At 51.1% G+C, this 57,671-nt stretch carries 49 protein-coding genes, 2 tRNA genes, 11 pseudogenes and 1 riboswitch (2 of these 63 running past the window's edge); of the genes and pseudogenes, 39 read left to right on the top strand and 23 right to left on the bottom strand.

Annotation, left to right across the window (positions count from 1 at the left end; all coding sequences use genetic code 11):
- The 3 genes in view from L1889_RS13230 to L1889_RS13225 are tightly spaced (each overlapping or abutting the next) and all read left to right on the top strand, a layout consistent with a single transcriptional unit that may run on beyond the window.
- Window positions 1-55 carry the final stretch of a PepSY-associated TM helix domain-containing protein gene (locus L1889_RS13230; protein ID WP_308217640.1) on the top strand. The gene continues 1,286 nt to the left of window position 1, outside the view, so the window shows 55 of its 1,341 coding nt (coding positions 1,287-1,341); its start codon lies off the left edge, out of view; the stop codon is at window positions 53-55.
- Window positions 31-399, top strand: a complete 369-nt coding sequence (locus tag L1889_RS18860; protein ID WP_308217639.1) for a hypothetical protein — start codon at window positions 31-33, stop codon at window positions 397-399. The genes L1889_RS13230 and L1889_RS18860 overlap by 25 nt, the downstream gene beginning before the upstream one ends.
- Complete coding sequence (locus tag L1889_RS13225) at window positions 396-653, top strand: DUF3325 domain-containing protein (RefSeq protein WP_257793906.1); 258 nt, start codon at window positions 396-398, stop codon at window positions 651-653. Before L1889_RS18860 ends, L1889_RS13225 begins: the two co-directional genes overlap by 4 nt.
- Window positions 654-759: 106 nt before the next feature.
- Here the strand turns inward: L1889_RS13225 and L1889_RS13220 are convergent.
- A tRNA-Phe gene (locus L1889_RS13220) sits at window positions 760-835 on the bottom strand.
- A 261-nt stretch (window positions 836-1,096) separates the two neighbouring features.
- On the opposite strand from L1889_RS13220, the gene hemA reads away from it, so the two are divergent.
- From hemA to L1889_RS13195, 5 genes and pseudogenes are all read left to right on the top strand, one after another.
- Complete coding sequence (hemA, locus tag L1889_RS13215) at window positions 1,097-2,371, top strand: glutamyl-tRNA reductase (RefSeq protein ID WP_238665491.1); 1,275 nt, start codon at window positions 1,097-1,099, stop codon at window positions 2,369-2,371.
- Between the two features lie 87 nt (window positions 2,372-2,458).
- On the top strand, window positions 2,459-3,538 hold the full coding sequence (gene prfA, locus L1889_RS13210) for a peptide chain release factor 1 (protein WP_238665490.1): 1,080 nt from the start codon (window positions 2,459-2,461) through the stop codon (window positions 3,536-3,538).
- Window positions 3,538-4,349: pseudogene (gene prmC, locus L1889_RS13205) on the top strand (peptide chain release factor N(5)-glutamine methyltransferase). Before prfA ends, prmC begins: the two are co-directional and overlap by 1 nt.
- 23 nt (window positions 4,350-4,372) lie before the next feature.
- Window positions 4,373-4,699 carry a Grx4 family monothiol glutaredoxin gene (grxD, locus tag L1889_RS13200; RefSeq protein WP_238665489.1) on the top strand — a complete coding sequence of 109 codons (327 nt, stop codon included), beginning with the start codon at window positions 4,373-4,375 and terminating at the stop codon, window positions 4,697-4,699.
- Complete coding sequence (locus L1889_RS13195; RefSeq protein ID WP_308217638.1) at window positions 4,696-5,277, top strand: UbiX family flavin prenyltransferase; 582 nt, start codon at window positions 4,696-4,698, stop codon at window positions 5,275-5,277. The genes grxD and L1889_RS13195 overlap by 4 nt, the downstream gene beginning before the upstream one ends.
- Window positions 5,278-5,307: 30 nt before the next feature.
- Here the strand turns inward: L1889_RS13195 and ttcA are convergent, their stop codons facing one another.
- From ttcA to L1889_RS13175, 4 genes and pseudogenes are all read right to left on the bottom strand, one after another.
- Window positions 5,308-6,300, bottom strand: a complete 993-nt coding sequence (ttcA, locus tag L1889_RS13190; RefSeq protein ID WP_238665488.1) for a tRNA 2-thiocytidine(32) synthetase TtcA — start codon at window positions 6,298-6,300, stop codon at window positions 5,308-5,310.
- Between the two features lie 93 nt (window positions 6,301-6,393).
- A complete protein-coding gene (locus tag L1889_RS13185) occupies window positions 6,394-6,792 on the bottom strand; it encodes a dihydroneopterin aldolase (RefSeq protein ID WP_372871588.1) in 399 nt (132 codons plus the stop codon).
- 17 nt (window positions 6,793-6,809) lie between these two features.
- The gene (locus tag L1889_RS13180) at window positions 6,810-7,580 is read right to left on the bottom strand and encodes an SDR family oxidoreductase (protein ID WP_238665487.1); all 771 of its coding nucleotides are present in this window, start codon (window positions 7,578-7,580) and stop codon (window positions 6,810-6,812) included.
- 3 nt (window positions 7,581-7,583) lie between these two features.
- Window positions 7,584-9,364: pseudogene (locus tag L1889_RS13175) on the bottom strand (M61 family metallopeptidase).
- A gap of 35 nt (window positions 9,365-9,399) precedes the next feature.
- Between L1889_RS13175 and L1889_RS13170 the strand changes: the two are divergent.
- From L1889_RS13170 to L1889_RS13105, 14 genes and pseudogenes are all read left to right on the top strand, one after another.
- A complete protein-coding gene (locus L1889_RS13170) occupies window positions 9,400-10,176 on the top strand; it encodes an enoyl-CoA hydratase (protein ID WP_238665486.1) in 777 nt (258 codons plus the stop codon).
- Window positions 10,177-10,443: 267 nt separating this feature from the next.
- Complete coding sequence (locus L1889_RS13165; RefSeq protein ID WP_238665485.1) at window positions 10,444-10,638, top strand: hypothetical protein; 195 nt, start codon at window positions 10,444-10,446, stop codon at window positions 10,636-10,638.
- A 461-nt stretch (window positions 10,639-11,099) separates the two neighbouring features.
- A complete protein-coding gene (gene atpB / locus L1889_RS13160) occupies window positions 11,100-11,852 on the top strand; it encodes a F0F1 ATP synthase subunit A (RefSeq protein ID WP_238665484.1) in 753 nt (250 codons plus the stop codon).
- Window positions 11,853-11,961: 109 nt separating this feature from the next.
- Window positions 11,962-12,204, top strand: a complete 243-nt coding sequence (gene atpE, locus L1889_RS13155; RefSeq protein ID WP_077734422.1) for a F0F1 ATP synthase subunit C — start codon at window positions 11,962-11,964, stop codon at window positions 12,202-12,204.
- 142 nt (window positions 12,205-12,346) lie between these two features.
- Window positions 12,347-12,817: a F0F1 ATP synthase subunit B gene (locus L1889_RS13150; RefSeq protein ID WP_238665483.1), complete on the top strand. Its 471-nt coding sequence runs from the start codon at window positions 12,347-12,349 to the stop codon at window positions 12,815-12,817.
- A gap of 14 nt (window positions 12,818-12,831) precedes the next feature.
- A pseudogene (locus L1889_RS13145) lies at window positions 12,832-13,369 on the top strand (F0F1 ATP synthase subunit delta).
- 36 nt (window positions 13,370-13,405) lie between these two features.
- Window positions 13,406-14,947, top strand: coding sequence for a F0F1 ATP synthase subunit alpha (gene atpA, locus L1889_RS13140; protein ID WP_238665482.1), 1,542 nt, complete (start codon window positions 13,406-13,408; stop codon window positions 14,945-14,947).
- Window positions 14,948-15,045: 98 nt separating this feature from the next.
- Window positions 15,046-15,984, top strand: a complete 939-nt coding sequence (atpG, locus tag L1889_RS13135) for a F0F1 ATP synthase subunit gamma (RefSeq protein ID WP_238665481.1) — start codon at window positions 15,046-15,048, stop codon at window positions 15,982-15,984.
- 21 nt (window positions 15,985-16,005) lie between these two features.
- Window positions 16,006-17,427, top strand: a complete 1,422-nt coding sequence (atpD, locus tag L1889_RS13130; protein WP_238665480.1) for a F0F1 ATP synthase subunit beta — start codon at window positions 16,006-16,008, stop codon at window positions 17,425-17,427.
- A gap of 9 nt (window positions 17,428-17,436) precedes the next feature.
- On the top strand, window positions 17,437-17,859 hold the full coding sequence (locus tag L1889_RS13125; protein ID WP_238665479.1) for a F0F1 ATP synthase subunit epsilon: 423 nt from the start codon (window positions 17,437-17,439) through the stop codon (window positions 17,857-17,859).
- A 216-nt stretch (window positions 17,860-18,075) separates the two neighbouring features.
- Window positions 18,076-18,879 carry a response regulator gene (locus L1889_RS13120; protein ID WP_238665478.1) on the top strand — a complete coding sequence of 268 codons (804 nt, stop codon included), beginning with the start codon at window positions 18,076-18,078 and terminating at the stop codon, window positions 18,877-18,879.
- Window positions 18,880-18,911: 32 nt separating this feature from the next.
- Complete coding sequence (hemE, locus tag L1889_RS13115) at window positions 18,912-19,985, top strand: uroporphyrinogen decarboxylase (protein ID WP_238665477.1); 1,074 nt, start codon at window positions 18,912-18,914, stop codon at window positions 19,983-19,985.
- A 309-nt stretch (window positions 19,986-20,294) separates the two neighbouring features.
- Window positions 20,295-22,397, top strand: coding sequence for a primosomal protein N' (locus tag L1889_RS13110; protein ID WP_238665476.1), 2,103 nt, complete (start codon window positions 20,295-20,297; stop codon window positions 22,395-22,397).
- A gap of 60 nt (window positions 22,398-22,457) precedes the next feature.
- A pseudogene (locus tag L1889_RS13105) lies at window positions 22,458-24,469 on the top strand (UvrD-helicase domain-containing protein).
- A gap of 114 nt (window positions 24,470-24,583) precedes the next feature.
- Here the strand turns inward: L1889_RS13105 and L1889_RS13100 are convergent.
- The 3 genes and pseudogenes from L1889_RS13100 to L1889_RS13090 all read right to left on the bottom strand — a co-directional run bounded on the left by L1889_RS13100 (window position 24,584) and on the right by L1889_RS13090 (window position 26,683).
- Window positions 24,584-24,820 carry a hypothetical protein gene (locus L1889_RS13100; RefSeq protein WP_238665475.1) on the bottom strand — a complete coding sequence of 79 codons (237 nt, stop codon included), beginning with the start codon at window positions 24,818-24,820 and terminating at the stop codon, window positions 24,584-24,586.
- Between the two features lie 133 nt (window positions 24,821-24,953).
- Complete coding sequence (locus L1889_RS13095; protein WP_238665474.1) at window positions 24,954-25,697, bottom strand: enoyl-CoA hydratase-related protein; 744 nt, start codon at window positions 25,695-25,697, stop codon at window positions 24,954-24,956.
- A gap of 1 nt (window position 25,698) precedes the next feature.
- A pseudogene (locus L1889_RS13090) lies at window positions 25,699-26,683 on the bottom strand (NAD(P)H-dependent flavin oxidoreductase).
- 148 nt (window positions 26,684-26,831) lie between these two features.
- Here L1889_RS13090 and L1889_RS13085 point away from each other — a divergent pair.
- Entirely contained in the window at window positions 26,832-28,052 is a 1,221-nt protein-coding gene (locus L1889_RS13085) for a CaiB/BaiF CoA transferase family protein (RefSeq protein WP_238665473.1), read from the top strand.
- 107 nt (window positions 28,053-28,159) lie between these two features.
- Here L1889_RS13085 and L1889_RS13080 read toward each other — a convergent pair whose 3' ends face one another.
- Window positions 28,160-29,098 (bottom strand): c-type cytochrome, encoded by a 939-nt coding sequence (locus L1889_RS13080; RefSeq protein ID WP_238665472.1) that lies wholly within the window; start codon window positions 29,096-29,098, stop codon window positions 28,160-28,162.
- A 241-nt stretch (window positions 29,099-29,339) separates the two neighbouring features.
- On the opposite strand from L1889_RS13080, the gene L1889_RS13075 reads away from it, so the two are divergent.
- Together L1889_RS13075 and L1889_RS13070 are read left to right on the top strand one after the other, a co-directional pair.
- Window positions 29,340-29,414: transfer RNA gene (locus tag L1889_RS13075), tRNA-Arg, on the top strand.
- Window positions 29,415-29,421: 7 nt separating this feature from the next.
- The gene (locus tag L1889_RS13070) at window positions 29,422-29,964 is read left to right on the top strand and encodes a LysR substrate-binding domain-containing protein (RefSeq protein ID WP_238665471.1); all 543 of its coding nucleotides are present in this window, start codon (window positions 29,422-29,424) and stop codon (window positions 29,962-29,964) included.
- On the opposite strand, the gene L1889_RS13065 is transcribed toward L1889_RS13070, so the two are convergent.
- The 5 genes and pseudogenes from L1889_RS13065 to L1889_RS13045 form a co-directional block, all read right to left on the bottom strand.
- Window positions 29,895-30,683 (bottom strand): ATP-binding cassette domain-containing protein, encoded by a 789-nt coding sequence (locus L1889_RS13065; protein WP_372871764.1) that lies wholly within the window; start codon window positions 30,681-30,683, stop codon window positions 29,895-29,897. The two genes, L1889_RS13070 and L1889_RS13065, sit on opposite strands and share 70 nt — an antisense overlap.
- Before the next feature lie 36 nt (window positions 30,684-30,719).
- A pseudogene (locus L1889_RS13060) lies at window positions 30,720-31,687 on the bottom strand (SbmA/BacA-like family transporter); the annotation flags it as partial.
- Between the two features lie 5 nt (window positions 31,688-31,692).
- Complete coding sequence (locus tag L1889_RS13055) at window positions 31,693-32,577, bottom strand: ChaN family lipoprotein (RefSeq protein ID WP_238665470.1); 885 nt, start codon at window positions 32,575-32,577, stop codon at window positions 31,693-31,695.
- Entirely contained in the window at window positions 32,577-33,857 is a 1,281-nt protein-coding gene (locus L1889_RS13050; RefSeq protein ID WP_238665469.1) for a TonB-dependent receptor, read from the bottom strand. Before L1889_RS13050 ends, L1889_RS13055 begins: the two co-directional genes overlap by 1 nt.
- A gap of 17 nt (window positions 33,858-33,874) precedes the next feature.
- Window positions 33,875-34,873 (bottom strand): TonB-dependent receptor plug domain-containing protein, encoded by a 999-nt coding sequence (locus L1889_RS13045; protein WP_238665468.1) that lies wholly within the window; start codon window positions 34,871-34,873, stop codon window positions 33,875-33,877.
- Between the two features lie 532 nt (window positions 34,874-35,405).
- Between L1889_RS13045 and L1889_RS13040 the strand changes: the two genes are divergently transcribed.
- Window positions 35,406-36,692, top strand: coding sequence for a GGDEF domain-containing protein (locus L1889_RS13040; protein ID WP_238665467.1), 1,287 nt, complete (start codon window positions 35,406-35,408; stop codon window positions 36,690-36,692).
- A 98-nt stretch (window positions 36,693-36,790) separates the two neighbouring features.
- On the opposite strand, the pseudogene gshA reads toward L1889_RS13040, so the two are convergent.
- Window positions 36,791-38,349 (bottom strand): annotated as a pseudogene (gene gshA / locus L1889_RS13035) (glutamate--cysteine ligase).
- Window positions 38,350-38,517: 168 nt separating this feature from the next.
- On the opposite strand from gshA, the gene L1889_RS13030 reads away from it, so the two are divergent.
- A complete protein-coding gene (locus L1889_RS13030; RefSeq protein WP_238665466.1) occupies window positions 38,518-38,982 on the top strand; it encodes a hypothetical protein in 465 nt (154 codons plus the stop codon).
- 11 nt (window positions 38,983-38,993) lie between these two features.
- Here L1889_RS13030 and L1889_RS19230 read toward each other — a convergent pair whose 3' ends face one another.
- Entirely contained in the window at window positions 38,994-39,185 is a 192-nt protein-coding gene (locus L1889_RS19230) for a response regulator transcription factor (protein WP_372871580.1), read from the bottom strand.
- Between the two features lie 276 nt (window positions 39,186-39,461).
- Window positions 39,462-39,540, top strand: a riboswitch (SAM riboswitch).
- Here L1889_RS19230 and metX point away from each other — a divergent pair.
- From metX to L1889_RS13015, 3 genes are all read left to right on the top strand, one after another.
- Window positions 39,530-40,768 (top strand): homoserine O-succinyltransferase MetX, encoded by a 1,239-nt coding sequence (gene metX / locus L1889_RS13025; protein ID WP_238665465.1) that lies wholly within the window; start codon window positions 39,530-39,532, stop codon window positions 40,766-40,768. (Overlaps the previous riboswitch by 11 nt.)
- The gene (metW, locus tag L1889_RS13020) at window positions 40,765-41,391 is read left to right on the top strand and encodes a methionine biosynthesis protein MetW (RefSeq protein WP_238665464.1); all 627 of its coding nucleotides are present in this window, start codon (window positions 40,765-40,767) and stop codon (window positions 41,389-41,391) included. The genes metX and metW overlap by 4 nt, the downstream gene beginning before the upstream one ends.
- Window positions 41,392-41,412: 21 nt before the next feature.
- On the top strand, window positions 41,413-42,642 hold the full coding sequence (locus tag L1889_RS13015) for a muropeptide transporter (protein WP_238665463.1): 1,230 nt from the start codon (window positions 41,413-41,415) through the stop codon (window positions 42,640-42,642).
- Window positions 42,643-42,837: 195 nt separating this feature from the next.
- Here the strand turns inward: L1889_RS13015 and L1889_RS13000 are convergent, their stop codons facing one another.
- The 4 genes from L1889_RS13000 to L1889_RS12985 form a co-directional block, all read right to left on the bottom strand.
- Window positions 42,838-43,581 (bottom strand): LrgB family protein, encoded by a 744-nt coding sequence (locus L1889_RS13000; protein WP_238665462.1) that lies wholly within the window; start codon window positions 43,579-43,581, stop codon window positions 42,838-42,840.
- Window positions 43,568-43,924 carry a CidA/LrgA family protein gene (locus L1889_RS12995; protein ID WP_238665461.1) on the bottom strand — a complete coding sequence of 119 codons (357 nt, stop codon included), beginning with the start codon at window positions 43,922-43,924 and terminating at the stop codon, window positions 43,568-43,570. The genes L1889_RS13000 and L1889_RS12995 overlap by 14 nt, the downstream gene beginning before the upstream one ends.
- Window positions 43,925-44,019: 95 nt before the next feature.
- Complete coding sequence (eco, locus tag L1889_RS12990; RefSeq protein ID WP_238665460.1) at window positions 44,020-44,568, bottom strand: serine protease inhibitor ecotin; 549 nt, start codon at window positions 44,566-44,568, stop codon at window positions 44,020-44,022.
- Window positions 44,568-44,942, bottom strand: coding sequence for a RidA family protein (locus L1889_RS12985; RefSeq protein WP_238665459.1), 375 nt, complete (start codon window positions 44,940-44,942; stop codon window positions 44,568-44,570). The genes eco and L1889_RS12985 overlap by 1 nt, the downstream gene beginning before the upstream one ends.
- Window positions 44,943-45,165: 223 nt before the next feature.
- Between L1889_RS12985 and L1889_RS12980 the strand changes: the two genes are divergently transcribed.
- Both L1889_RS12980 and L1889_RS12975 read left to right on the top strand, forming a co-directional pair.
- Window positions 45,166-45,642, top strand: coding sequence for an ATP adenylyltransferase family protein (locus L1889_RS12980; protein ID WP_238665458.1), 477 nt, complete (start codon window positions 45,166-45,168; stop codon window positions 45,640-45,642).
- A 5-nt stretch (window positions 45,643-45,647) separates the two neighbouring features.
- Complete coding sequence (locus L1889_RS12975; RefSeq protein WP_238665457.1) at window positions 45,648-46,022, top strand: ATP adenylyltransferase family protein; 375 nt, start codon at window positions 45,648-45,650, stop codon at window positions 46,020-46,022.
- A gap of 35 nt (window positions 46,023-46,057) precedes the next feature.
- Here the strand turns inward: L1889_RS12975 and L1889_RS12970 are convergent, their stop codons facing one another.
- From L1889_RS12970 to L1889_RS12960, 3 genes are all read right to left on the bottom strand, one after another.
- Window positions 46,058-47,950, bottom strand: a complete 1,893-nt coding sequence (locus L1889_RS12970; RefSeq protein ID WP_238665456.1) for a sensor domain-containing protein — start codon at window positions 47,948-47,950, stop codon at window positions 46,058-46,060.
- A 221-nt stretch (window positions 47,951-48,171) separates the two neighbouring features.
- On the bottom strand, window positions 48,172-48,768 hold the full coding sequence (locus tag L1889_RS12965) for an O-antigen ligase family protein (RefSeq protein WP_238665455.1): 597 nt from the start codon (window positions 48,766-48,768) through the stop codon (window positions 48,172-48,174).
- A complete protein-coding gene (locus tag L1889_RS12960) occupies window positions 48,696-49,409 on the bottom strand; it encodes a hypothetical protein (RefSeq protein ID WP_238665454.1) in 714 nt (237 codons plus the stop codon). The genes L1889_RS12965 and L1889_RS12960 overlap by 73 nt, the downstream gene beginning before the upstream one ends.
- Before the next feature lie 947 nt (window positions 49,410-50,356).
- Between L1889_RS12960 and L1889_RS12955 the strand changes: the two are divergent.
- The 7 genes and pseudogenes from L1889_RS12955 to L1889_RS12925 all read left to right on the top strand — a co-directional run.
- Window positions 50,357-52,038, top strand: a pseudogene (locus L1889_RS12955) (sodium:solute symporter family protein).
- 31 nt (window positions 52,039-52,069) lie between these two features.
- Complete coding sequence (locus L1889_RS12950; RefSeq protein ID WP_238665453.1) at window positions 52,070-52,195, top strand: putative transporter small subunit; 126 nt, start codon at window positions 52,070-52,072, stop codon at window positions 52,193-52,195.
- 300 nt (window positions 52,196-52,495) lie between these two features.
- Window positions 52,496-54,081: pseudogene (locus L1889_RS12945) on the top strand (ABC transporter substrate-binding protein).
- 18 nt (window positions 54,082-54,099) lie between these two features.
- A pseudogene (locus tag L1889_RS12940) lies at window positions 54,100-55,072 on the top strand (ABC transporter permease).
- Window positions 55,069-56,002 (top strand): annotated as a pseudogene (locus L1889_RS12935) (ABC transporter permease). Before L1889_RS12940 ends, L1889_RS12935 begins: the two co-directional pseudogenes overlap by 4 nt.
- A gap of 9 nt (window positions 56,003-56,011) precedes the next feature.
- Window positions 56,012-56,989, top strand: a complete 978-nt coding sequence (locus L1889_RS12930) for an ABC transporter ATP-binding protein (RefSeq protein WP_238665452.1) — start codon at window positions 56,012-56,014, stop codon at window positions 56,987-56,989.
- Window positions 56,986-57,671: the 5' portion of an ABC transporter ATP-binding protein gene (locus tag L1889_RS12925; RefSeq protein WP_372871574.1), read on the top strand. 370 nt of this gene lie beyond the right edge of the window; 686 of the gene's 1,056 nt are visible here — the first part of the coding sequence; it begins with the start codon at window positions 56,986-56,988; the stop codon falls past the right edge of the window. Before L1889_RS12930 ends, L1889_RS12925 begins: the two co-directional genes overlap by 4 nt.

Here is a 57,671-nt window from a genome sequence, read left to right as displayed (position 1 = left end):
CTCGTGGATCGCAGAGGCTGGGAAGTTGACTTGCTCTTCATCGTATGGGGGGTGACGTTGCTTTACGCACTGATACGCCCCGCAAAACGGGCCTGGATCGAATTGTTGTGGCTGGCTGCTGCACTCCTGGCATTGCTGCCGCTTCTCAATAGTTTCACTACTGAGCGCAACCTCTTAAACAGCATCCTTGCCGGAGACTGGTTGTTTGCGGGTTTTGATCTGACTTGTTTGGCTTTTGCCGGGCTTCATGCTTGTCTGGCCATACGTACTCAACAGCATCGGCCCAAAGTGAGGGCGGCGATTATTAAGCCTAAAGCAACACCTCCAGCTGGAAAAGAGCTTCGGAGTAACGCTGTACGGGATGGGCATGCCGCCACCACAGCAGAGCCGCGACCATGAGTTATATTTGCATACTACTGCTGTGTTTCATGGCCTTTGTCTGTTTGGCGTTAACGATGGAGCGTCATCAGGACGCCGTGTTTGAACGTCAGCTGGCTCCGGGCATGACAAAGATGCTGCGCACAGCAGGCTGGTTCTGGCTTGCTGTTTCATTGATAGTGGCATTACGCCAGCCCTTATGGGTCGAAGGGCTGGTTGCCTGGTTTGGGTGTCTTAGCGCAGGGGCAGCTTTGGTTTTTTTGCTTTGCTGCTAATGGGGCGTATACAGAAGACTTGACACTACAAAAGTAACGAAGCTACGAAAACCTTTGTACCCAGAAAAACAAAAAGCCCAATCAAAAGATTGGGCTAGATGATTTTTGGTGGCCTTGGGCGGAATCGAACCACCGACACAAGGATTTTCAATCCTCTGCTCTACCGACTGAGCTACAAGGCCACGAAAGATAGAACTATAACATAAACTGCAATTTTGTCAACGCTTCACAACAAAACTTTCGTTTTTTTAGGTTTAGAAGCAAAGATATCACTAAGTGGGCGTTGATATTTCAGTTATTGGCTAGCGGCGATTATAATCAGGAGTGCTTAAATTTTCTACACCTGAATTTTTAGGCATAATATCTAGTGTGGGATCACTGTGCGCTGCCCTTAGCGACATCAGTATCACACAGTAGTGCTCTAAGGGGCTAGCCAGTTAATCATGTCAGTAGATGTTCTAACTTTCGGTCTTAATCATGTCTCCGCACCCGTGGCGGTGCGTGAGCGTGTGTCTTTTCCAATGGATGTTGTGCGTCCTGCACTCGAGGGCCTGCGTTCTGCATTCGGAAGCGGCGTACGCGAAGCGGCCATACTCTCTACCTGTAATCGCACTGAAATTTACTGTGCGGCTGAGCCGCACGTAATCGAGCGCCTGCCCGACTGGATGGCAGATTTCAATAGCTTGAAATCTGGCGACTTAACGCCACATCTGTATCGCTATCAACAAAATGATGCTGTTCGTCATGCTTTCCGGGTGGCCAGCGGACTTGACTCGATGGTGCTGGGCGAGCCCCAGATTCTTGGGCAAATGAAAGACGCCGTACGGGTGGCCGAGCAGGCAGGGGCACTGGGCACGTTGCTGCATCAACTGTTTCAGCGTACTTTTTCCGTTGCCAAGGAAGTGCGCTCACACACGGCTATAGGCGCACATTCTGTGTCCATGGCGGCCGCGGCGGTTCGCCTGGCCGAGCGTGTATTCGGTGATCTCTCTGACGCCAATGTACTCTTCATTGGCGCAGGTGAAATGATTGAACTTTGTGCCACGCACTTCGCTGCAGTAGGCCCCAAGAATATTTGTGTGGCTAACCGCAGCATTGAACGTGCCGAGGTTCTGGCGAATCGTTTTTCTGCACAAACCATGCGGTTGTCCGATTTGCCTGACCGTATCGAGCAGTACGATGTCATCGTTTCCTGTACGGCCAGCTCCTTGCCCATATTGGGTCTGGGGATGGTCGAACGTGCTATTCGTGCCCGTCGTCACCGACCTGTGGTCATGGTTGACCTGGCTGTTCCCCGTGACATCGAGCCCGAAGTAGCTCGCTTGTCCGATGTTTACTTATATTCTGTTGATGACCTCGGTCGTGTAGTGCAGCGTGGCACCGATGCACGCAAGGCGGCGGTGGTTCAGGCCGAAGCTATTATCGATACGCAGGTGCAAAATTTTATGCACTGGCTGTACACTCGTGAAATTGTGCCTGCGCTGGTTGATGTGCAGCAGAATGCTGAGCAAGTCAGTCAGTTCGAACTCGAACGCGCAAAGCGTCTGCTGGCTCGAGGCGAGTCTCCCGATGACGTGCTGCAATGGCTGGCGCACAGCCTGACTCAAAAGTATTTGCACGGGCCCATGGCCGAACTGAATCGCAGCGAAGGCCCGCAGCGCGAGCAGTTGCTCGAAATGTTGCCACGCCTCTTGCCTACGACCTCTCGTCGTCGTTAGCGACGCTCGTCGCTACTACTTCCTGCGTGGGCCATTTTTGTCAGCGCAGCGATCCTCTTATCTTTATCCCATTTTCCGAACCCCTCTATGAAAGACTCTATGCGCAATCGGTTAGAGCGTCTGGCTCACCGGCTTATCGAACTGGATGCTTTGCTGTCTGAACCCGAAATTGCATCGGATATGGACAGCTATCGCAAGTTGACGCGCGAACGGGCTGAGCTCGATCCGGTGGTGGCGGTATTTAATTTGTATGTTTCCACCGAGGGTGACTTGGGCGCTGCCCAGGAGATGATGAAAGACGATGAAATGCGCGAGATGGGCGAAGAAGAGTTTCGTATCGCCAAAGATCGTATCGTCAAGCTCGAAGATGAGCTGCAAGTGCTGCTGTTGCCTAAAGATCCCGATGATAGCCGTAGTGTTTACCTGGAAATTCGTGCTGGTGCCGGTGGTGATGAAAGTGCTATTTTTACCGGTGACCTGTTGCGCATGTATTCGCGTTACGCCGAACAGCAGGGGTGGCGGGTAGAGCTTATCTCCTCTAGTGATTCCGAGATGGGGGGCTATAAAGAGGTGATTGCACGCATAGAAGGTGATGGCGTTTACGGTCAGTTGAAATTCGAGTCAGGAACCCATCGCGTTCAGCGCGTTCCCGAAACTGAGGCACAGGGAAGGGTGCATACCTCTACCTCTACCGTGGCGATTATGCCCGAGGCTGATGAAGCCAGTGATATTGTGATTAACAGCGCTGATTTGCGCATAGACACGTTCCGCGCCAGCGGCGCCGGTGGGCAGCACGTCAATAAAACGGATTCAGCAGTACGCATTACTCACTTGCCTACGGGGTTGGTTGTAGAGTGCCAGGACGACCGTTCGCAGCACCGTAACCGAGACAAGGCCATGCAGGTGCTTGCGGCTCGCTTAAAAGATAAGCAGTTGAGTGAAATGCAAGAAAAAGAGGCGGATCAGCGCCGTAGCCTCGTGGGTACGGGTGATCGATCCGAGCGCATACGTACTTATAATTATCCACAGGGGCGCGTTACCGACCACCGTATTAACCTTACTTTGTATAAGCTGGGCTACATCATGGAAGGCGATCTGGATGAGCTGATCAACGCATTGCTTTCTGAGTATCAGGCGGATCAATTGGCTGCGTTGGCCCTGGCCTGATGTTCACCTTGCAACAGCTGCAGCGGATCTCGCCTCTGCCGCGTCTTGAACAAAACATGCTTTGGGAGCACGTGCTTGGCGTTAGCCGTGTCTGGCTCATTACTCACGATACTGATGAGCTCTCTGCCGAGTCCGTAGCTCGCTATCACGAGCTTGAGCGCCGTAGGTTGAGCGGCGAGCCTATGGCTTATCTGATTGGCTGGCGTGAGTTCATGGGTCACCGCTTTTCGGTAAGCCCCGATGTGCTGATTCCGCGTCCAGATACCGAAACGCTGGTCGAGCAGGCCCTGGATGCTATTGACGGTGTAGAAGCCCCCGGGTGCTTGATCTGGGCACGGGCAGCGGCGCGATTGCGATTTCTATAGCGCTAGCACGACCGGACGCGTTGGTAGTAGCCAGTGATTACAGTGGTGCTGCCTTGGGCGTAGCGCAAAAAAACGCCCACGATCTTTGTGGGAAAGTCGAGTTTTTAGCGGGTAGTTGGTACGATGTACTGAATGGCCATGCGCCTTTCCATCTAATCGTTTCCAATCCTCCATATATTGCTCATGACGATCAGCATCTGCAGCAGGGCGATGTGCGTTTTGAGCCTTCGGAAGCCCTGACAGACGGTGCTACCGGATTGTGTGATTTGCAAGTAATAATCAGCGGGGCTGCCGCTAACCTATTGCCAAAGGGGCAGCTCTGGGTAGAACATGGATGGGATCAGGCGGCGCAGGTGCGGCAAATGCTGCGTCAAGCCGGGTATTCCGCCGTTAGCAGTAAGCAAGATCTGGCCGGTATCGAACGGGTGTCGGGCGGAACACATTAATTTTTTCTATAGTTGGATCAATCATGAGTGATGTTCAAACATTTATCCGTGAAACGGTAACTGAAAACCCTGTCGTGCTGTTCATGAAAGGTACAGCACAGACACCACAGTGTGGCTTCTCGGCGCGCGCTATTCAAATCCTCCGCGCCGTTGGCCTGACGCAGGTCGTGACGGTGAACGTGCTCGACGACGATGAGGTTCGCCAGGGCATTAAAGAGTTTTCGAGCTGGCCTACGATTCCCCAGCTCTACATCAGTGGCGAACTGGTGGGCGGATCAGACATCGTGTCTGAAATGTTCGAAAACGGCGAACTTGAAACCATGCTCCGCGAGGCTGGTGCAATCGAGTGAGCGCTAATAAGCAGCGTGTCGTAATTGCTATGACGGGCGCTACGGGCGCCCTCTATGCCGTGCGCATGCTTCAAATGCTTCAGCAGCGCGAAGATATAGAGTCGCATTTAATTGTGTCACCTGCGGCGCTGTTGAACATTGATCACGAGCTGGCCATGAGCCGGCAAGACCTACAGCTTTTAGCTGACCATGTGCATAACTTTCGAGATGTGGGGGCCACGCTGGCCAGCGGCAGCTTTAAAACAGCAGGCATGGTAATTGTGCCGTGTTCAATGCGTACGCTGGCTGCAGTGGCGCATGGCTTCGCTGATAACCTGATAACGCGTGCTGCTGATGTAACCCTTAAAGAGCGGCGCAGGCTGATTTTAATGGTGCGTGAAACGCCTTTTAATCTGGCGCATTTACGTAATATGACTGCCGTCACTGAAATGGGCGGAATTGTTTTTCCGCCTTTGCCGGCTTTTTACTTTAAGCCTAAAGACATTACCGAACTGGTGGATCATTCTGTGGTTCGGGTTCTGGACTTATTAGGCATTGAGCAGCAAGGGCCTTCCTGGGAAGGCTTGGCGGTAAAATAAAACGCTGCTTAACCTAGCAGCGTTTTATTACTAAATTACGCTAAGGTCCTTAATGGCAATAGTCGGGCGCCTGGTCACGGTGTCTTGACCCTCGTCTTCATCAAAGTTTCCAAAATCAAGCTGGGGTGGAGTATCGAAGTTCTCGGTATCAAAGGCGATATCGCCTTGTGCATCAGGCATCCCGCTGGCTTTTAAACCTTTGAAATCAAAGAGCTCCGTGTCCATTAGATGGGACGGAACAACTTTGTTTAAAGCACCAAATACATTCCATGTACGCCCGGGAAACTTTTTATCCCATTCCACAATCATTCGATTTGCTTCCTGGCGCTTAAGGTTTATTTGCGAGCCGCAGAGGTTGCAGGGAATAATTGGAAACTCTTTCAGCTTAGCGTAGGCGATTAGATCTTGTTCGTTAACATAAGCCAGTGGACGAATAACAATATGTTTGCCGTTATCAGACATTAATTTTGGCGGCATTGCCTTTAAGCGGCCACCATAAAATAAATTCAGGAAAAAGGTAGCTAGGATATCGTCGCGATGGTGACCCAAGGCGACTTTTGTCGCGCCGAGCTCTTCGGCTACGCGATACAAAATACCTCGACGCAAACGTGAGCAAAGCGAGCAAGTGGTCTTGCCTTCGGGGATCACTCGTTTGACGATTGAATAAGTGTCTTGCGTTTCGATGTGAAAATCTACGCCTAAGGCCTTTAGGTATTCGGGCAGCACATGATCTGGAAATCCGGGCTGCTTCTGATCAAGGTTAACAGCGACGATTTCAAATTTAATGGGCGCACGGGCCTGTAGCTTCAACAGTATATCGAGCAGGGCGTATGAGTCCTTGCCGCCCGAAACACACACCATAACCTTATCGCCGTCTTCAATCATATTGAAGTCGCCTATAGCTTTACCTGCTTCCCGCATCAGGCGTTTTTCCAGTTTATTGTTTTCGTGACGCTGCTTTTGCTCGGCGCGGTTTAGAGGGGTTTCGTTAGAAAGGGCATCGGGAGTGGTGGCGTTTGACATGGCAGCGAAGTAAAAGAGCCAAACCTGCTAATCAGGCATGACAGCAACTAAGGAAAAGCGATCAGCCCCAGTAAGGGGAGGGAGGCGTTGGGTTTATGAGTGGCGAAATTGTTCAAGCTCAATGCCTACCGCGTCGCAGTCGGAAAATGCCTGAGGTTTGCTGATGCGCAAATGGACGCGGATGATCTCTGGAAACTCTGCAAAGATGCGGGCAGCAACTTGCTCTACCAGAGTTTCAAGCAAGTTTACGTGTGCCTGGGTGCATTCTTCAATCATGGCGCTGCGTAATTGGCGATAATCCAACACCGTAGCGATGTCCTGATCATTTACTCGCTGAGAGCTGAGTGCGTCAAATTCGGCATCAATATGAATGGGCTGAGTGGCACGCAACTCGTGTTCGAGAATCCCGATGCGAGCGCCTAGCTCAAGGTTTTTAAAGAATATGCGGCGTGTGACGGGTGTGCTGGGCATAGATGCCGGGGTTGTGTTCATATAATGTCCGAATTGTTCTAGAGCAAGCTAAAGTCTCGTTGCAGCCCCATAAGATGTTGTCCGCTATCAACAACGATCGTCGTGCCGGTAATGCTGCGGTTTTGAGCAGCAAACACAACCGTATCGGCAATATCTTCGGGCGTGCTTGATTTGCCCAGCGGGGCCATTGCATGCGTGCGTCGAAAATCAGCCTGGCTTTGCATATGGCTGGGCAAGGTCAGGCCTGGAGCAACGCCCACTACGCGCACGGCCGGGGCCAGGCCCTGAGCCAGCATGGTGGTCGCAGCCTGCAATGCTGCTTTGCACAAGGTATAGGAAAAGAAGTCAGGATTGTAGCTCCATAACTTTTGATCCAGCATATTTACTACCACGCCCTGAGTGTCCGCACGTGTTGCCACATGCTGTGCCAGACGTTGAGCCAAGTCAACAGGAGCGACGAGGTTAGGTCCCAGATGTTGCAGTAGTATCGTTTCGGAGAACTCGGCGGCGCTGTCGTATTCAAATAATGAGGCGTTGTTCACGATCGCGTCCAGCTGGCCTAGTTGATCCACTGCCTTTGTGAACAGGCGCTCGCGATCCTCTGCCGAACTCAGGTCACCCTGCACCATGACGCACCGGCGTCCTAGCCCGGTGATCTCGGATGCCGTCTCAGATGCCTCGGCTTCGGAGTTCCGGTAATGCAGGGCTACGTTCCATCCGTGCTGTGCAAATGCCAGGGAAATAGCTTTACCTAGCCGCTGAGATCCACCAGTGACTAAAACCGCTCGAGAGTCTTTACTTTTATCCATGCTTTAGCTTGAAGCCAGAGTAAGTGAGCAGGAGTCATTTGGTGCCTGGCTTAGGGTGGCCTTGAACTCACGCAGCTCATCGCGTCTGAATATATGCAGGGCGATGGTGTCAGTGGCACTATAGGCACTTAGTAGCTGATCCAGGTTTTGCTGATTCTTGACGCGTAGCCCGTTCAGGGCAACGATCAGGTCACCGGCTGAGAGGCCTGCCTTGTGGGCGGCTCCATGCTCGTAAACCGTAGCAATTTCTAGGCCCTCATTTCCTCGCGCCCTGAAACGAGCATCTAGGGAGGGCAGAGTGTTTGCGCTGCTCCATTGCAGCGAAACCCCCTGTTTGGCCATCAAATCAGACAGTGGAATGTCATCGCGTCCATAGGCGTAGCGGGCAATAAAGTCAGTCGCGTCCACACCAGTGGCTTCGGCTACTAACGATGGCATCTCGCCTTCAGCGACACCCCTGGGTTCGCGCAAGTAAAACTCGCGGCCATAGCGCTCCCACATCAGGCGCATAACATCATCAAGGCTTTTCTCGTTCTGACTGTGATTGCGAATATGCAGATCCAGCCCCAGTGCGACCAGCGCGCCTTTGCTGTAATAACTGACCAGCGCATTGGGAGAGTTCTCGTCTTGCTTGTAAAAACGGGTCCAGGTGTCAAAGGAGCTTTCGGCAACAGACTGTTTAAAACGTCCTGGGGCGCGATGTACCGCATTAACATTCTTTGCGAGCAGCCTATGGTAGGTGTCCAGGTCTACGACGCCGGACCGCAATAGCATCAGGTCGTCGTAGTAGGAGGTGAAGCCTTCAAATACCCAGAGTAGGTCAGTGTGGTTTTCTTCCAGATACCGGTAGGGCGCGAAGGCGGCGGGCTTAATGCGCTTGACGTTCCAGGTATGGAAGTACTCGTGACTGACCAGGCCTAAAAATGTTAAATAGCCATCACTTTTAGCTGCGTCTTTTTGATTGATGGTGGGCAAGTCTCGCCTGGAGGCGACCAGAGCCGTAGAGCTGCGATGTTCCAGACCGCCATAATCGTCACCCGTCACCATGGTCATAAATACATAGCGGTCAGAGCTGTCAAGAAAAGGGGCTGCCTTAGTTTCAGGCTCAAAAACTCGATCTGGGCTTCACAAATACGCTGTGTATCGGCTGCAATTCGCTGCAAATCCAGATTCGGGATAAGGCCTGTGAACACCATTTCATGGAGCGCTCCATGCGCTTCAAACTGCACGACCTGGGGTGTGCCGAGCTCAAAGGGGTGATCAATGAGCGCGTCGTAATCAGGGGCTCGATAGAGCCCAAAGCCGTGGCGTTTGGCTGCGTCAGGATAGCCTGTTGCTTCGGGAAGGCTGGTGTAGGCTTTCCAGTCTTTCTTGTCTTTTGGTGCAACGAGGTCAACCAAGCATGGCTTATATTCTTGGCCAGCCACGCCCAGGAATATGCTTGTGCCGTTAAAAAAAGCATGTGTCTCGTCAATATGTGCACTACGTACTGATAAATCCCATGCATAGACTACATACGTTACGCTAAGGGCGCCGGAAACAGGTTCGCAGCGCCAGACATGGTTGCCCTGCTTGGTCAGGGCAACTTCGGTGCCTTCAGACTCAGCATGTATGCTCTCAATTTGACGTGAGAAATCACGAATTAGGTAGCTACCCGGTATCCAGGCAGGCAAAAATAGCAATTGGCCATCCGGATCGGGGCTTGTAATGTGTAGTGATACATGAATGCGATGGCCGGCTAGATCATCACAGTTTACGCGGTACAGTATTGATTCAGGTTTCATACTACTAATATAAAGTAATTTTCAGCGGAGGCAACGTGAGTGAGCCACTAGTAAACATAGAGATTTTGGGGCGGGTCGGCGTTTTGCGTCTAAATCGTCCAAAGGCATTGAATGCTTTAAATAATGATCTGATAGCCGAATTGGCGCAAGCCATGCGAGAGCTCGACTCCGATGAGCGCATCGGATGTATTGTACTCACAGGCAGCGAAAAGGCATTCGCGGCAGGCGCTGATATTGGTGCCATGAAGGACTGGGCATTCAGTGATGTCTACGGGACAGACTATTTGGGGGGCGACTGGGAGTCGTTACGCCGAATTCGCAAGCCCGTTATTGCTGCGGTAGCAGGTTTTGCATTAGGCGGAGGATGTGAGTTAGCCATGCAGTGCGACATTATTATCGCTGCTGATAATGCGCGCTTTGGTCAGCCGGAGATCAAGCTGGGTATCATACCCGGCTATGGTGGAACACAGCGGCTTCCAAGAGCTGTCGGCAAAGCAAAAGCCATGGACATGATTTTAACGGCCAGGATGATCACCGCTGAAGAAGCTGAACAGGCAGGGCTGGTTTCGCGGGTGGTGCCCCTTGAGCAGCTCTTTGAAGAAGCTCTGGGCGTGGCGCAAACGATTGCCTCCATGTCGCTGTTGTCAGTAATCATGGCCAAAGAATCCATCAACCGTGCCTACGAGTCTCCGCTACACGAAGGTCTGCTATTTGAGCGACGAAACTTCCATGCTTTGTTCTCAACCGAGGATCAAAAAGAAGGGATGAGCGCTTTTGTGGAAAAACGACCACCAAATTTTAAACATTGTTAAAAACTTAGCGTTAACCCTATAACCCAGGCTGGGCGCGACTTTGCGTCCGGCCCAAGCTTGCCTGCACATAGCTATTCGGCCTTTGCCAGCCCTTTGTTGTTACATAAAACCTCTTTGACATTTGCTTGCAACAAAAAAATAACGTTATACTCTACGGGTTTGGCACCAGCGGCTTAGTTTAGCAACTCGGGTTTAGCACGATATATCGTGAATTTATATGCAAGTGTTTCACGCGTTTTGCATATTTAATTTGGGAAGACTAAGTTTATGCAGCGGGTCAATGACACCAGTGGTGAATCTATAAATACTGGACAGCAAGCTTCCGATAATGATGATGTCAGGTTGGTGTTAACACCTGAGCAACGAGTGCGGTTGGCTCGTAAGTCGGGCCTGGGTATAGTGCGCATATTGTTGGCGCAAGCGGTAATGGCCCTGATCGTCATCGTTATTTCGTGGGGGTAGCAGGTACAAACGCGGCTTTATCGGCGCTTATCGGCGCTAGTGTGTATTTTGTACCCAATGCTCTTTTTGCAATGCGGCTTTTGCTTGGCCTCTTCGGCGGTAAAAGTGCCACGCCAACGTCTTTTTTCTTGGCGAGTTTTTTAAACTGGGCTCAGCGCTTTGCTTATTGGCTTTGATTGTCTGGAGCAATACAGGTTGGTTAGTCTGGCCTGCATTGCTGTTTGGTTTGCTGGGTGTCTTAAAGGGATATGTGCTGCTGCTTGCCTTGGGCAAGTTGCCATAAAACGATCAACGGGCCTTGGCTCATAACGTACACGTCACAGGGTAATTCAGATGGCTGCTGCTAGTGGTAATTCGCCTCAGTCTGAGTACATTCAGCATCACCTAGTTCATATGAACAATACGGGTGCAAAGCAAGATGTACTCGCCAATTTTGGCGTTATCAACTACGACTCGGTTTTTTGGGCGTTGTTGATGGGTTTAATCACCATCTTTTTCTTTACCGTGCGGCCCGTTCGGCCACTGCCGGGGTTCCAGGCCGATTCCAAGCTGCAGTTGAAATGCTTGTCGACTGGGTTGAGGATCAAGCTAAATCAATTGTAAATAACGCCGAGTCGCGCCGCTTTGTGGCCCCTTTGGCGTTAACTGTGTTCTTGTGGATCATTCTAATGAATGTCCTCGATCTGTTGCCGGTCGACTTCCTGGGTTGGGTATTTATACAAACCGGTCTTGGCGCTGAGCATGGTGATCCTCTTTACTACCACCGTATTTTGCCAACGGCCGACCTGAACGTACCCATGGGTATGTCTCTGGGCGTGCTGCTGCTGACGCTGTATTACGGTATCAAAATTAAAAAACCAGGCGGTTTCGTCAAAGAGCTGTTCACAGCACCATTCAGTTTTGGTGGTATTGCTGGCATCTTGCTGTCGCCGTTTAACTTTCTTCTCAACATTATCGAGTACGGCGCAAAAACCGTGTCGCTCGGTATGCGGTTGTTCGGCAATATGTTTGCCGGTGAATTGGTTTTCATGTTGATCGCCTTGCTTGGCGGAGCATGGACAGGGTTTAATGGCGCAAGCATAGGCTTGGGTATAGGGCATGTTCTAGCGGGTTCAGTGTGGGCGATTTTCCATATTTTGATCGTGCTACTGCAGGCATTTATTTTCATGATGTTGACCCTCGTCTACGTTGGTCAGGCTCACGAAAGCCATTAATCAATATCCGGGTTTGGCCTAACACCGAACTCGGGAGGCAGATCAGGTTTTCTGCTACGCCGTTTTTTAGTAATTTTGAACATACAAGATTTTTAACCAAGGAGTTGTCATGACCAACGTTGCTTTCGTTGCCCTTGCTTGCGGTATTATCGTCGGTCTGGGTGCGTTCGGTGCCAGTATCGGTATCGCGCTAATGGGCGGTAAATACCTAGAAGCCTCCGCTCGCCAGCCCGAGCTAATGAACGCTTTGCAAACCAAAATGTTCTTGTTGGCAGGTCTGATCGACGCAGCCTTCTTGATCGGCGTTGGTATCGCGATGTTGTTTGCGTTTGCTAACCCATTTGTCGGCTAATAGCGGCGCGAGTCCGCTGCCCCTAAGGCGGACAGGCAGTTGAGGCTAGCGGTGCTCCTAATTATTGCGCCGCTCTCGACTTGAATATATGGTGTCAGGCAGGCTAAATGCCGGGCACAAGTGGTATTTAAGGGATACGACCGTGAATTTAAACGCGACTCTCTTTTTTCAGATGATCGTGTTTTTCGTCTTGGCGTGGTTTACGATGAAATTCGTATGGCCCCCACTGACGAGAGCAATCGATGATCGTCGCCAGAAAATTGCCGATGGGCTTGCTGCTGCCGATAAAGGCAAAGCAGATCTAGCTCAGGCTCAGGCACGAATCAGTCTGATGGAAGCATCCGCCAAGTCTGATAACCATTCGCGCTTGGCCGAGGCCGAGAAACAAGCTGCTGCTTTAATCGAGCAGGCACGTGGCGAGGCCGAGCAGGAAAAGGCCCGTATCATCGCACAAGCGCGCCAGGACGCTGTACAGGAAGTACAACGTTTACGCGATGGTTTGCGTGATGACGTTGCTGTATTGGCAGTTAAAGGCGCTGAGCAAATTTTGCGACGCGAGGTTGACGCTAATGCGCACGCCCAGCTGCTAGAGCAGCTTAAAGCTGAACTTTAATCTGAAGGTAGGCCATGGCTGAACTATCGACTATTGCCAGACCTTATGCTGAGGCCTTGTTTGCTGCAGTTGGCAACGAGCAAGGTGTACTCGAGCAGTGGTCGGCCCTGTTGTCCGAAATGGCTCAGGTGGCCGATCTCTCTGATGTTAGCGAAGCACTGACTACACCTGCTTTCACTAATCAACAGCGTCTTGAGCTTTTCTCGGGTCTGATTAAAACTCCGCTTACCGATAAGGCGCGGAACTTCCTCGAATTGCTAATCGACAACGAGCGTTTGTTGCTCTTGCCGCAAATTGCTGAGCAATTTGAGTTTTTAAAACACAAACTCGAAGGTAGTGCATTAGCACGTATCACCAGTGCTTTCCCCTAGAGGAAGCTCAGGTAAACGAACTAGTCGCCGCACTCGAAAAAAATTCGGCTTGAAGCTAAAGCCCGAGGTTACCGTTGACGCTGATCTGATCGGTGGCGTTCGCGTGATGGTTGGTGACCAGGTACTTGACACTTCCGTGCAGGCCCGGTTGGCCGGCATGCGCGACACACTGGCAGCCTGATGGCGGGCCAGAATACAGGATTCCAGGAGTCTGAACATGCAACTTAACCCGTCTGAGATCAGCGAACTGCTCAAAAGCCGTATTGAAGGCCTGAGCACGTCAACAGACATTCGCACGCAAGGCACGGTTGTTTCCGTGACCGACGGTATTACACGCATCCACGGTTTATCCGATGTGATGCAGGGCGAAATGCTCGAGTTCCCCAACAACGTTTACGGCTTGGCGCTAAACTTAGAGCGTGACTCCGTAGGTGCTGTTATTTTGGGTGAATACACAGGTGTTTCTGAAGGCGATCCTGTAAAAACCACAGGGCGTATTCTTGAAGTGCCAGTAGGTCCCGAATTGCGCGGCCGCGTAGTTGATACCCTGGGTAACCCTATCGATGGTAAGGGCCCAATCAACGCTAAAGAAACTGACGTTATTGAAAAGGTTGCGCCGGGCGTTATTGCACGTCAATCGGTAGACCAGCCTTTGCAAACCGGTATTAAGGCGATTGATTCCATGGTGCCAATTGGCCGTGGTCAGCGCGAATTAATCATTGGTGACCGTCAAACAGGTAAAACAGCCGTTGCTGTTGATACGATCATCAACCAAAAAGGTAAAGGCGTTACTTGCATTTACGTGGCGGTTGGTCAAAAGGCGTCAACAATCAGTAACGTTGTTCGCAAGCTCGAAGAGCATGGCGCGCTTGAATACACCATTATTGTTGCTGCTGCGGCGTCCGAGTCCGCTGCTATGCAGTACTTGGCACCCTATTCTGGCTGCACGATGGGCGAATACTTCCGCGATCGTGGTGAAGACGCCCTGATTGTGTACGATGACTTAACAAAACAAGCCTGGGCCTACCGCCAAGTATCCTTGTTGCTGCGTCGTCCTCCAGGTCGTGAAGCGTATCCTGGCGATGTTTTCTACCTGCACTCCCGCTTGCTAGAGCGTGCCGCTCGTGTCAATGCCGACTACGTAGAAAAATTCACCAACGGTGCCGTCAAAGGTAAGACTGGTTCGCTGACCGCGCTCCCTATTATCGAGACGCAGGCCGGTGACGTTTCCGCTTTCGTTCCAACCAACGTAATTTCTATTACTGATGGTCAGATCTTCCTGGAAACCGATCTGTTCCACGCTGGTGTACGCCCAGCCATTAACGCAGGTATTTCAGTATCTCGTGTAGGTGGTGCCGCACAAACCAAAGTGGTCAAGAAAATGTCGGGTGGTATTCGTACCGACTTGGCACAGTATCGCGAACTAGCTGCTTTTGCTCAGTTTGCGTCCGACCTTGACGACGCTACGCGTCGTCAGCTCGAGCGTGGTCGCCGTGTTGTAGAGCTGTTGAAGCAGCCTCAGTATGTGACTCTGGCCGTATGGGAAATGGCAGTCAGTCTGTTTGCCGTTAACAACGGTTACTTCGATGACCTCGAAGTTGAGCAAGTGCTGCCTTTCGAAAAAGCTTTGAAAGACTCCTTGCGCAACAAGAATGCTGAAATGGTTAAACGTATCGAAGATACGAACAACCTCAGCAAAGAGGACGAAGCCGAGTTGGTTGCCGCCATTGAAGACTTCAAAAAGCATGGCGCTTTCTAAGTCTGCAGGCTAAGGCATGGGCGGTTGCCTATGTGGTATCGCCCTAATTATAGGGACAGGTATTTCCTGTCCCGATAACGCCTTTACAGGAAAGTGTGATGGCCGGAATTAAAGAAATTCGTACTAAGATCAAGAGCGTGCAAAACACGAGCAAGATCACTAAAGCCATGGAAATGGTTGCGGCATCCAAAATGCGCAAAGCGCAAGAGCGGATGCGTGCAAGCCGTCCTTATGCTGATAAGGTGCGCGAAATTGCAGCACATCTTATGCAGGCCCACCCGGATTACACCCACCCTTACATGGTTGAACGCGAAGAGCTAAAAGCCGTTGGTGTGGTCGTTGTAAGTACCGATAAAGGGCTTTGTGGTGGTTTGAACACCAATATTTTACGGTTGGTGTTGACTCGTTTGCGCGAGTTCGAAGAGCAAGGTGTTCGCGTGCAGGCAACTGCGCTCGGAAGTAAAGCTGCTTCAACATTGGCTCGTATTCGTACCAATCTGGTTTCCCAGGAAGTTCAGCTCGGTGACGAACCAAACCTTGAGCGGTTGATCGGTGCTATCAAAGTGCAAATCGATGATTTTGTCGACGGTAAAATCGATGCGGTTTATTTGGCGACCAGCCGGTTCGTCAACACAATGAAGCAAGACCCAACCTTCATTCGTTTGTTGCCATTACCCAGCAATCTGGATGATCCATTCCAGACCGCCGGTGAGACTGCTGTGTCCAATGACGCAAACGTACTCAAAACGGAATACGGTTGGGATTACATCTATGAACCCGATTCCAAAACAGTAATCGATGAACTGTTATTGCGCTACGTAGAAGGTCTGGTCTTCCAGGCGGTAGCCGAAAACATGGCATCGGAGCAATCGGCGCGTATGGTTGCAATGAAATCAGCATCAGATAACGCCAAAAAAGTTATTGACGAACTGCAACTGGTCTACAACAAGACCCGCCAAGCGGCAATTACTAAAGAAATTTCTGAAATCGTGGGGGTGCTGCAGCCGTTTAATGCAGTGCTGCAGCTAACCATATAAGTTATTAAGCAAGGACTAAACATGAGCAACGGTACCATCGTTCAGTGCATCGGCGCCGTGGTGGATATTCAGTTCCCCCGCGACAGCATTCCTAAGGTTTACGACGCACTTATACTTGCAGATGCAAGCTCCAAGTTCGCCGAAGAAGGACTAACCTTCGAAGTGCAGCAGCAATTAGGTGACGGCATTGTTCGCACTATTGCTATGGGTTCCAGCGACGGTTTACGTCGTGGCATGGACGTATCCAACACAGGGGCGCCTATTTCGGTTCCCGTCGGTGAAGCTACACTCGGACGTATTATGGATGTTCTGGGACGCCCAATTGATGAGGCTGGCCCAATCCCTACCGACGAGCGTCGTTCTATTCACCAAGATGCTCCTAAGTTTGATGAACTCTCCCCATCGGTAGAGCTTCTTGAAACAGGTATTAAAGTTATTGACCTGGTTTGCCCCTTTGCTAAAGGCGGTAAGGTTGGTCTGTTCGGTGGTGCTGGTGTCGGCAAAACCGTAAACATGCTTGAACTCATTAACAACATCGCTAAGGCGCACAGTGGTTTGTCCGTGTTCGCGGGTGTGGGTGAGCGTACTCGTGAAGGTAATGACTTCTACCACGAGATGGCAGAAGCGGGTGTCATTCAGCTCGACAATATCTCCGAGTCTAAAGTTGCCATGGTGTTCGGCCAGATGAACGAGCCTCCAGGTAACCGTCTGCGTGTGGCACTTTCCGGCTTGACCATGGCCGAGAAGTTCCGTGACGAAGGGCGTGACATCCTGTTCTTTGTTGATAACATTTACCGCTACACACTGGCCGGAACTGAAGTTTCCGCGTTATTGGGCCGTATGCCTTCAGCGGTGGGTTACCAGCCAACGCTGGCTGAAGAAATGGGTAAGCTGCAAGAGCGCATTACTTCAACAAAGACGGGTTCGATTACGTCTATTCAGGCGGTTTATGTTCCGGCTGATGACTTAACTGACCCATCCCCGGCTACGACTTTCCTGCACTTGGATTCCACGGTTGTACTGTCGCGTGATATCGCCGCTTTGGGTATTTATCCGGCTGTTGATCCGCTCGACTCCAGTAGTCGCCAGCTTGACCCGCAAGTTGTGGGCGAAGAGCACTACAGTATTGCACGTGGCGTTCAACAAACGCTGCAGCGCTACAAAGAGCTACGCGATATTATTGCTATTCTGGGTATGGACGAACTGTCCCCCGAAGATAAGCAAGCTGTAGCTCGTGCTCGTAAAATTCAGCGTTTCTTGTCTCAGCCTTTCCACGTTGCTGAAGTCTTTACTGGTGCTCCTGGTAAGTTTGTTACGCTGGCCGAGACCCTGCGCGGCTTTAAAATGATCGTTGATGGCGAGTGTGATGCACTCCCAGAGCAGGCCTTCTACATGGTCGGCGGTATTGACGAAGCCTTCGAAAAAGCTAAGACCCTTCAGTAAGGAATACTCATGGCTACTCTTCATGTTGACGTGGTCAGCGCCGAAAAATCAATGTTTACCGGCGAAGCTACTTTTGTGGTGCTTCCCGGCGAGTCTGGCGAATTAGGTATTTTGCCCGGCCACACACCATTGATTTCGCGCATCCGTCCCGGCACGCTGAAGATCGTTATGGCCGACGGCCACGAAGAGCATATCTTTGTGGCTGGCGGTATTCTCGAAGTTCAGCCGGGTAAGGTTACGGTATTGTCAGACACGGCTATTCGTGCCACTGATCTTGACGAATCCAAGGCCCTGGAAGCTCGTGCTCGTGCAGAGGAAGCTTTGCGAAATACCAAAGAGCAATCAGATATCGCGGTGGTGGAAGCCGAGTTAGCGATGCTTGCTGCCCAGGCAGCAGCTGCACGTCGATTCAAGCAAACCTCGCGTCACTGATTCTGTAGGTGAACCGCTAAGGTTTCTCTAAAGCAGGCGCCTTTGGGCGCCTGCTTTTATTTGTTGTCAGTATCTTAAGTTAGCCCAAAGTAGATCAGGCTCTACGTAGTTTCCGAGTTGTTATAAGTGCGAATTGTGGTAAGTGCCAGCTTTTCTTACAGTACGAAAAGCAATTGGCTTTTACTTTTATTCAACTCAACAAGGTCGGAGAAGGTGGTGAATGATCAAATGGATTGTGCGTTACTGGTTCTCGATAATAATCCGCAATGGGCGCTTGGTTACTCAGGTAGTTATGCGCAAGGCCGTTTAAGCCTGCAGGTGCTGAATAGTGCGCATCTGGCTCTGCCTACCATCGCATCGAGCGAACAAACGCTGCGTGCTATGGCAATGCATCTGATGCGGTTTGATGCTTGTATTTTACTTATTACGCACGATAACTTAGTGTGGGCGCGTAAAAGCCTCATGTTCGCGCAGTCTATACTGCAGACACCGATATTTGCTTTAGTTTGCAATGTAAAGGCGGCAGCGTTAAACGACTTGCTTAAATTGGGCATTGTTGATTTTTTACGGACGCCTATCTGCATTGAAGAGCTCCGGATACGCATCCAAATGCTGAAGCGGAATAGGCATGCTGCTATGGCACTGGAAGAGGCTGTTGGTGGGCAATACCAAGCGCTGAATCCTGCTTTTGTAGGGGCTGGACAAAGTCCAGAGGAAGATCGATTGTGCGCCACTATTTTGCACCAGAATGGTGCCACGCTTGAAGCCTACGCTGCTGCTGTGGCTACCCGCTATGCTACGTCGCGCGAATCCTTTCAGCAAGCCAAGGCAGTTGTTGTTGCCCGTTTTGAACAGGCCTATATACGAGCCGCATTAGGTCGCAGTTCGGGTAATATCGCGATGGCAGCGCGCTCTGTGCAAAAGCATAGGCGTGCTTTTTGGGCTTTGATGCGTAAACACGATATAAAAGCTGATGTATTTAAATCTGCATCAGCACTCGATACACATACTGATGGTTAAAATCATTAGGCATTTTTCACATAGGGATTGCCGTGTCTTTACCAGAACTTAAAAACGATGTCTTAATCCGCTCCTTGTTGCGTGAGCCTGTTCCATATACGCCGGTTTGGTTAATGCGCCAGGCCGGACGTTACCTGCCTGAGTATCGCGCCACTCGCGCTGAGGCAGGTTCATTCATGAATCTTGCCCAGAATCGTGAGTATGCCTGCGAAGTTACTTTGCAGCCCTTGCGCCGCTTTGATCTCGACGCGGCAATTCTGTTTTCAGATATTCTCACTATTCCTCATGCTATGGGGTTAGGTCTGGATTTTGTCGAAGGCGAGGGCCCGCGCTTTGCGCATCCGGTGCGTACAGAGGCTGATGTAGCCAAGCTCGAGATCCCGGATATGGCCAAATTGCAGTACGTTTTTGACGCGGTAGAGCTTATTCGTAAAGAGCTGGACGGAAAGGTGCCCCTGATAGGTTTTGCAGGTAGCCCCTGGACGATTGCCTGCTACATGGTAGAAGGGCAGGGTTCTCAAGATTACCGGTTAATCAAGGGTATGATGTACAGCCGCCCAGATTTGGTGCATCGTATGCTGCAAATTAATGCAGACACCACAATTCAATATCTGAATCAGCAAATTGAGGCAGGTGCGCAAGCTGCCATGATTTTTGATAGCTGGGGCGGCGTGTTATCTGACAGCCTGTTCCAGGAGTTTTCGCTCCAGTACACAAAGCGCGTGGTCGATGGTTTAATCCGCGAGCATAACGGCAAGCGGATTCCTGCTATTGTGTTTACTAAAGGTGGCGGCCAATGGCTGGAAGATATCGCGCAATGTGGTAGTGATGCAGTCGGAGTCGACTGGACTGTTAACCTGGCTCAGGCCCGAAAAAGAGTGAATGATTCTGTCGCATTCCAGGGCAATCTTGATCCTATGACTATGTTCGGTGGCGAAGCGGCTATCCGTCGTGAAGTTCGCCGGGTAATAGATGATTTTGGTGATGTAGGCTCAGGGGGCCATGTGTTTAATTTCGGGCACGGGATTTCTCGCTTTACCCCTCCTGAGGCCGTAAAAATTCTTGTAGACGAAGTTCATAGTTACAGCGCACAAATGCATAAGTAGATCTGTTGTTTAAAGGGGCCTTACGGCCCTTTTAAAATTTACTTTGCACGGGTTGTGCACATTTTTCAGTTCGAATTGCTGTATTTATTCCAGTTCAGGTTAAACACGAACGAAAGCCTGTAAGTTATTGATTTATATCGTACTTTGCTGAATTCGCAAGTATACTGTTTATATTCACAGTAAGCTATCCACAGCTTGTCTTGGGTTTTTACCTGAATTCTCCCCAAAGTTATCCACAGGCTCGTGGTCTAGGCTCAGCAAGGCGTTGGCTGCCCCCTCCTGCATTCTTTGTATTGGTGTATTTAGCTCATGGGCGCACAGAATACTTCCGTTTCTGCATCACTTGATTCTCAAGTCACTAGCCGGTTTTGGCTGGGCGTCGCGCTGGATGTACCCATAGACGCTGTCTTTGATTATTTTCATGATGAGCCCGTCGCTGTTGGCTGTAGGGTCATCGTCAATTTCGGTCGTCGTAAAGTGATTGGCGTGGTTGTCAGTAACCCTGATCAACCTAATTTCGCCGCAGATAAAGTGAAGGCTGTCGACGAAGTTCTGGAGGACACTCCACCTTTGTCAACGCAGTGGCTGGATATGGCCAGATTTGCAGCCAGTTATTATCAGCGTCCTCTGGGTGAGGTTATTCTTCCAGTGCTTCCTGCCAGTTTGCGTAAATTGTCGGCCTATACCGGCAAGCTGGCGGCGGGCGGGCCCGTAGCGCGGCTGGCTAAGCGTAAAGTTCGCGCATTGGCCAAGGTGGCAAGTGATGTGCCGCCTCAGCTTAACGATGAGCAGACTGCAGCGGCGGCAGCCATTCTGGATACAGGCAGCGCAAACACCATCTTGCTGTTCGGTGTAACGGGCAGCGGGAAAACAGAAGTCTATCTAGATGCCGCTTTAAAAGTATTGGCTCGCGGTAAGCAGGTGCTATTTATGGTGCCTGAAATAAATCTTACTCCACAGTTTGAGCTGGCGTTGCGACGACGCTTACAGCACAACGACGGCGAATACGAACTGGCGGTTCTGCACAGTGGCTTGTCGGAAGGACAGCGTTTAAGGGCATGGTTAGCCATTAGCTCCGGACAAGCCAAAGTGTTGCTGGGGACACGTCTCTCTATTTTTACGCCGTTGCCAGACCTGGGCTTGATTATTGTTGATGAAGAGCATGACACCTCATATAAACAGCAGGAAGGTCTGCGCTATTCAGCGCGTGATCTTGCTGTCTGGCGTGGCCATCAAGCTGGTGTTCCGGTGGTGCTGGGGTCGGCTACCCCATCTCTGGAAAGCTGGGCTCATGCCAAGGCGGGCCGCTATAAACTCTGCAGCCTGACGCATCGCGCGCGTGCCGTATCCATGCCTGATATCACCTTGATTGACACCAGGCGTGCCCAATTAGAGCAAGGTTTTTCACCGCAGTTATTAAAAGCTATTCAGCATAGTCTTGATCAAGAACAACAAGCTCTGGTGTTTATTAATCGACGGGGCTATTCGCCAGTATTAAATTGCAGTTCTTGTGGTTGGGTCAGTCAATGCACCCGCTGTAGCGCCTACACGGTAATGCACAGATCACCCATCGGACGCTCTTATCTGCAATGCCATCATTGTGGTTTTCAGACGCCGACTCCAAAGCATTGTCCTGACTGCCGGGATCAAGACCTCAAGCCCATGGGGCGTGGTACCCAACGTATTGAAGAGTTCTTGGCAGAGCACTTTCCTGCAGCCCGCATAATACGTATCGATGCGGATAGCACGCGGCGCAAGGGAGAAGCCGAAGCCTTGTTTGCTCAAGTTCATGCCGGCGAGGTTGATATACTTGTAGGCACGCAAATGGTGGCCAAAGGGCATGATTTTGCCAATCTGGGCTTAGTGGTTGTGCTTAATGCCGACACAATGCTGTTTGCTCAAGACTTCAGGGCGCCAGAGCGCTTGTTCGCTCAGCTAATGCAGGTAGCTGGACGAGCAGGGCGTCATACCGGCGGCGCACGCGTTTTAATTCAGACAGAATACCCTGAGCAAAGTGTATATCAGTCGTTGATCAAGCACGACTACGCAGGGTTTGCGCACAACGCCCTGGCCGAACGGGAAGCCATTGCTTTACCTCCATTTGCTTTTCAAGCCTTGTTAACAGCTGAATCTAAAGAGCTTGCCGTAGCCTTGTCATTCTTGACTGCGGCGCGCGATTTGCCGCAGAAATTCAATCCTGCGCTACCGGGTACCGAGCAAGTAAGATTGTACGATCCGGTGCCTTTACGTATTGTCAGGGTTGCAAATGTAGAGCGAGCACAATTATTAATTGAAAGTACTCACCGCCCATCACTGCAATTGTTCCTGCGCGCGTGGGGCTTCGAGCTTCATCAGCTGGGGCGCGAACATAAAGTGCGATGGGTGCTAGAAGTTGATCCGCTAGAGATATAACCCAAGAAGCCCGTGTCAGAACTTACCCAAAACAAATTGGCTCAAACTGTCCCTGATGACATGAACGCCCGCCAACGCGAGGCGGTACTGTATCTCGATGGCCCTGCCTTGGTGCTGGCCGGGGCAGGGAGTGGTAAAACCCGCGTTATCACGCAAAAAATCGCCTATTTATTACGTGAGTGTGGCTATAGTGGGCGCAATGTCGTTGCGCTTACTTTCACCAATAAAGCCGCACGTGAAATGAATGAGCGCCTAATGCAGCTTGTTGATCGTAAGCTGGCCAGAGGCATTACGGTCAGTACCTTTCACTCGTTGGGGCTGCGTTTTCTTCGTGAAGAGGCTAAATATGTTGGGCTAAAAAGCAGTTTCTCGATTATGGACGCCAATGACAGCCTGGGGATCATACAAGAACTGCTGGCCACAACCGACAAGTCGCGCTTGCGAGGCGTCCAGCAAGAAATCTCCTTGTGGAAAAACGCCTTGCTCAATCCCGATGCAGCAGAACGCATTGCCAACACCCCTAGTCAGATCGAGGCTGCTAAAGTCTATCGCAGCTACTGTGCCACGCTTGAGGCCTATCAAGCTGTTGATTTTGATGATCTTGTGCGTTTGCCCGCTCAAATTCTCGAAGTACATGCCGAGGTCCGCGAGCGCTGGCAGGCCCGTGTTCACTATTTGCTTGTAGACGAGTACCAGGATACCAACTTATGTCAATATCGGTTTCTAATGGGGCTGGTAGGCTCCAGGGGCATGTTTACGGCGGTAGGCGATGATGATCAGGCCATTTACGCATGGCGGGGTGCGACTGTGGAAAATCTCGAACGGTTAGAACACGACTTCAGTAACTTAAAGTTGATCAAGCTCGAGCAAAACTACCGCTCGGTACAGCGAATCCTGGCGGCGGCCAACAATGTTATTGCGCATAATCCGGTAGTCTTCGGTAAAAAGCTATGGTCCGATTTGGGGGTGGGCGAAAGTATTCGTGTTAAGGCGGCTGACAATGAACAAGCCGAGGCCGAGTGGGTGGGGTAAGCCTGTCGGCTGAACGTTTTGATCGCAAGGCCATGTGGCGGGATTTTGCGGTGCTGTATCGCAGCAATCATCAGGCTAGAATCTTTGAGCAAACCTTGCGCGACTTGCGTATTCCCTATGTTATATCCGGGGGCCAAAGCTTTTTTGATAAAGCGGAAATTCGTGATGTCTTGGCTTACTTGCGCCTGATCGCCAATGATCAGGACGATCCTGCGTTTATTCGCGCTGCTACGACGCCTCGGCGTGGGATTGGACAAACCACACTGCAGAAACTGGGTGAATTTGCCTCGCAGCGTGGCTGCTCTTTATTCGAAGCTGTTTTTGAAATTGCCCTGACTGATAACCTGGCAGAGCGCCAGTTGCAGCCTTTGCAAACCTTTGCCGAGTTTATCCGGCGAATCCGGGATAAGGCTGAGCACGCGCAGGCACAAGCCGACGAGCTCCTTGACGAACTGTTGAATGCCATTGATTACGAGCGGTATCTCTATGATTTATTCGATGAGCGTCCGGCCCAGTCTCGCTGGACTAACGTCCTGGAGCTGGTGGGGTGGTTAAAGCGAAAGGCATCCGAGGACGGAATGAGTTTGAGAGAACTCGTGCAGCATGTGACACTGGTCACTATGCTTGAGCGAAATGAAGACGAAGAAGAGCCTGATGCAGTCAGGCTTTCGACTTTGCATGCCTCCAAAGGCCTGGAGTATCCGCATGTGTTTTTGGTGGGTGTGGAAGAAGGGCTGTTGCCCCACCTGGGACGGGATGACGAGGATTTTGGCGATGACGAGCAAGTTGTGATGCTAGGCCGCGTGCAAGAAGAGCGCCGCCTTATGTATGTAGGAATTACCCGTGCACAGCGTAGCTTACGTTTGAGCTGGTGCAAGCGTCGCCGTCGTGCTCGTGAGTACGTGGTGCGTGAGCAGTCCCGGTTCATCGAAGAAATGGCGCTAGAGGCAATGGCCATTACCGAAAGTCCGGAGGATAAGGCTCTCAGTCCTAAAGAGCGATTGGGACGTTTGAAAGACTTATTGAATAAGACAGGCTAAATCTATAGCTGGGCGTCTAACTCATCAATTAATGTAAAAAAGCCTGCAACAATTTGCAGGCTTTTTGCTTTTGCATCAACACAGTCAGGATTGAACCTGCTCAAGCTGAGATTCTTACCAGCCTGAAGAAGTAAAGTGGGCGTCACGCGCACGTGCTTCGTTCAATGCTTCAGTAAGGGCTACAACATAGTTCATGATGCCGGTCGCGGCGCGTTTGATGAAGTTCACTACATTAACAGCCAGCTCGGTGATAGAAACAGACTCTCCGTTATCGAGAGCTTTTTGCATTACATCGCGCTCAAGGGAGTCGCTCCAGCGTATGTAGTGCGAATAAGTTGTCATAGTCGACATTTGTAATACCTTTTGGGTTAAATGACTGACAGAAACCCTATTATAGGGTTTACCCTAGGCATTAGTCAAGGGTAAACCCTGACTCGCTAAAAGAATGTCTGCTCTGACCCCTCATGCGCAGCGATAAAACCGTTCACATACGTTTATGCCTCAAATACCCTTGGACGATCAGCTGCGTTTCAGGGCTTTGCAGCCGTTGTTTAAATAATTGCACTTCGTCGTCAATAGCCTTCAGCAATGCTGCGCGCTGGTGAGATCTCATTAAACGTTTAGTTGCACGCAGGGCGGCCGAAGGCTTCAGAGCTAGCGATTGCACCCTGTCTCGCGCCAGTTCTACAGGCAGGGTGAAGGGATCACTGATAGCCGTCAGCAAACCAGCCTCCAGGGCTTGCTCAGCAGTGAAGGGCTCAGAGTCCAGTAACCATCGAGCCGCGTTCTTATCACCCACAATTTGTGCGAAAGCCAGACTCGCACCTGCTTCAGGACAAACTCCCAGTTTGGTAAAAGGCATGGACAATAGCGCATCGGATTTAGCGTATACAAAGTCGCAGTGCTGCAACATGGTCACGCCCACGCCTACTACGTTTCCTTGAATAGCGGCTAAAAGAGGAATGTCTACGTTAACCAGGCTTTTTAAAAACTCAACGGCAGCAAGCGGAGCGTCGGCATCGAAATTTTTAAACTCCGATAGATCATTGCCTGCGGTGAAATGTGGGCCATGCCCGCGAAGTATGACTGCGGTAAGAGAAGGCTCACTATCGGCTGCAGTAAGCTCTCTCGCAAGGCGATGATACATGTCCGCATTTATAGCATTCATGTGAGAGGGGCGGTTCAAGCCGAGTTCAATCCAATGGGCATGGCGTGTTACCTCAATCATGTCACCCTCCCTTCCGATTAGGAATGTAGTTATCTTGCAGTTCACGGAAGGCTCGATGATATTGGGCAATCAATCGTTCGCAGATGGCCTGGGCCGGCTCTATCGCCCTTATACTGCCGACCCCTGACCCGCACCCCAGATATCACGCCAGGCTTTGGCATCGGAGTCCGCAGAGCCAAATGCTGTTTCTTGAGATTCAGGTAAGTTGTCCGGGTCCAGACCGGCAGCAATAATGCTTTGTCTTAAGTAGTTTCCCGGTATGCCGGTAAAGTAGGGCGTGTGGACAATATCTGAAGCCTCGGCACTGACTAAGGTCTTTTTGTAGTTATCGGCAGCATTCGCTTCGATACTGGCAATAAAGTGTGAGCCTATGTAGGCAAAGTCAGCTCCCATGGCCTGAGCGGCTAGTACGTCAGCCCCGCGACTGATTGCCCCCGATAAAATTATCGGTCCATCGAAGATGGCTCGAACCTCGGCCAGCAGGGCAAAAGGGCTCAGAGGGCCAGCATGGCCGCCCGCGCCTGCCGCTACTAAAATCAGACCGTCTACGCCAGCCTGTATGGCTCGCTTGGCATGGCGCAGGGTGGTCACATCATGAAAAACCTTGCCGCCCCAGTTGTGTACCTGCGGAACGATATCGTCGGGCGCTCGTAAGCTGGTAATAATCAACGGGACTTTATGCTCGGCGCAAACGGCGAGATCGTCTATCAGCCTGTCATTGGACTGGTGAATAATGTGGTTGATCGCATAGGGGGCGGGGGCTGGTCAGGATGTTGCTTGCGCTGCCTTTCCAGGCCTTCCTCAATTTGAGCAAGCCAAGTCCCGAGTTTGCTTTGAGGTCTGGCGTTCAACGCGGGGATTGAGCCCACAATACCGCTGATGCACTGGGCAATAACAAGTTCGGGGGTGGAAACGATAAACATGGGGGCTGCGAACACAGGCAGGCGTAATTGAGCTATAAGGGTTTGCGTTAATGTAGAAGGCATTTCGTGCTAACTCCTTGTTATATAAGAGGGCCGCGTGCGTTAAAAGCGTTGTAGAGATCAACTGGTGAGATATCGCACTCGTGAATCATGCTCCCCGATGCTAACGTAGTGCAGAATATCCTTTTTGCCTATTATTGTTAATCCCGCTATGTCACAACGTACAGCTCCGTTAGATGGTATTCGTGTTTTGGATCTTACCCGCGTTTTAGCCGGGCCCTGGTGTACTCAAAACTTGGCCGATTTAGGGGCTGAGGTGATCAAAATCGAGCGTCCTGGTGCGGGCGACGATACCCGCGGATGGGGACCTCCCTATTTACGCGATCAGCAGGGTAACGACACCACAGAAGCCGCCTATTACGCGTCAGCTAATAGAAACAAATTCTCAGTCACTGTAGATATGGCTACCCCCGAAGGGGCCAGTGTTATCCGAAAGCTGGCACAGGAGTCGGATATTCTCGTTGAGAACTTCAAGGTTGGAGGGCTTGCCAAGTATGGGCTGGATTATGCCTCTCTTAAAGCCGCTAATCCTGCACTTATTTACTGCTCTGTCACAGGTTTCGGCCAGACCGGCCCCTATGCCTCAAGGCCTGGTTATGATTTCATGATTCAGGCCATGGGCGGCTTAATGAGTATCACCGGCGAACGAGACGGCCTGCCTGGTGGCGGACCACAGAAAGCGGGCGTGGCCGTGGCGGATTTGATGACGGGAATGTATGCCACAGTGGGCATTTTGGCTGCGCTTAACGAGCGACATCGCTCCGGCCTGGGACAGCATATAGATATGTCTTTGCTTGATTGCCAGGTCGCGATGCTGGCCAATCAGAACATGAATTACCTGGCCTCGGGGGCTGCGCCCTCCAGAGCAGGGAATGCCCATCAAAATCTTGTGCCCTACCAAGTGTTTGCTGCCAGTGACGGCCATTTGATCGTGGCCGTAGGCAACGACGGGCAATTTAAGAATTATTGTCGTGTATTGGGTATGCCCGCACTGGCAATGGATGAGCGCTATCGCAGCAACTCTCAGCGGGTAATTAATCGAGCATCCCTCATTCCGCTACTTACCGAGATTATGCTACAGCGCTCGCGTGATACCTGGCTTGCTGAGCTGGAAGATGCGGGCGTTCCTGCGGGACCTATAAACAGTCTTGATCAGGTGTACGAGAATCCGCAAGTACAAGCCCGAGAGATGAAAATCTCGCTGGAGCATCCTACTGCCGGTGTGGCTCCGTTCGTTGCGAACCCCATCCGGCTTTCTGAAACGCCTGTTAGCTACAGAATGGCGCCTCCATTGCTGGGGGAGCATACAGAGCAGGTTCTAAGAGATGTGCTGGGGATGAGCGATGCTGATATTCAGGCGCTTAAAGTTTAAAAGCTATTTAAAACGTATTTTGATAGATGGTATGGTTTATAAAAAAGCTCGTGGTGCACCAGTAATTCGGTTGCACCACGAGCTTTTTTAACGTGTGGCGTATAGCGTTACTGGGACTCTTGAACCATATACTCTACCGCCGCCCGGATTTCGTCGTCAGAGGCCTGAGACCCGCCACGTGGTGGCATTGCACCGACACCGTGTATGGCCTTTTGGACCATGGTGTCCATGCCGGATGCGATATATGGAGCCCAGCCGTCTTTGTCGCCTAGTTTAGGGGCTCCGGCAACGCCTGTTGTATGGCAGGCAAAGCAGACGGTGTCGTAGAGCTTTTTGGCTGCAGGATCAATAGCGGCTGTGGTTTCAGCCGGTGCTTCAGCTTCTTGGGCTGGAGCGGCTTCTTCGGTGGGCGCTTCTGCTGCTGGCGTTTCCTCTGCCGGGGCTGCGGCAGCCGCTGCAGCCGCAGCGGCTTCATCTGCTGCTGGAGCTTCTTCCGTTGCAGCGTCATCAGCGCCTTCGGGGGCGGCAGGCTCGTCGAAAGAGGCTCCGGCCTCGTTGGCCATATAGACTACGGCACGAGCAACTTCGATGTCGTCTAGCGCTGGATTGCCGCCCTTGGCCGGCATTGCGCCAACGCCATTGATCGCTATCTTGAGCATGGCATCGAAACCTTCTTCGATTAATGGGCCCCAAGCGGCGTTATCGCCAAACGTCGGTGCACCTGCCAGGCCTGTACCATGACAGGTTGCACAGGTGGCTTCGTAAACTTCTTTGCCCGTCTTGAGGGTTTGATTGCCATCGCCTTCGGCAGTCGCCAGCGCAAAGCTAGCTACTGGCTGAATGCGGGTGGCAATAGCTTCTTCGGTCAGGGCGTTAGAGCCGGCACCGGTTTTCATGCCTGCCGAAACCAGGTTCACCAGCATCACAATGATGGCGATAGGCACAAGAAAGGCCAAGATCACGGCTAACAACAGTTGCTGTGGCGATTTAATAGAACCTTGCGGGCTGTCGCTATTGTGATCTACTTGTTTTTCCGTATTGCTCATAGTCGGATCCTGCAAATTCGTACTGAGAAAGGCTGCAACCCGGCTAGAGGGCTAAGCCAAAAATAGGTATTGCTGCTAATTATGGGGCAATTACGTGTTGGAAATGGCCGTTCATAATGTCGTCAACGCATAATTATAGCGGACTGTGCCTGACTTGTAAGACGCTTCGTAGTTTCTTCAGGCCTTATTGTTTAAAAACAGTTCAGCAAAATATTTTAAACCAGTTAAAATGGCGATCTCTGCGCCCGTAGTTCAATGGATAGAATAAGAGTCTCCGAAGCTCTAGATACAGGTTCGATTCCTGTCGGGCGCGCCATATCACCATGCCTTTGCCTCGTTGGGTAGCTGTAGGAGACTCGGGGGCAGTGGCTCAATGGGTGGCCTCAAGCTATTGCGATCTGGGCATTTCCGCGTATGTGACGGAGATGCCGGGTATGGGTTCGACCAAAATAGAAACGCTGCAAGGAGTATGCGTAGTGCCTGAAGGGCACCCGCTTGCATCCGTAGACAGAGCAATTACTATTGACGACTTTGAAGGGCATCCGTTTATAGCGTTGCCGTTGGGGGACGGAACCCGTCGAAATATCGATGCTGTGTTCAATGCCCATGGTGAGGACTTTCGACCCATTTTCTATGAGTGTCCTTATGCCGCTGCAATTTGTATGATGGTCGGCTTAGGAATGGGAGTCAGCATTGTGAATCCACTGGTGGCAAAAAGCTGTTTGCATACTGGCATTGTTGTAAAGCCCTTGGTGCCTCAGGTGGCTTTTTCATACTATATTCTGTCCTCGTCGTTTCATCTGAGTAGTGAGTTGGCTCTTGATATCCACCATATTGTTGAGCAGGAACTACGACGCAACAAGTAAGGCTGGCGCGAGCTTTTTTGTGTCAGCCCCCGCAAATCGATGCTGCGATAACGTCCAAATCCTCGGGGCGTTCGATGGGCAAAGAAAACAAAACTGGTGTCTGGTAAGCGTTGAGTTAAGTTATGCATGATGCGCTCTTCGCTTTCTGAATCTAAGGCACTGGTAGCTTCATCTAAAAAGACCCACTTGGGCTCAAGCGCCAGGACACGCGTCAGCGCCAGGCGTTGCTGCTCACCGCCCGAGAGCGAACTTAAGAGAGTAGAAGGAGCGTTAACGCCGGGTTCTGTATAAGGAATCAGACGCTCTAAACCTACAGCCTGAAGGTAGTCGCGGATGGTTTCTGGCCTGAACTCATCAGGATTACGTGGATAGACAATCGCCGAGAACATGTCGCTTTGAGGAAAGTAGGGACGCTGGGGCAGGTAGAGACTCTCGTCCAGTCTAGGCCGTTCTATCTCGCCGTTAAAGTGAGGCCATAATCCTGAGATCGCTTTTAAAAGTGTACTTTTACCTAGTCCTGATGGGCCTTGAAGCCACACCTTTTCGCCGGTACCAATACGCAGAGCAGGAATATTCAGCAGCTCTTTACCAGCCGGAGTGCTGATGAGCAGGTCATTGATCTGAAGTGTAGAGTCAGATGACTCAAGGCATCCTGACGGAGTGGAAGAGGGCGTCAGTTCATCAAGATGGTTGAGTAACTGGTCCAGCCGACGGGTCACTGCCGCGAGTTCAGCTAAGTCACGATATGAGAAAATAAACCAGGATAGGGTCGTGACTACGTTCGAAAAGGCCATGGCTAATTGCATCAGGCCTCCCAGGCTAACCCTTCCGGCAATAAAGGCTGGTAGCGCGAGGAAAACGGGTATGCGCAAGACGGTTTGCATATAGGGCCGTGTAAAGCATCCCAGTATCAGCGTGCGATGGTTCAGATGCTTCCAGTTGGCCGTAATGGCTTGGAAGTGCTGCTTCAGGTGCAGGCGCTCGGCGCTTTCACCCTGTTGCAAGGCGATAGCTTCGCTTGACTCCCTTATGCGAGTCAGTGCAAAACGGAAATCAGCTTCTTTTTTTGCTGCTCTACCGTCAGACGTTTTAAAGGCGCGCCAAGCAGGTGGGTCAATCCGCTCGCCAGAACAACATACACAGGCGCTGCCCAGACCATGTAGTGATTGATTTCGATATTGAAACCGATCAGGCTGAAACTCAAGGCAAAGGTGGATAGCCCCCACAACACAACAAAATAAGAAACGACTGAAATAACAGCCATGATGAGATCCAGAACTTCGGAGCTCATCCGTTGCACATATATGCGACAGTCCTCGGCAATACGCTGATCAGGATTATCTATATGCGTGGTGTTATCTGTATTAAGTGTCAAGCGCCAATGATTATGGTTCTCCAGCCAGCGCTCAAGGATGGTTTCAGTCAGTATTTTTCGCCATCGTATTTCCAGCAGATTTTGTACGTACTTGGCTATAAGATAGAGACTTGCGCTGCCGGCAGTAAGCAGTACGAATAACCCAATTTGATAGCTAATGCCGGCAGCATCAACGGCCTGCAAAGCGTTATAAAAGTCGGCGCTCCAGCGGATCAGACGCAACGATATAAATAGGCCCATCAGGCTCAGCACAAATACAAAAATAAACTGTGCCAGGCCAATGAGACCCTCTCGGCCTTGCAGGCAAAGCTTCAGCAGCCGGAAAAAAGGAATAAAGAATTCGCGCATGCCGACTAAGCTGCTGCTGTTGCGCTAGAGTCATTCTTTACGCGCTGTGCCGGCGGCTCTGGCGTATCAAGGCGAAACACAGCACGGCCGATTGGATGCTTGGGGACGATGGTCAGCCGGGACTCAGTGTTTGGCAGTAGAACAGCCTGTTTGCTGATACCCAGACTTTGAAGCTGAGAGGGAGTGCCATAGCCATATTCCAGATGGCCACGTCCGATAATGCCGATAATCAGGCGTGTCGGGTCTGCTTCCAGCGCATGGGTAATGTTGCAGGCAAAGGCGCGATCCCATGTTTGCTGGGCGCGGACAAAGCGGTCAAACTTTGCATCCGTTCCAGAGGTGGCTTCAATTCTGGAACTGGTTCCCACGAGAGAATACAAATAATGGCGATAGGAATCAGTTGCAGAAGCTGCGGGACTAAGTCCATCCCGATCAGCCTCGGCAATGGCATCCCAACCTAATTTACCGACTTCAGTCACCAGGCTGCGCCTACAGTTTAAGGCGAGCATGGGGATGCGCTGCTGACGGCAGAAGTGGAAGATAGGCAGATAAATAGCCGGGTCGAAGCCCCATACTTTGTGCCATTCGCTTTGGTCGATGAAGCTGGCGGTGTCGAGTATTCCATCGACCCAATTGTCCAGCACAGGCTGCAGGCGTCGGGGAAACATCTCGAAGCCTATAGCCAGATTGGGCTGTAGCAGGTGTAGATAAGTGCAAACGCTAAGTTGCCAGCGGTGGATCTCGGCGATATCGTGCGACTCTCCTATCATTACCGCTTGCTGCTGACTAAGCTCGTGCATAAGGTCTGCTTGCAGCAGAGCCTCTCCTGTTGCGGGATCAAGCCAGCTGGCACGGGGATGCGGAACGTCGAAACTTGTTTCTTTCATCATTAAAACCTCAGGGTGGCACCAAGTTTGAAGACTCGACCTGGACTGGTCTGCAGTTCGATTGGGTTTTGTCCGGCTACAGCTGGGCTTGCACTGGTCGCGTAGGTTGTGAACATAGGCCAGGAGAAATAGCGCTTGTCCAGCAGGTTGTTGATGGCGAATGAAAATGTGACATATTGGCCATCACCTTTGCGTAAGTTAGGAGGAGACCAGTTAACAAAGGCATCCAGGATGCTGTATCCGCCTGGTGTAAACACCTCTGACTTGTTATGTACCCGGCTTGGACCTTTGGCAAAGGTGCCGATCAGCTCGGTCTCCAGGCCAAGCTCGGGTTTGCGCCATTTGACGCCAGCAACAGCCGTGAGTGGAGGAATATGGGCATAAGCCTGCTTTTTAGCTTCGGAAGATGCGCGCTGGTCACCGTGTTGCCACGCCAGTGAACCCATGAGGCTCCAGTTGTGATTAAAAGCGAGTTCGCCAAAGGCTTCAACGCCCCAAATGGTTAACTGCGATAAATTCTGGTAGGTGTAATGGTTGGTGCCCGGGATGTTATAAAAATTCTGAATGAAGTTTTTATAATCTGCTTTAAAGAGCCCTATGGAGTAGTTGGCGCTGTCAAACTGGGCCATGTTGTCGTGCTGGCCACGAAAGCCAATTTCGTAAGAACGTACCTTTTCGGGCTGCAGGTCGGGGTTCGGGCTAATCACCATCGTCGGGTACACGTTCGACGAGTAAAGCTGCTGTGCCGTTGGCATCTTGAAGCCTTCTGCGTATCTTGCGTAAACTGAATGTTTGTCGTCTAGCCTTAGCAAGGCGCCGAGCTGCGGAATAAAACGATGAGACGACAGGTTACGAGGTTCTTTACCTGGAACGGGGTCATACGAGTCGCGAACGCTGGGTTTAATCTTGTAATTGGCCCAGCGTACACCGGGTGTTAGCATGAAGCGGCCATCGCCCCATGTCATTTCATCTTGTATATAAAGATCATTCCGGTGGGTTGTTGAGTTTGCAAATCCTGAGGCCTCGCTAAAGCTTTGTTGCCCTGTACTGTGATTAAGGCTGCTCGTGGTGCGCAGATAGTTGGCTTTTGTAGTGTCTCCCTGAAAACCGTAAGTGAGCAGGTGGTCGGCACCAAGAAACTTAGCCGAAGAACTTAGCTGTAAATCATATTGGTAGAAATCTTCTTCCCATTGGAGGATGTCTTGCGTAGTTGTTCCTACGCCTGCCGCCGAGCGCTGATACTTTGTGGCATCCGTTCTTCGCTTCTGTGGCGAATACGACAACTGCCAGCGAACCTGGTCTATCCAGGGGTGTCCAGGTCCCAGCGGTGCTGAATGGCGAAGCGATGGCGGTCCTGGCTCTGTCTGCGTATATGGTCGCCGTTAAAGGCGCCAGAGCTTTGGCGGCCATAGTCGTACAATTGCTCAACGCGGGCGTTGGCATCGTAAAGCTCGGCGGTTAGCTTTAGCTCATGGGCGCTGTTCGGTGACCAGACTAGCTTTCCGATGGCGCTATGGATCTCTGTACTAAGCGGATTCAACTTGTCGCAACGTATGGCGTCTTCGCTGCGTGGGCAGCCCCAGATACCCCCGTCCGCCCTGGCCTTACGTAGCTTGGCTTCATCAGCTTTGGTATGGCTATACATCAACAAGCCTTGCCAGGTGGGTGATAGCTGAGACGCAAAGATCAACGATTTTGTGAAACCGTTGTTCAGACTATTGAAGTTAGTGCTGACTTGGCTTGCCCACCCCTTATTCGTATTGGCGAGTAAATCTGAAGGGTCTAGAGTCTGGTATGAAACCACACCCCCTAACGCATCAGCTCCCCACAGTACTGAGCCTGGGCCGCGCACGATTTCAACTGCTTTCAGCGTGCTGAGATCGACAAAACTGCGGTTTCCGTCCTGGAGCTGCTCTTGTACACGTGCACCATCTACCTGGATTTGTATTCGGTTTCCACCTACACCTCTGATAGAGAACGAGCCCAGATTACCAAAAGGATCCACGGCTGAGGTCTGGCGACTTATGCTGATGCCGGGCTGGTAACGTATAAGATCCAGGGTGTCGCTAACCTGCCGATCTTCGAGTTGCTTGCGATCAATGACGCTTACCACTCCGGGAGTGTCGAATACCTGACTAGCCTGCCGCGTCGCGGTAACCGTAATGGCATTGAGTTGCAGGGCGCGTTTGGCGCTGGGCGAGATGGGGGCGGAACCTTGCGCCGTCACCTGATGAGCAAATGCACTGCACAGCGCCAAAAGCAATGAGGTGGGCATTGCTGCAGAAGACCTTGGTTTCATGAAAATCCTTAATGACACGCGTCTTGCCGTAAGGATGGAAAGGACGCATGAGATTCAACAGGATGTATGCATGAGGGAGTGAGTGCGGGTGAACATGATTGTCGTTAAAAAAACCTGTCTACAGACTGGATCATTTGCATGGTCTGTGTCTTGGGTTGAAAATGATAATGATTCGTAATTGCGTTTATTGTAGAAAGACCGGAGATTAAAGTCTAGCGTCTTGTTCTGAATCGAGATGCTAATAACTGCCGACAGTCATGGTTTATCTCGACGCAGAGAGAAACGCTTCTCGATATACTGAATATATTGAGATTAATCAGTCGCTTGGTATCTGGTGACCATTTTCTCGGGTGGCTTGTCTGTTCATACTGTGTTGCTGGAGCCTACCTGCTATGCATGCCAAAGAGATTAGCCTTGACGCTTTAGTGGTAGGCGTTATCGTTTTATCGGTCTGTCTGTTCGGAATCTGGACCCGTCCGCTCGGCTCTCTAGCCGTATTTTGGCCTGCCAACGCGCTACTGCTAGGGCTTTTTTGCGTTTCCCGCGTTTTTCTGCAGTGCCCGGGTGGGCTGCGGCTTTTATCGCCTTTGTTTCTGCAGATTTGATATTTGGTTCATCGCTATTTATTAGTTTGGCTTTAGCTACGGCGAACATCATAGGGATAGCGGTGGGCTGGTATGGCTTTAAACGCATACGAAATACGGATTTACGCCTTGGTGAACCTTCTTCCGTGCTTTCTTTTTTCATCATATGTACAGCGGCATCCGCGGTATGTGCATTGGCGGGAAGCTGGACAAGCAACCTGCTATACGGCAGAGACCTCAGCAGCAGCTGGATTGTCTGGTTCACCTCAGAGCTTGTTAATTATGTGATTGTTTTGCCGTTGTTTCTGACTCCTCAGCCTCGATTCTTCCCTCAGTTAATCCAGCAGTTCTCTGTGGTCTTGGACCGGCCACTACGGTGGTGGTTACCATTATTTGCGCTGTTGGCGTCTGTGGGGCTGGCATGGTTCGACGGCGGGCCGGGGGCCATTGTTTTCCCTATGCCAGCGTTGATATGGTGTGCCCTGTCATACAGCGTCGCCCTGACGGCTTACCTGATTTGCTTTGTGGCGCTAGGGAAGCTATCGCTCGCGGGGAGCCAAATTTTGCCTTTTCCCGATTTAAGCGATTTCCTGGATGCCAATTCTTCTATACGGTTAGGAGTCGCGCTATTTGGTCTCGTTACGTTGGTGGTAGCCAGTTTAAATGCATCAAAAAACGATAAGTTAACGCAACTGGAACGGGTGGCCAATCTGGACTATCTCACCGGAGTACTTGGGCGTAGTGCGTTCCTGAAGCAAGGGCGAACGCAGCTTGAACTATGTCAGCAATCGGGGACTTCAGTGTCCGTTATCATGCTGGATATTGATTACTTTAAAAAGGTTAACGATCAATACGGACATGCAGCAGGTGATGCGGTACTGCTCTCGTTTGCCAGCGAAATGAGCAAGCAGCTGCGTACTTCGGATGCATTTGGACGTTTGGGCGGCGAAGAGTTCGCGATTATCATGTGTGGCCTTACGGCTTCGGAATTGATGGCGGTGGCCGAACGTCTTCGGTGTTGTGTCGAGCGTCTGGAAATAACGGTGGGAGATGGTTTAAGCATCAAGGTCACGACCAGTGTGGGGCTGTCCCACAGCGTGAAGGCCAACGGTATTAAATTAGGCGAATTGATGACCGAAGCCGATAAAGCACTGTATGTAGCAAAGAGCGGCGGGCGTAACCGTGTGGCCTATATGCCATCGTTACCTGTACAACCCGCCTCGTCACAGGCGTAAGCGTCCAGCTTGCGATGTCCAAGTCAGTTTTGCTTATTGCCCGACTGATTTCAGCTGCAACTTCGAAGCCGAAGAGGCGAGCTAACAGGCCGGTCTGCCTACAGGATGCTTTCGAAATCTTTAAGGAATTCGTCGAAGCTCATGGTGTCGGCAGCTTCAATAGCCGCTTGCGCTGAGATCGACTCGGTAGCAGCCTGCGAATAACGTGTTTCTTGTTCTTTGCTGAGTGGATAGGTCTTGAGCTGAATCATGCTTTTTTGGCTTTGCTGCAATGTGAATTCGTTAAAGCTCAAGCCCGAGGATTTTAAGTCACTCAGTAAGCGGGCCGAAGGCGTTAAGTCTGGGTTTTCTACTTTCTCTACTTGGGCGGCGAGTGCCGCTGCGTGCAGGTTATGCCCGTAAAACTCATCGTAAAGTTGAGTTTGGGCTTGCATGCGCGTCAGAATGTCTAAAGCCCAGGTGCGCAGTTCAATCTCTTCTTTCTGTGGATTACGTAAGCGTAAACCTGGCTTACGGCCTTCAGTTACCACTTTGGAAAAATTGCATTTACTGTCTTGGCAAAACCCGTTATCAGGGAAGAAGGCACTCGGCTCCGTGGCACAGAAAAGCAAGAAGGCGTCGAGAAATCTACAGGTCTCGGAACTGATGCCTATAGGAGAGTATGGGTCGATATCCATGCAGCGGACCTCGACGTATTCCACGCCACGCTTTTCGAGGGCGGAGGCAGGGCGTTCGCCGTCGAGTGCGGTACGCTTGGGTCGAATGTTTGAGTAGTACTCGTTTTCGATTTGCAGGATGTGATTATTAAGCTGTATCCACTCGCCATCTCGGTGCGTGCCAATGTGCTCGTAGTCAGGCCAGGAAGTGATGGCCGCATGGCGCATACGTAGCAAGAGTGTATCGAGGTCGTTATAGCAAAGCTGTAGCTCGGCCTGGGCTTCCTTGTTCTGATAGCCTAAATCGCTCATGCGAAGGCTTGTCGCCCATGGCATTGCATAGGTATCGTCCGCTATTTTTTCAAGTGCCAGCGTGTGCTTATCTAAAAAACCGCCTGAAACTGCGGGTGAAGCGCCGAACAGATACATTAATAACCACGAGTAACGGGTGAAGTTGCGTATCAGTGCCAGGTACCCCTCGGAGCGCTGCTCTTGCGCAGTATTTCCGCCTATAGCCAACAAGGGCCAGATCTCTTCCGGTAAAGAAAAGTTATAGTGAACGCCCGCGATACATTGCATTTTTTTCCGTAGCGCTCTGCCAGACCGCGGCGGTAAATATGCTTCAGCATGCCAGTGTTTGAGGAACCATACCAGCCTATCTGGATGTCGGTCTCGGCTGGCAAATGCGCAGGCATGGACTGATTCCAGATGACTTCGCCATCAAGAGAACGAGCGGTGAAGCTGTGCAGGTCACTTAACTCTCCAACTAGCTTATCGACATTATCATGAGGGGCGGTGATGAGTTCAAGCAAGGCCTCGGCGTAATCGGTGGTGATATGGCTATTCGTTAAAGCAGAGCCTAGTGACGTTGGGTGCGCTGTAGCGGCGAGTTGACCGAGGCTGTCGACGCGAAGGCCTTCTTTCTCGATGCCGCGTTTTACGGAACCTAATAAATTCAGGTTGTCGCGCAAAGCACTAATACGGTTTTGGCTTGTTGTCATTACTGAGGGTTCACTTTTACTTTGATTGGGCTAGATAATGTGATTTAGTTTAGTGCTCTGATAATCTTAATGCTAACGAAGTATATGACGACAGCCAACTTGCTGCTGCGGATAAAGACAACATCTTAGAGGCGAGACATGCGTATAGGTTTGGCAATGATAAGTGTAATGTGGTTTTTACTTGGTTGCTCGCCTGAGTACAACTGGCGCAATGTGCAAATGGCAGAGGGTGCTGTCGAGCAGATTTTTCCCGCTTCACCGCTACATGAGCAGATCCCTATGGGCCAGGGAGCACAGTCACCTGCATATAGTGTGGCAAGTGCCAAAGTACGAGAGACGTTATTTATGGCGACATGGGTTCCACGACTGCCCGAGCAGCACATAGACGACGTATACGAACATGTGGTTGATGGCATTTTGCAACGAGCCGGCGATACGCGAACCACCAGGCCTTCAGCAGGTGACGTCTTTTCGGTACAAAGCCAGGGAAGACAGAATGCTGTACGTACTGACTTGCGTGTTCAGGTGTACGGGACCGGACTGCTTCAACTAAGTGTAAGTACGCCGTTGGATCAACCTTTTCCAGAGGAGGCCGCCCATGAGTTTCTATCGTACCCACGGCCTGCTCTTTAGCGCTGGAAAGATTAATTCTGGTTCAGTATTTTGAATATCGCAGCCTGTCGATTGCTGACCTTGAGCTTGCGAGAGAGATTTGCCATGTGGAAGCTGACCGTATGGGGGGATATCTCTAGAATTTCACCAATTTGCTTATTTGTTTTTCCTATAGCAGCCCAGTAAATGCAGTCAAACTCTCTTGGTGTCAGGGACTTCAGCATCACAACCTCAATCGTTAGTAAGTGTGCTTGATAATGTAGCTAATCATGTCTAAAAATTGCTAAATATAATGATGTTCTTTGTTATTTATCAATAAAAGATGAAAAGTTATTTATTTTCATTATTTTGTCATGTTTAGCAGCCACTGATTAACCCTCTTCGCGACAGTTCGAGCCAAGAGAGCCGAATCGAACGTTAGCCTTAGACTCAAAGCGCACAAGCGCCGGCCTTGCGAGATGGGATGTGCAAGCCTAATTCAAGTGCTAAACTAATTAGCTAATTCAATCTGCGCCGATTTGCCTGATCCGCTTGCGGGCGCTCCATAAATCCAGCTAAAGAGGTCCCTATGGGTACTAAATCTCTAGACGCGCTTGCCACGGCAACACTATCTGTCAATGTCACGATCGATGAAGGGTCGGTGGGCGTGGTGACTCCCGAACTTATAACTTTTGACGAGCCCCTTCATTTATCCAGTGGCCAAGTCTTGCCACGTTACGAGCTTTGTGTAGAAAGCTACGGCACTTTAAACGATGACCGCAGCAACGCGGTGCTGGTTTGTCACGCATTGAATGCCTCGCACCATGTTGCAGGCATCGATGCAAGCAACCCTAAGAATATTGGCTGGTGGGACAACATGGTTGGTCCTGGCAAACCACTCGATACTGATCGGTTTTTTGTGATCGGTATTAATAATATTGGTTCATGCTTTGGTTCAACAGGGCCTGCCAGCATCAATAGCGAAACGGGTAAGCCATGGGGGGCTGATTTTCCCATGCTGACCGTTGAAGACTGGGTCAATGCGCAAGCCAGGCTGGCCGATTATTTTGGCATCGCCAAGTTCGCTGCCGTAATGGGCGGGTCCCTGGGCGGCATGCAGGCCTTAAGCTGGGCAATAACCCTGCCGGACCGCGTTGAAAACTGTGTGGTTATTGCCAGTACGCCGAAGCTGAGTGCCCAGAATATCGCCTTTAATGAAGTGGCACGTCGGGCCATCATTACTGATCCAGAGTTCCACGAGGGGGATTATTATGCATTTAATACGGTGCCACGTAGTGGTTTAGGTGTTGCCCGTATGGTTGGCCATATTACTTATCTGTCAGATGAAGTGATGGCCGAGAAATTTGGACGTATACAGCGCGATCCTGCGCTGGGCGGCGATTATCGATATGGCTATGACGTTGAGTTTGAGGTCGAGTCGTACCTGCGCTATCAGGGTGAGAAGTTCTCAACCTACTTCGATGCAAATACCTATTTGCTGATTACCCGCACGCTGGATTATTTTGATCCCTCTCGTGCTCACGGTGGCGACCTCGCCAAAGCGCTTGAACATGTCAAGGCCAAGTTTTTAGTGGTTTCCTTCACCACTGACTGGCGTTTTTCTCCTGAGCGGTCGCGTGAAATAGTCAAAGCGTTGCTTAAGAATCGTCGTGCAGTTACGTACGCTGAAGTCGACGCCCCGCACGGACACGATGCGTTCCTGCTTGACGATAAGCGCTACCATGGGGTGGTTCAAGGTTATTACGATCAAATCGCATTAAGTATGGGCCTGGGCGCCCGCCGACGTATTACCGGAGTGCTGGCATGAGTCCGCAGGCTTTTAAAGATGTTTCCCTGGCGCATCGTCCTGATCTGGAGCGTATTGCCTCTTGGGTGGAGCCCGCTTCACGCGTTCTTGATCTAGGATGCGCCGACGGGAAGCTGCTCTCTTATTTACGCGATGCCAAGAACGTGTCGGGCATGGGGGTAGAGCGTGACCCTCAGGCGGTGGTGGCTAGCGTGAGTCGGGGTGTTCAGGTCATACAGCAAGACCTGGAGGAAGGGCTCGCGTTGTTTGACGACCAGCATTTCGAAACCGTTGTCTTGTCCAAGACCTTGCAGTCCATGATCAATACCGAGCATATTTTACGAGAAATGGCTCGTGTGGCCCGTTTCGGGATTGTGTCTTTTCCGAATTTTGGCCATTGGTCGCACGGGCTGTCTATTTTGGCAGGACGTATGCCAGTGTCAGGTGAGATGCCTTACCAGTGGTATGACACGCCGAACATCCATTTGTGTACCTTTAAAGACTTCGAAGATCTGGCGCGCTCATTGGGGCTGCGAATTACCGATCGTGCGGGCTTTGCCGGTAAAGCTGAAGTGAAGGTCTTGCCCAGTTTACGTAGCACCTTGGCAGTCTATCGTTTCGAGTCTCCTCATTATCCCCAATAATTTTTATCGGTTCTACTTATAGTGTCCTTTGTTTACGCAAGTCCACGTGTTTTACCTCTGCTGGTGCTGGGCTTTGCCAGTGGTTTGCCTCTCGCGCTGACTAGTGGGACCTTGCAGGCATGGGCAACGGTCGAGGGGGTTGGGCTTGAGAAAATCGGTTTTCTTACCTTGGTGGGTTCAGCCTACACGCTGAAATTTTTGTGGGCTCCCTTCCTTGATCGTTATGCATTTCCTTTTTTAGGAAGACGGCGTGGATGGATGTTCATCTCCCAGATTCTGCTTGCGCTAATGATTGCAAGTATGGGGCTGTTTTCACCAGGTACCAACCTGGGGCTGATTGCAGGCTTGGCAGTGCTGGTGGCGTTTATGTCCGCAACCCAGGATATTGCTTTCGACGCCTACAGCACAGACGTCTTGCGTAGCGAAGAGCGGGCCGCGGGCGCAGCCTTGAAAGTACTTGGATACCGCCTGGCCATGATTGCGTCCGGCGGTTTAGCCCTGGTGGTGGCTGATCAATGGCTAGGCTGGAACAACACCTATCTATTGTTGGGCGCCTTTATGGGGGTATGTGCGTTAGGCACCTTGCTGGCTCCCGAGCCCGAAATAGTGGCCAAAGCTCCACGTACCTTAAAAGCAGCCGTCATTGAACCCTTGCGCGAATTTTTTCTGCGGCCTGAGGCCATCACTATTCTGCTTTTGATAGTGCTTTATAAGTTGGGTGATGCGTTTGCAGGTGCACTGTCTACTACCTTTTTAATTCGAGGTGCGGGCTTCAGCGTAAGCGAGGTGGGGTCGGTCAACAAGATTTTCGGTTTGGCCGCCACCATCGTCGGGGCCCTGGTGGGCGGCTCTCTAATGGCCAGGCTGGGTTTGTACCGATCATTAATGCTATTTGGCTTATTGCAGGCCTTGTCTAATTTCGGCTATTGGATCTTGGCAGTCAATGACTCCAAGCTCTGGCTGATGACCTCAGTGGTAGCTGTTGAAAATCTGTGTGGTGGTTTGGGTACTGCTGCTTTTGTGGCGCTGTTAATGGCGCTGTGCAAGCAACAGTTCTCTGCGACTCAGTTTGCGCTGCTATCGGCCTTATCGGCCGTGGGTCGTACCTATCTGGCCGGACCCTTAACACCTCCCCTTGTCAACGCTTTTGGCTGGCCCGCCTTCTTTTTGCTGACGGTGCTGATCGCGCTACCCGGATTGGTCTTGCTGTGGTGGCGGCGACGTGATGTTATCGCCTTGGACAGCAAATAATAAGGCGGCCCTATGTTGCTATTGGTTCTATACCTCGTGGCCATTACAGCAGAGGTCATGACGGCGGCGTTAGCGGCAGGGCGCCGCGGCATGGACTGATCTTCAGGTTGTTGGCTTTGCGTTTTAACTGGCAGATGCCGCGGTTCGTATACCGTGATGACTGGGGTTAGAGCGACGCCTGCCAGCAGCGATACGCTATAAAATATTAACGGCGCGCAGGCCCGCCATGACGATCGGCATCATAATTGCGGTGGTCACGCCCGTCAAACCCATTCCTAAGGCCGCAAAGGCGCCTACTTTTTCATGAATTTGCAGTGATCTGGCAGTGCCAATTGCATGAGCCGATAAACCCATTGAAAAACCTCTTGCTATAGAGTTTCGCACGCCCAGCATATGGAGGAGTGGTCCTGCCATAATGGTGCCGGCAATGCCGGTGATAGCAACAGAGACGGCTGACAGTGACGGTTGCCCGCCAAAATGGTCCACTAATGCCATCGCTATAGGCATGGTGGCTGTTTTTGGGATCAGGGAAATAATCATTTCACTAGAACCGCCTAAGGCCCAGGCCATGATGGCAGTCGAAACCATGGCCACGCTGGTACCGAGGAACAACGCCAGTAAAATAGGCTTCCAGTGTTTACGCAGCTGCTTGATTTGGCTGTAAAGCGGAATGGCCAGGGCCACCGTAGCAGGCCCGACTAAAAAGTGAATGAACTGTGCTCCCTCAAAATAGGTGGGGTAGGGCGTATCGGTGGCTAATAAAATTAAGACTAAAACGACGACAGACGTTAGAACCGGCAGCAGAAACGGAGTAGAGCCCGCCGCACGATATACATATAAGGCAGCGCAGTATACGCACAGCGTAATGGTCAGCCAGAGCAGCGGCGACTCGGACAAAAATACCCAAATCCTAAAAAGTTCTCTGTCATTGCTGTTCATCCTCGTCATCATTGCGCAATAGCCATTTCAGTGCGAGAGCAGTGACTACCAGGGTAATTGCTGTGGTGACGATGCTGGTAATAAGAAAGGCCTTCCACTCGTCGGCGACCCGCTCAAAGTACATCATGACCCCGGTGACAGCTGGAATGAAGAGCAGCATTAAGTGCTGCAACAGATTTCCGGAGGTACGTTCCAGTTCGGCAGGCACTCCGCCCCGTACGATCAGAGCCAAAAACAATAACAGCATTCCCGCCAGGGGACCAGGAAGAGGTATGTCCAGTGTCTGGACCACGATTTCTCCTAATAGCTGAAACACAAATAATGAAGCAATAGCAATGATCATTGTGAGTATTTAAGGTAAGGGGCCAATTGAGATTTCAAAAAAACCTCCGTCGTTTAAGTCAAATCAACGACGGAGAGTCAGGGTAAAAGCTTGATTTATTCAGCTTCGGCGTTAACCACCGGGGTAGCGACCCAGGTACGCCAGCGCAGCTCAACCTCGTTTGGCAAATAGACAACCACAGGCATCCGACTGTTGTAATGCAACAGGGAGCCGGCGCTGCTCACAGGCACAAACTGTTTACGTTTGCTTTCGTCGGGGCATGCCATGAGCGTGGCTACCGGGCCTTCAATTTCAGGCAGTATGTAGTAGTTATAACCCCAGCCGTCTAGCGTTTTTTCTTCTAGTTGTCCGATAAACTGGGTGGTGTTGCAATCTACATCAATCACTTTTCCCGGCAGCAGCTCGATTCTTAAATCATTTTCAAAGTTGCCGATGGGAAGACGAATGACGTGTCGGGTAAAACCAGCTTTTGCTGCGGGAAAAGCCTCAAGAGGATCGCTGTTTTCAATAGCCTCTGCCGGGGCCTCTGCTGCAGGGGCTGCATTTGAAGCTTCCTCGGGTTGAGCGTGGCTTGTCAGGCTTAAGCTCAGTAGTCCGGACATTAATGCTGTAAGCGCTATACTGCGCAAAGAGAGAGTCGTCATTACCGTTGTCCTACCCAGGCCTGTACTTCGATTTCTACTCCTACGCCATACACCAGCTTGGACTCCACTAACGATCTGGTAGGGAAGGAGCCGGCAAAGCGCTTGGAGTACACCTCGTTAAATTCAGCAAACTCGTTCAGGTCTGAAAGCCAGACGGTGGCTTTGACCACCTGTTCAAGCGAAGCACTGGAAGCCTTGAGACTTTCTTCGATGCGATCAAACACTGCATTGGTTTGAGCTGCAATATCACCTTTAACGATAGCCCCTGTAGCATCTAATGGGAGCTGGCCCGATAAAAACAAAAAGCCTCCTGCTTCTGTTGCTCTTGAAAATGGTAAGGGTGTACTACCTGTATATCGTCTGATTTCGCTCATAAGAAAACCTGTGTCGTAAAGAAGGGGTAATGATTAGGGGCAAACTTAGCATAGAAGACTCTATTTAAGCTAAGAGAAAATATCTCGTAAAGGGTAAACTGGTTGTCTTGCGTTGGCGTGGATGTTCTTTACTTATGTTTGGCATTGGCTCGAGTTCATAGCAGAGCAGAAATGAAGCACTACAATGTGTCCATAAATAATGAAGAAGCTACGGAGACAAAACATGACATCAGCATGGATAAACGCTGTAAGCACTAAGCGTACCGAAGCCCTTGAAAAAGGCGAGCTTCAGCCCATCAATACCGAGCAGGTCGTCATCATGCAAGACGGTATCCCTTTTATCGTCAGGTGGCTGCCTTCAGATCAAGGTGACCACCAGGCGCTGTTCTCTGGTGCGCCGACTGTAGACACAACCAACCCGTTTTTACCCCCGGCAGCAGCACTTACTGTGGGTCAAATTGGTGACTACCATACCGTGGTGCTGAATAAATATCCAGTTTGCGAGAATCATGTGGTGCTGGCGCGTAAAGAGCCAGCTCAGCAGCTTGAGCCGCTTGAGTACCAAGACTTTCTTGCTCTCGCTGTCATTATCAGCGAAGAGGGGGGCTGGGCTTTTACAATGGGGGACCTCAGGCGGGGGCAAGCCAGACACACAAGCATATTCAGTGGATACCTCATGCAGATGGCAACGCCTCATTAAGCTATTTGACTCAACGCCTGGCCTTAGATGCCGAAGAGCACACCCTTCAGCGTTTTGGGCAATTCACCATGCCTCATTTGCTGATCCGGTTAACGAGCAGCCAGGACACTGACGAATATGCACGCAGTTTATTTTTAGCCTATCAGTTAGCTTGCACCAAGCTCAAACACCGGCCTGACCAAAATGGATTAATGCCCGCTGCCAACATACTCATGGATAGAAATTGGCTGTTGATGGTTCCACGCAAGACGCTGCGCTTTGAAAACGTGGCAGTGAATGCGCTGTCGTTTGGGGGCGTGCTCTATGTTAATGATGTGATGCACGTAGGTACGATACGTAGGTATGGCCCCTTGCAAATTTTGGCGGCGGTATGTTCCTGAGTTAGAGCTGCCAACGCCAAGCCCGGGGTCTGTACTCAACGAGAATGTTCCGAGTACATATGAAAATTGTTTTTGCCCGAGTGTTTGGCGACATACATGGCCCTGTCTGCCTGCTGCACAAGCACTTCCGGAAGGTGTGAGTCGGTAGGGTAGAAACTGACACCAATACTGGCAGAAATATGAATACGATGTTGCTCGCTAATTTCCGTGGGTATGGAAATCAGCTGGAGTACGCGCTCAAGCATCTCCTTGCACTCATTGGCTTCATCAAGGTCACCTAGTAGTAAAATCAGTTCGTCGCCGCCCAGCCGTGCAATCGTGTCGGTTTTACGCGTTGCGTCCATCAGGCGCATCGATACATTCTTTAGCACCAGGTCGCCTATGTCGTGACCATGCTTGTCATTAACGTCTTTGAAGCCATCCAGATCAATATAGCAAACGGCGAGCAAGTTACGGTTTCTATCCGCTTTGGAAATGGCCTGACGAAGGCGATCGGCAAGCAAGTAGCGATTTGGCAGCTGGGTAAGAGGATCAAAGTGAGCCAACTTTTCCAGGCGGGCTTCGCGGGCCTTGAGTAAGCTGACATCCGTACCCACCACTATGTAACGCAGAATCACATCTTTGCTGTTGCGAACAGGCACGATAGACAGCTGCAATGGGCGAACCGTTTGATTACGAGCGAGCATATTAACTTCACCTTGCCAGGCACCTGTTGTATCGACTGTATGCCAGATGGCCTGCTGGCAGGTGAGGTCGGTTTCACCTTCAGGAATAAGCCGGTCAACACTCGTCCCTAATAACTCTTCACGGCTATGTCCGCTTAATCGGGCTACTGACGGGTTGGCGTCGACAATCATATGCTGCTCATCAAGTATGAGAATGCTGTCGTAACTGAGTTTGAAGACGCTGGCAGCGAGGGCGAGTTCGAACTCATTGCCTTTGATTTCGCTGATATCTGTCTGTACACCATCATATAGGGTGTCCCCGTTCGGCAGCCGTATAGGATTGGCTTCAATCCGAATCCAGCGCTCTTCTCCATTGAACATTATCCGTGTATCAACACGCATTGGGCGCAACCATGCCCTGGTCTCCTCGGCAACACGTGCAATTTCGGCTTGATCGTCGGGGTGCCAGCGATCACTGACGCGCTTCGGGCAGCTGTAAATTTCAGCAGCCTGAAGGCCGTAAATTTCACACAGGCGCGGACTAACGTAGTCGTAGCTAATCATTCCGTCTGCAGTTCGTCGTAAGGTAAAGACTCCTACGGGTATACGCTGGACCAGATGATCATATCGTTCTTTAATTAAACGTAATTCTTTTTCGGCGCGAACCCGGCTACTGAGATTAACGCCTATGCCTATCGAATGATTGGAGGTTATATGTACGTTTCCCCACAGTACCGTTAACGTTGCACCTTGCCGATTAATGGGATGCCATTCTTTAAACGTACCTTCACTTTGGCCGCGTATGTGGTCCAGAGCGGCAGCTCGTTGTGTAGGGTCAGGATAAAGCACCGAAAGCGGGTCTGGATGCTCCATGATTTCCTTTCTGGACCACCCATAAACTTTGCCGCATTCGTCGTTCCAGACCGTGCATTTTCCTTCGTTAGTAAATCCGTTGATAAGTACGGGCGCGCCGTTGACGAGTTTTTCATATTGGGCTTCAGCTTCAGCCAGTAGTTGAAGGCACCTACGCTTACCTCTGCTGGCGATAGAGGTGAGCAGCGTAGAGACTATTGCAGCAAGCAGGAACCAGGGGAGAAAAAACGGATTGTAAGGGCTGACGTTAAATGGACTGTAATACCACGTTGTTGCAAGGGCGGTGACGCTGAGTAACACCAGGCTGAGGCAAGTCAATCGTAAGCCCTGGCGTAGGGCAACAAATATAAGTACAGGGAAAAGTGCGAACAGCCCGGGATGGGACTCCATATCGGGCTGCGATAATAAATAGAAACAGCCTATTCCTAAAATGGCGGCGCATACTGCAAATTCGATGAGGCGTCCTTTTAAATCCGTGAGTGGACGAAGCAAAGACAATATCAGCGTAATAGGAGGCATGGCAGTGTTGTAAGCGACTTTGAGGATGTTGTGGTTAGGGACCTTCCGTATAAGTAAATATTGTTAAGTGAATAGTAGGAATGGAGCAGTGGCTAGACAGGCTGATTACGGTAGCAACCCCAGATTACAGCCAGCCAGAACGCATACATCATTGCACCGCTATTGTGGCTGAGAAATGCTTGCGATAAGCCAAAGTCGATATAGGCAACGGTCAGCAGGGTGCCTGCTGCAGCGAGCGATCGCTTTGGCAGAGAACCCGCCCGCAAGCAGGGAGCCAGTAAGCGTATAGGTATAGCATAGAGGAGGAGCAGGGCAAGCAAGCCCACCGTACCGTATTTTGCCGCAGCGTTTAACACTTCGTTATGTGGATGGGTAAAGGGAGCTGTGACAGGATGTGCCTTGCCCTGTTCGATCAGTTCAGCCATGCCGCTTTGATACTGATGATTACCCCAGCCAAAAATGGGCTTGGCCTTATACAGCAGCGCAGCACCTTTCCACATCTCGAACCTGGCGCCCACGGATGTGTTGCTGTTGCCATCGAAATACAGCTCTACGTCGTTGATGGCCGCGTGAACGCGCTGGTGTACACCGGTGGACGAAAAGCTGTAGGCGCCAATTAACGCAATGGCGATGAGCGCTGGTGCGACAATTTTTGTGCGCAGAGAAAAAACTCGTAATAAGCTCGCCATAACACCAGCATCACCAATGGGAGACCGACCCAGCCGCCACGGCTGCCTGAGAAGGCGGATCCAGCGATGCCAGCAAGAGCCCCCGCGATCAGCAGTGCTAGCCAGCGATTACGGTGGGGCTGAACGCTAGCCCAGCCTATGCCGGCCAGACACATGAAGCCCATTAACATGGAAATATTGCCAAACTGAATGACGTGTGTATAACCGCCAGCCCTGTCGACCAGTAAAAAGAGTTTTTGATAGCCTGCCCATACCCCGGCAAACAAAGCTCCTACCGCCAAGCCGGACCAAAGCCAGCAAAGACGGGGCGGATACTTCAGCACCAGTATCATCGCAAAGCAAGCTAAAAGGAAACGCAGGGGCTTATCGTAGGCGCTAAGGCTAACGTCACGTAGCAAGGCATCCGCGATACCCACCGAGCCATAAAAGAGCAGCGCGCCGATGATGAGCCAGTCTTCCTTGCTTAAGTTTAAGGGTCTGGCTTTGCATACTGTGTAAATCCCACCGATTAGCAACAGCGCAGCGCCTATTGAATAGCCCGACGAAATGACAAGAGCGACAGCTCCGAGTAAAAATACCGCTACGCTGGAGTACAGGTAAGTACCCTGAGCTGGAGGAGTGACTGGAGTGGGGCTATACATGCTCAACCTATTAGAAGACGCCAATTAACCGACATGGTATCGAGGAAACAGTAAAACATTGCTTTAGTGTTAACGGCGCTAGCTACTGAAATGAGGTGTAATTTTATATTACAGTTAGGGCGTAAGGTGGCTGGCAGGCAAATATTGCTACGGCAGAGGCAAAACCCGCAACACTTGCGTTCCGATGTTTGACCTTAAGCTGTCTTTCAGGCAATGGCAAAGATACTGCTCTTGTGTTGGCGCTTCATCGGGCAATTTAAAAACGAGAGACTACGTTTTCGTTAAATAATGCGCGGCTATAACGGATATGTTTCTATACTTAATTACAATAAAACAAAAAATAATGTCACTTATATAAAAATAAAATGATGTTTCGTTATGAAGCCTATTATTTTTTCAGGGCGTTTAAAGATAAAAATCCGTGCTTGCAAAAAATGTTTCTGATGCGAATTATTCAATGTTTTTTTATGGACCAAACCCCGCTTCTGGATATTTCCCGAGATTTTAGCTACAATAGCCAGTTGATTCGAGCCGCTACATGTTTGAATCAACACGCTTTACTGCAACACGGCATGCCAGACTATGTCAGTCTGGGGGTTGTAGTACCTTAAGGCTACTTTGCAGTAGCCCGACTTTAGGTAGTCGACACACCCATACCCGTCCTGCAAAGGTCGCGGAACAATTTAGCTACTTCGTTAAGTAGCCAGCATCAAGGCCTGCTGCGGCTAAATCGATTGATCGCATCAGCGCTGGAGGCACTCGTTATGTGTGTCTGAGCCCTGTGTTTAGGGCCGGTTTCGTTGCGCGCGTATTTTGCGGTTATGGGTGTTGCGGCATGCAATGGGGTTAGTGCCGCCCATCGCTTTTTGCGGAAACGGTATGATTCTTCGGGCCTAAAAATAAATAATTTTGGCCTGCTGAGTGCTACAAGAGGAAATTATAAAAGCATGCAAGAAACAGAGTTTTTTCAGCTCTCAACCACGTCTGCGTTACTGTTGTTGCTCGGGTTCTATGCGGCGACATTTATGCTGTCTTTGCTCATTAGCAGAAAAAATGAGAACGTAGACGGATACATGGTTTCAAACAGCGCAGTAGGCTTTGGTTTGTCTGCCGCAAGTATGATTGCCACCTGGATTTGGGCGGCATCGTTTTATGCCAGTGCCACGTCTGGTTATACATATGGCTTGTCTGGCCCCATTCATTACGGTTTCTGGGGGCGCTGATGATTCTATTCATCTATCCCTTCGGACGGCGTTTCAGAGCATTGGCCCCCGAAGCCCATACACTGGCTGAGGTCATTCACGCCCGTCACGGCAGTACAAGCCAGATGATCATGGCAGTTTCCAACATCGTAGGAAGCTGTATCAGTCTCATGGTTAACTTCACTGCTGCCGGGGCATTGGTGTCGGTATTGAGTCCGCTAACCTTTATTCAGGGTGTGCTTATCGCCGGTCTAGGAGTGCTGTCGTACACCTTGTGGTCAGGGTTCAGGGCATCGGTGCTGACGGATTTTGCTCAGCTTGTAGCCATGATCTTGTCGGCAGTCATCATTATTCCGCTTATCTTCTTTAATGCGGGTGGTCCTGACCTTATTGCCGATAATATGTGGCGCTTGTCGGCTGAACAGTCCAACTTCTTTTCTACCGACGCTATTCTTCATCAGGGCGCACCCTACTTTGTAGCCGTGCTGGCCTATGCCATTGGTAACCAGACTATTGCGCAACGTTTGTTTGCGGTACGTGAAGACCTTATTAAATCCACGTTTCTTACCGCGACGATAGGCTATGGGGCCGTAGTGATTGGCCTGGGTATGCTTGGCCTGCTGGCACTATTTGCCGGTATTCAGCCCGCTGGTGGCGACATGAACAACATCATTCCCCAGATGGCCTCTGCTTATTTGCCACCTTTGGGTATTGCTCTGTTTTTCATTCTGGTAATTGGTTCACTATCATCAACAGCAGATGCAGACTTATGTGCGTTATCCGCCATTGTCATGACCGACGTCTACGGTAAGAATATTGCCAAAGGCAAGCCTAATCCACAGCGCATGCTGTGGTGGGGACGTGCCACGATGGTCATTGCGACGATGATGGGCGTGGTGTTCGCAAGCTTGCGTCTGGATATTCTTGTGATGCTGGTTTTCGTAGGTGCCTTGTGGGGAGCCATCGTTTTCCCGGTAATCGTCAGTTTCTACTGGGATCGCGTTACAAACCGGGCATTTACCAGTGCTGTCGTCAGTGCAGTCGCCTTGTTTACCCTCGTACGCTTTGAGCTTATTCCCATGAGCGGTGTTATTGCCGTTTTCTTCGAGCTTATGTCGGGAGTGGGCGGTGGTGTGGTTGCAGGCCTGATGATGTTTGCATTTTTTGGTCGAAACTTTGCCATATTTGTTGGTGCAGTGGTTGCAGTAGTACTGTCTTCTTATTTTGTTGGCTTCTTAAGAGACTACACGGTGTTGCTAGGTTCGCTTACTGCATACGGAACGAGCGCCTTGGTATGTACCTTACTTAGTTTCCGCAGCAAAGAGCGTTTCGACTTTAGCGTGCTCGCCAAACGGGTAACAGCGTTTCACTCGGAACAGGAAATCATGTTGCAGCCTCAAACCGACGTTGATGGCCTAAAGGCATAAGTCATCCGCACACCGACTCAAAGGAACAATTATGGATTGGTTAGTATTTTATATATTAGTATGGCCTGTCATCTCTGCTGGCGTACTGGCAGTTTTGGTGGTGGCGTTGGTGCGAGATCTCCGTGCTGCTAAACGTGACGGTCATGAAATGATTTAAATCACGTTCTTTTCGTGATAGTAAATCAATAGTAAAAAGCCACGCTTTTAATAAGCGTGGCTTTTTTATTTATAGGGTTTTCTAGCGGTTTTTTCTATGCGGAAATATGGCTGACGTGGTGGGGCTAGGGCTGTTTTTGCTTGCGTTTTGACCCATATTGGCGATTACCCTTTTTCTGGGGAAAACACTGATCTGAATAATACCTTATGGTGGCTAAACTGGGTAAGCTCTTAATCCGGGCCATCAAAAATGGTTATCGGCTTTCTATAATTCGAATAAAAACCTATCGGAGACGTACTTATGATCAAACGCCTAAAAGGTCGATTTTTATTGAGTGCAGTGGCCTTCAGCCTACTGAGTGGAGCAGGTTTCGTACATGCCCAAGACTTGGTAATTGCATTACGGGCAGAGCCGTCTGCCATGGACCCCCAATTCCATTCTCTGACACCTAATACACAGTTATCCGAGACTATTTTCGACCCCTTGGTGCGTACCGACAAAACGGCTCAGCCTGTACCTTCCCTTGCTGAGTCATGGGAGGTGGATGGCGATGTATGGACTTTCAATTTACGTAAAGGCGTTACGTTTACCGATGGCAGTCCGTTCACGGCACAAGACGTGATATTTACTTACGAGCGGGTACCCAAAGTGCCTAATAGCCCGTCCTCTTATGCGCTCTATCTCAGCACCATCGACAAACTTGAAGCGGTTGATGACCACACTCTGAAAATCCACACTAAAGGACCCTCTCCTGTCTTGCTGCCCAACCTGTCTATGGTTCCCATTATGTCGAGCAAGGCCGCTGCTGGCGACGCTCCGGAGGGTAAAACCACAGTTGAGCTGAACAGGGGAGACGGTCTGATAGGAACAGGACCCTATAAGTTCGTATCATGGCGCCGCGGTTCCGAGATTGTTCTGGAACGAAACGATGACTATTGGGGCGATAAACCCGCCTGGGAACGCGTGGTGTATCGCCCCATTACCAACCCGGCCGCACGTGTGGCCGCGTTGCTGGCGGGGGACGTTGACGTTATTGAAGATCCACCCACCGATGATCTCGCGCGTTTGAAAGCGGACGATAAGCTATATGTACAAGAGACTCCATCATTGCGCGTGATCTACATTGCGCTGAACCAAGGCGACGAGCCTCCGGCAGGAATGCAAAGTGCAGATGGCAAGAACCCCCTGACTGATAAGCGGGTGCGTGAAGCCCTGTCTCTCGCAATAGATCGGAATGCCATTGTCGAACGAATTATGGGGGATCTGCCGCACCGGCAGGTAACTTGCTGGCTTATCCTGGGTTCGGGACTTCCGAGGCGCTCAAAGATGCTCCAAAGGCAGATCCCGCCCGAGCCAAGGAATTGTTAACCGAAGCGGGTTATCCTGACGGTTTTTCAATGACGCTAGGTTCGCCCGCGGGTCGCTACACTAACGATCAGCGCATTGCGCAGACCGTAGCGGCTATGTGGGCACGCATTGGTGTTAAGGCCGAGGTGGAAACTTCGGCACCGCCCGTGTTTTTTAAACAGCGGGATCAGTATGCCTTCAGTACCTATCTTGCGGGCTGGGCGGTAAGTTCGGGCGAGATGATTAACCCGTTGAAGTCCCTTGTCATGACGCAGTCTCCGGCTGACGGCCATGGTACGACCAACTGGAGCCGTTATTCGAATCCTGAGGTCGACAAAATGGTTCTTGAAGCCTCAAGTACCATGGACGATGACAAGCGGGCTGAGACCCTGGCTAAGGCAAGCGAGATCGTTATCCACGATTATGGCATTTTGCCGTTGCAGTTCGAGCTATCCGTTTGGGCCATGAAGAAAAACATCCATTACGAGGGCCGTACCGACCAATTTACCTTAGCTCAAGACTTCAAGCCAACGCCGTAGGCAAAGGGGTGTCCTATTGTGCTGTCCACAATAATTAGACGCCTCTTTCAGACCGCAATTGCTGTGCTGATTATGTCGGCGCTGGTCTTTTGCGGTCTGTATATGATTGGCGACCCTGTCTCCATGCTTGCAAGCCCGGAAGCCTCCGAGCTTGAGCGTGAAGCAATACGGCGTAGTTTAGGGCTGGACCTGCCGCTGTGGACTCAATACGGTATTTTCCTCAGCAAAGCCATACAGCTTGATTTTGGGAATAGTTTTCTCAATGGTGAGTCAGCCATGCGCTTGATTCTCGAACGGATGCCGGCAACGCTAGAACTGGCAACCCTGGCGATGTTTATTTCGCTGTTGCTGGGCGTGCCGCTGGGCATTTATGCGGGGCTTTTCCCCACTGGCCTGGGGGCCCGATCCATCATGGGCGGTTCGGTGCTGGGGTTTTCCCTTCCCAACTTTTGGGTAGGTCTGATGCTGATCATGGTATTTGCCGTCATGCTGGGCTGGGTGCCAGCCGGGGGCGAGGCCCAACCAAAGACTTCGGTCCGATTGAGCTAAGCCTGTTCAGCTGGCAAGGTCTTAAGCATTTGTGGCTGCCCGCAGCAACGATTGCCGTAGCCAAGTGTGCATTGATTATTCGGGTGACTCGAGCCGCCACACGCGAATGCCTCCCACAAGACTATATTAAGTTCGCGCGAGCAAAAGGCCTGCACGAAAAAGGGTGTTGGGAGTACACCTACTGAAGAATATCCTGATTCCAATTGTCACCATCGGTGGGCTGGAATATGGACAGGTGATTGCATTTGCAGTGGTGACTGAAACGGTGTTTTCTTGGCCAGGAATGGGCAAGCTGCTGATTGACTCCATCATTACCCTGGATCGTCCGGTCGTCGTGGCTTATCTGATGCTGACAGTGTTGTTTCTGGCGATGCTGAACCTGGTGGTAGACATCCTCTATACCCTGCTTGATCCTCGCGTGCGCCTGGGAGGTCAGACATGAGTAAAGTCGATTCCGACCTGAACACTGCGCTGGAAGTCATCCCGCCCATACGTCAGGAAAGCCTGGGGGCGCAGTTCTTAAGTCAGTTTGTATCTAACAAGCTGGCTGTGGTGGGTCTGGTGCTGCTAGTGGTGTTTGTTGCGATGGCAGTTTTGGCCCCCTGGATCGCGCCGCAGAACCCATTTGACATTGCCACATTGGATATTTTCGATACCAAGCTGCCACCGGGTTCTGTTAGCGGCGATGGCAATATTACCTACTGGCTGGGAACCGACGGGCAGGCCCGGGATGTTTTTTCTGCCATTTTGTATGGCATGCGTATCAGTTTGGTCGTGGGTTTTATTTCGGTGACGGCAGCGTTTCTGATCGGTACGATGGCAGGGCTGGTATCGGCTTATTTCGGTGGCAAGATTGATGCGCTGATTATGCGTATTGTCGATGTACAGCTTTCATTCCCTGCGATTTTGGTCGCGCTGATCCTGCTCGCGGTATTGGGCAAGGGCGTAGACAAGGTCATTATCGCGCTGATTGTTGTGCAGTGGGCTTACTTCGCACGTGCGGCAACGTGGCGCAGCCATTGTCGAGCGTAACAAGGAGTATATAGAAGCTGCACGAAGCCTGGCTTTGCCTTGGCAGCGTATATTGCGCCGGCATGTTTTCCCCAACTGTATCCCGCCTTTAATGGTCATTGCCACCATTGACCTCGCGCATGCAATTGCGCTGGAAGCGACGCTATCGTTTTTGGGGGTGGGTGTACCAGTGACTGAGCCGTCTTTGGGAATGCTGATTTCAAACGGCTTCGAGTTCTTGCTCTCAGGTTACTACTGGATCTCATTCTTTCCTGGGCTGGCGCTGGCCATTATTGTCATTGCCATTAATTTGGTGGGCGACCATCTGCGGGATATTTTGAATCCGCGAAACGAGATTTAGGGAGCCTGCATGTCTATCTCCGAGCCGTTATTGAGAGTAGAAAAATTGCGCACTTGGTTCCACACCCGAGGCGGCATAGTAAAAGCGGTAAACGACGTATCGTTGTACGTTAACGCGGGTGAAGTATTGGGTTTGGTTGGTGAATCAGGTTCAGGAAAAAGCATTACGGGTTTTTCCTTGATGCGTCTTATTGACCACCCCGGTGTGATTCAAGCTGAAACCATCCGATTTGACGGGCACGACTTACTGCTTTTAGATAAGGAGTCGTACCGAAAACTTCGTGGTAATGATGTTGCCATGATTTTTCAAGATCCTATGATGACGCTGAACCCTGCGCTTCGTATCGATACACAAATGATTGAAACGGTACTGGCGCACGGCAAGCTAAGCAAGTCGCAGGCATTGGCGCGTTCGCTTGAGGTGCTGGAGCAGGTCGGAATCCCGGCTCCGGCGGAACGCCTGCGTTCCTACCCTCATCAGCTCTCAGGCGGCATGCGTCAGCGGGTAGCCATTGCGATTGCGCTGCTGAATCGACCCAAACTCATTATTGCTGATGAGCCCACCACAGCCCTGGACGTCACTATTCAGGGACAAATACTCTACGAGGTCCAGAAGCTATGTCGTGACACTGGCACAGCGCTGATCTGGATCACCCACGACCTGGCTGTTGTCTCGGGCCTTGCTGACAGGCTGGCCGTCATGTACGCCGGGAAAATTGTAGAGACCGGCCCTACGGCTCAGCTCATCGCATCGGCTATGCATCCTTATACACAGGGGCTAATGGCTTCTATCCCGTCGGCTTCAACCCGGGGCCAGGAGCTTTTCCAGATTCCAGGCGCCACGCCCTCATTACTCAATCTTGAGCAAGGCTGTGCGTTCAGGTTTCGCTGTTCACGCGCCACGGCGCAATGCAAAATGGACCCGCCGGAGGAGAAGGTAGGCGTTACGCATAGCGTACGCTGTTGGCATAAGGGGGTAGCAGCGTGAGCTTCATACTAGAAGTCAGTGATTTACGCCGAGAATTCTCTCCGCCTAATGATGCAATTAGTCGCTTCAGTGACTGGGTGCTAAGGCGACCGACACTGGGCTCTGTGCAGGCGGTTGCCGGCATTGATTTGCAGGTGAAGGCAGGGGAGGTCGTAGGCATCGTAGGCGAGTCAGGCTGTGGCAAATCCACTCTGGGACGCATGCTCGCTGGTATATTGCAGCCCACTTCAGGTGAGGTTTTGTTTAAGGGGCAGCCGGTACGAGATTTAAGCTCCAGAGCCAGACGGGAATATGAACTGGCTGTACAGATGATTTTTCAGGATCCCTTCTCGTCGCTTAATCCGCGTATGCGCGTGGTTGATATTATTGGCGAAGCGCCTGTGGTACACGGTTTGATCCGTCGAGCTGAACAGGAAAGTTATGTTGTGGGCCTGATGGAGCGCGTAGGTTTAGACGCATCGACCCGCTTTCGCTATCCCCATCAGTTTTCGGGTGGCCAGCGGCAGCGCATCGGGGTGGCCAGGGCACTGGCTTTAAATCCGACCATTCTGGTTTGTGATGAAGCTGTGGCTGCGCTCGATGTTTCAATTCAAGCTCAAGTTCTAAACCTGTTCATTAAGTTGCAAAAAGAGCTAGGTCTTACTTATCTGTTTATTAGCCATAACCTTGGTGTAGTAAGCCA

The sequence above is a fragment of the Paenalcaligenes niemegkensis genome (genome assembly GCF_022230885.1).
GTDB lineage: Bacteria > Pseudomonadota > Gammaproteobacteria > Burkholderiales > Burkholderiaceae_B > Paenalcaligenes > Paenalcaligenes niemegkensis.
This window is presented reverse-complemented; position numbering and strand designations above follow the sequence as displayed.

Coding starts and splice junctions, on each gene's coding strand:
- L1889_RS13125 (WP_238665479.1), top strand. CDS start 17,437: ATGGCTACTCTTCATGTTGACGTGGTCAGCGCCGAAAAATCAATGTTT.
- L1889_RS13110 (WP_238665476.1), top strand. CDS start 20,295: ATGGGCGCACAGAATACTTCCGTTTCTGCATCACTTGATTCTCAAGTC.
- L1889_RS13225 (WP_257793906.1), top strand. CDS start 396: ATGAGTTATATTTGCATACTACTGCTGTGTTTCATGGCCTTTGTCTGT.
- L1889_RS13080 (WP_238665472.1), bottom strand. CDS start 29,098: ATGAGCAATACGGAAAAACAAGTAGATCACAATAGCGACAGCCCGCAA.
- L1889_RS12995 (WP_238665461.1), bottom strand. CDS start 43,924: ATGATCATTGCTATTGCTTCATTATTTGTGTTTCAGCTATTAGGAGAA.
- L1889_RS13000 (WP_238665462.1), bottom strand. CDS start 43,581: ATGAACAGCAATGACAGAGAACTTTTTAGGATTTGGGTATTTTTGTCC.
- L1889_RS13055 (WP_238665470.1), bottom strand. CDS start 32,577: ATGATGAAAGAAACAAGTTTCGACGTTCCGCATCCCCGTGCCAGCTGG.
- L1889_RS13180 (WP_238665487.1), bottom strand. CDS start 7,580: ATGGATAAAAGTAAAGACTCTCGAGCGGTTTTAGTCACTGGTGGATCT.
- hemA (WP_238665491.1), top strand. CDS start 1,097: ATGTCAGTAGATGTTCTAACTTTCGGTCTTAATCATGTCTCCGCACCC.
- L1889_RS13165 (WP_238665485.1), top strand. CDS start 10,444: ATGCAGCGGGTCAATGACACCAGTGGTGAATCTATAAATACTGGACAG.
- L1889_RS13070 (WP_238665471.1), top strand. CDS start 29,422: ATGCCTTTGCCTCGTTGGGTAGCTGTAGGAGACTCGGGGGCAGTGGCT.
- atpA (WP_238665482.1), top strand. CDS start 13,406: ATGCAACTTAACCCGTCTGAGATCAGCGAACTGCTCAAAAGCCGTATT.
- L1889_RS12965 (WP_238665455.1), bottom strand. CDS start 48,768: ATGGCGAGCTTATTACGAGTTTTTTCTCTGCGCACAAAAATTGTCGCA.
- metX (WP_238665465.1), top strand. CDS start 39,530: ATGGGTACTAAATCTCTAGACGCGCTTGCCACGGCAACACTATCTGTC.
- atpE (WP_077734422.1), top strand. CDS start 11,962: ATGACCAACGTTGCTTTCGTTGCCCTTGCTTGCGGTATTATCGTCGGT.
- L1889_RS13095 (WP_238665474.1), bottom strand. CDS start 25,697: ATGATTGAGGTAACACGCCATGCCCATTGGATTGAACTCGGCTTGAAC.
- L1889_RS13085 (WP_238665473.1), top strand. CDS start 26,832: ATGTCACAACGTACAGCTCCGTTAGATGGTATTCGTGTTTTGGATCTT.
- L1889_RS12950 (WP_238665453.1), top strand. CDS start 52,070: ATGGATTGGTTAGTATTTTATATATTAGTATGGCCTGTCATCTCTGCT.
- L1889_RS13100 (WP_238665475.1), bottom strand. CDS start 24,820: ATGTCGACTATGACAACTTATTCGCACTACATACGCTGGAGCGACTCC.
- L1889_RS12985 (WP_238665459.1), bottom strand. CDS start 44,942: ATGAGCGAAATCAGACGATATACAGGTAGTACACCCTTACCATTTTCA.
- grxD (WP_238665489.1), top strand. CDS start 4,373: ATGAGTGATGTTCAAACATTTATCCGTGAAACGGTAACTGAAAACCCT.
- L1889_RS12960 (WP_238665454.1), bottom strand. CDS start 49,409: ATGTATAGCCCCACTCCAGTCACTCCTCCAGCTCAGGGTACTTACCTG.
- L1889_RS13185 (WP_372871588.1), bottom strand. CDS start 6,792: ATGAACACAACCCCGGCATCTATGCCCAGCACACCCGTCACACGCCGC.
- L1889_RS13045 (WP_238665468.1), bottom strand. CDS start 34,873: ATGAAACCAAGGTCTTCTGCAGCAATGCCCACCTCATTGCTTTTGGCG.
- L1889_RS12970 (WP_238665456.1), bottom strand. CDS start 47,950: ATGGAGTCCCATCCCGGGCTGTTCGCACTTTTCCCTGTACTTATATTT.
- ttcA (WP_238665488.1), bottom strand. CDS start 6,300: ATGTCAAACGCCACCACTCCCGATGCCCTTTCTAACGAAACCCCTCTA.
- L1889_RS12980 (WP_238665458.1), top strand. CDS start 45,166: ATGACATCAGCATGGATAAACGCTGTAAGCACTAAGCGTACCGAAGCC.
- L1889_RS13030 (WP_238665466.1), top strand. CDS start 38,518: ATGTGGTTTTTACTTGGTTGCTCGCCTGAGTACAACTGGCGCAATGTG.
- metW (WP_238665464.1), top strand. CDS start 40,765: ATGAGTCCGCAGGCTTTTAAAGATGTTTCCCTGGCGCATCGTCCTGAT.
- L1889_RS12930 (WP_238665452.1), top strand. CDS start 56,012: ATGTCTATCTCCGAGCCGTTATTGAGAGTAGAAAAATTGCGCACTTGG.
- prfA (WP_238665490.1), top strand. CDS start 2,459: ATGAAAGACTCTATGCGCAATCGGTTAGAGCGTCTGGCTCACCGGCTT.
- L1889_RS19230 (WP_372871580.1), bottom strand. CDS start 39,185: ATGCTGAAGTCCCTGACACCAAGAGAGTTTGACTGCATTTACTGGGCT.
- atpG (WP_238665481.1), top strand. CDS start 15,046: ATGGCCGGAATTAAAGAAATTCGTACTAAGATCAAGAGCGTGCAAAAC.
- atpD (WP_238665480.1), top strand. CDS start 16,006: ATGAGCAACGGTACCATCGTTCAGTGCATCGGCGCCGTGGTGGATATT.
- eco (WP_238665460.1), bottom strand. CDS start 44,568: ATGACGACTCTCTCTTTGCGCAGTATAGCGCTTACAGCATTAATGTCC.